The 46,868-nt window shown below is 48.3% G+C and carries 78 protein-coding genes and 3 pseudogenes; 24 read left to right on the forward strand and 57 right to left on the reverse strand.

Going from position 1 to position 46,868, the window contains the following annotated elements:
• From JO226_RS21000 to JO226_RS21035, 7 genes and pseudogenes are all read right to left on the reverse strand, one after another.
• Positions 1-605: baseplate J/gp47 family protein (locus JO226_RS21000; RefSeq protein WP_296407045.1), on the reverse strand; the 605-nt coding region annotated here is incomplete at its 3' end.
• Positions 602-961, reverse strand: a complete 360-nt coding sequence (locus tag JO226_RS21005) for a hypothetical protein (RefSeq protein ID WP_021241298.1) — start codon at positions 959-961, stop codon at positions 602-604. The genes JO226_RS21005 and JO226_RS21000, both read right to left, overlap by 4 nt.
• The gene (locus JO226_RS21010; RefSeq protein ID WP_296407049.1) at positions 958-1,668 is read right to left on the reverse strand and encodes a phage baseplate protein; all 711 of its coding nucleotides are present in this window, start codon (positions 1,666-1,668) and stop codon (positions 958-960) included. The genes JO226_RS21005 and JO226_RS21010 overlap by 4 nt, the downstream gene beginning before the upstream one ends.
• Positions 1,661-2,491 carry a hypothetical protein gene (locus JO226_RS21015; protein ID WP_296407051.1) on the reverse strand — a complete coding sequence of 277 codons (831 nt, stop codon included), beginning with the start codon at positions 2,489-2,491 and terminating at the stop codon, positions 1,661-1,663. The genes JO226_RS21010 and JO226_RS21015 overlap by 8 nt, the downstream gene beginning before the upstream one ends.
• 324 nt (positions 2,492-2,815) lie before the next feature.
• Positions 2,816-3,631: a hypothetical protein gene (locus JO226_RS21025; RefSeq protein WP_296407056.1), complete on the reverse strand. Its 816-nt coding sequence runs from the start codon at positions 3,629-3,631 to the stop codon at positions 2,816-2,818.
• 266 nt (positions 3,632-3,897) lie between these two features.
• Positions 3,898-4,263: pseudogene (locus JO226_RS21030) on the reverse strand (Bro-N domain-containing protein); the annotation flags it as partial.
• Between the two features lie 73 nt (positions 4,264-4,336).
• On the reverse strand, positions 4,337-4,504 hold the full coding sequence (locus JO226_RS21035; protein ID WP_296407058.1) for an Arc family DNA binding domain-containing protein: 168 nt from the start codon (positions 4,502-4,504) through the stop codon (positions 4,337-4,339).
• A 124-nt stretch (positions 4,505-4,628) separates the two neighbouring features.
• Here JO226_RS21035 and JO226_RS21040 point away from each other — a divergent pair, with 124 nt between their 5' ends.
• Positions 4,629-4,892: an Arc family DNA-binding protein gene (locus JO226_RS21040; RefSeq protein ID WP_296407060.1), complete on the forward strand. Its 264-nt coding sequence runs from the start codon at positions 4,629-4,631 to the stop codon at positions 4,890-4,892.
• A gap of 94 nt (positions 4,893-4,986) precedes the next feature.
• Positions 4,987-5,754 carry a hypothetical protein gene (locus JO226_RS21045; protein WP_296407062.1) on the forward strand — a complete coding sequence of 256 codons (768 nt, stop codon included), beginning with the start codon at positions 4,987-4,989 and terminating at the stop codon, positions 5,752-5,754.
• Positions 5,755-5,757: 3 nt separating this feature from the next.
• Here JO226_RS21045 and JO226_RS21050 read toward each other — a convergent pair whose 3' ends face one another.
• The 4 genes from JO226_RS21050 to JO226_RS21065 are packed head-to-tail and all read right to left on the reverse strand — an operon-like array spanning position 5,758 to position 8,646.
• A complete protein-coding gene (locus JO226_RS21050; protein WP_296407064.1) occupies positions 5,758-7,590 on the reverse strand; it encodes a lytic transglycosylase domain-containing protein in 1,833 nt (610 codons plus the stop codon).
• Complete coding sequence (locus tag JO226_RS21055; protein WP_296407066.1) at positions 7,587-7,790, reverse strand: hypothetical protein; 204 nt, start codon at positions 7,788-7,790, stop codon at positions 7,587-7,589. Before JO226_RS21055 ends, JO226_RS21050 begins: the two co-directional genes overlap by 4 nt.
• A gap of 11 nt (positions 7,791-7,801) precedes the next feature.
• Positions 7,802-8,212 carry a hypothetical protein gene (locus JO226_RS21060; protein WP_296407068.1) on the reverse strand — a complete coding sequence of 137 codons (411 nt, stop codon included), beginning with the start codon at positions 8,210-8,212 and terminating at the stop codon, positions 7,802-7,804.
• Positions 8,212-8,646: a hypothetical protein gene (locus tag JO226_RS21065; RefSeq protein WP_296407070.1), complete on the reverse strand. Its 435-nt coding sequence runs from the start codon at positions 8,644-8,646 to the stop codon at positions 8,212-8,214. Before JO226_RS21065 ends, JO226_RS21060 begins: the two co-directional genes overlap by 1 nt.
• Positions 8,647-8,903: 257 nt before the next feature.
• On the opposite strand from JO226_RS21065, the gene JO226_RS23375 reads away from it, so the two are divergent.
• Positions 8,904-9,191 (forward strand): HNH endonuclease, encoded by a 288-nt coding sequence (locus tag JO226_RS23375; RefSeq protein WP_367273572.1) that lies wholly within the window; start codon positions 8,904-8,906, stop codon positions 9,189-9,191.
• An 11-nt stretch (positions 9,192-9,202) separates the two neighbouring features.
• Here the strand turns inward: JO226_RS23375 and JO226_RS21075 are convergent, their stop codons facing one another.
• Positions 9,203-10,690 (reverse strand): DUF3383 domain-containing protein, encoded by a 1,488-nt coding sequence (locus JO226_RS21075; RefSeq protein WP_296407074.1) that lies wholly within the window; start codon positions 10,688-10,690, stop codon positions 9,203-9,205.
• A gap of 46 nt (positions 10,691-10,736) precedes the next feature.
• Between JO226_RS21075 and JO226_RS21080 the strand changes: the two genes are divergently transcribed.
• On the forward strand, positions 10,737-11,228 hold the full coding sequence (locus tag JO226_RS21080; protein ID WP_296407076.1) for an HNH endonuclease: 492 nt from the start codon (positions 10,737-10,739) through the stop codon (positions 11,226-11,228).
• On the opposite strand, the gene JO226_RS21085 is transcribed toward JO226_RS21080, so the two are convergent.
• The 40 genes from JO226_RS21085 to JO226_RS21280 all read right to left on the reverse strand — a co-directional run bounded on the left by JO226_RS21085 (position 11,221) and on the right by JO226_RS21280 (position 33,376).
• On the reverse strand, positions 11,221-11,739 hold the full coding sequence (locus tag JO226_RS21085; protein ID WP_296407078.1) for a hypothetical protein: 519 nt from the start codon (positions 11,737-11,739) through the stop codon (positions 11,221-11,223). The genes JO226_RS21080 and JO226_RS21085 overlap by 8 nt on opposite strands.
• Positions 11,736-12,107: a hypothetical protein gene (locus JO226_RS21090; RefSeq protein WP_296407081.1), complete on the reverse strand. Its 372-nt coding sequence runs from the start codon at positions 12,105-12,107 to the stop codon at positions 11,736-11,738. Before JO226_RS21090 ends, JO226_RS21085 begins: the two co-directional genes overlap by 4 nt.
• The gene (locus JO226_RS21095) at positions 12,082-12,528 is read right to left on the reverse strand and encodes a hypothetical protein (RefSeq protein ID WP_296407082.1); all 447 of its coding nucleotides are present in this window, start codon (positions 12,526-12,528) and stop codon (positions 12,082-12,084) included. Before JO226_RS21095 ends, JO226_RS21090 begins: the two co-directional genes overlap by 26 nt.
• Positions 12,528-12,959: a DUF4054 domain-containing protein gene (locus JO226_RS21100; RefSeq protein WP_296407084.1), complete on the reverse strand. Its 432-nt coding sequence runs from the start codon at positions 12,957-12,959 to the stop codon at positions 12,528-12,530. The genes JO226_RS21095 and JO226_RS21100 overlap by 1 nt, the downstream gene beginning before the upstream one ends.
• Positions 12,960-12,971: 12 nt before the next feature.
• Positions 12,972-13,319 (reverse strand): hypothetical protein, encoded by a 348-nt coding sequence (locus JO226_RS21105; protein ID WP_296407086.1) that lies wholly within the window; start codon positions 13,317-13,319, stop codon positions 12,972-12,974.
• A 3-nt stretch (positions 13,320-13,322) separates the two neighbouring features.
• Complete coding sequence (locus JO226_RS21110; RefSeq protein WP_296407088.1) at positions 13,323-14,363, reverse strand: major capsid family protein; 1,041 nt, start codon at positions 14,361-14,363, stop codon at positions 13,323-13,325.
• Positions 14,364-14,366: 3 nt separating this feature from the next.
• Positions 14,367-14,846, reverse strand: a complete 480-nt coding sequence (locus tag JO226_RS21115) for a hypothetical protein (RefSeq protein ID WP_296407090.1) — start codon at positions 14,844-14,846, stop codon at positions 14,367-14,369.
• A gap of 3 nt (positions 14,847-14,849) precedes the next feature.
• Entirely contained in the window at positions 14,850-16,118 is a 1,269-nt protein-coding gene (locus JO226_RS21120; protein ID WP_296407092.1) for a DUF2213 domain-containing protein, read from the reverse strand.
• A gap of 134 nt (positions 16,119-16,252) precedes the next feature.
• A complete protein-coding gene (locus JO226_RS21125; RefSeq protein WP_296407195.1) occupies positions 16,253-16,939 on the reverse strand; it encodes a phage minor head protein in 687 nt (228 codons plus the stop codon).
• Between the two features lie 52 nt (positions 16,940-16,991).
• The gene (locus JO226_RS21130) at positions 16,992-18,524 is read right to left on the reverse strand and encodes a DUF1073 domain-containing protein (protein ID WP_367273569.1); all 1,533 of its coding nucleotides are present in this window, start codon (positions 18,522-18,524) and stop codon (positions 16,992-16,994) included.
• Positions 18,524-20,053, reverse strand: a complete 1,530-nt coding sequence (gene terL, locus JO226_RS21135; RefSeq protein WP_296407095.1) for a phage terminase large subunit — start codon at positions 20,051-20,053, stop codon at positions 18,524-18,526. Before terL ends, JO226_RS21130 begins: the two co-directional genes overlap by 1 nt.
• Complete coding sequence (locus tag JO226_RS21140) at positions 20,007-20,597, reverse strand: terminase small subunit (RefSeq protein WP_296407096.1); 591 nt, start codon at positions 20,595-20,597, stop codon at positions 20,007-20,009. Before JO226_RS21140 ends, terL begins: the two co-directional genes overlap by 47 nt.
• A gap of 1 nt (position 20,598) precedes the next feature.
• Entirely contained in the window at positions 20,599-20,781 is a 183-nt protein-coding gene (locus JO226_RS21145; protein ID WP_296407098.1) for a hypothetical protein, read from the reverse strand.
• Between the two features lie 9 nt (positions 20,782-20,790).
• Entirely contained in the window at positions 20,791-20,994 is a 204-nt protein-coding gene (locus JO226_RS21150; protein ID WP_296407100.1) for a hypothetical protein, read from the reverse strand.
• Between the two features lie 167 nt (positions 20,995-21,161).
• Complete coding sequence (locus JO226_RS21155; RefSeq protein WP_296407102.1) at positions 21,162-21,575, reverse strand: DUF2570 domain-containing protein; 414 nt, start codon at positions 21,573-21,575, stop codon at positions 21,162-21,164.
• Positions 21,572-22,198 (reverse strand): glycoside hydrolase family 19 protein, encoded by a 627-nt coding sequence (locus tag JO226_RS21160; protein WP_296407104.1) that lies wholly within the window; start codon positions 22,196-22,198, stop codon positions 21,572-21,574. Before JO226_RS21160 ends, JO226_RS21155 begins: the two co-directional genes overlap by 4 nt.
• Positions 22,191-22,505: a phage holin family protein gene (locus tag JO226_RS21165; RefSeq protein WP_296407199.1), complete on the reverse strand. Its 315-nt coding sequence runs from the start codon at positions 22,503-22,505 to the stop codon at positions 22,191-22,193. Before JO226_RS21165 ends, JO226_RS21160 begins: the two co-directional genes overlap by 8 nt.
• Positions 22,506-22,808: 303 nt before the next feature.
• On the reverse strand, positions 22,809-23,297 hold the full coding sequence (locus tag JO226_RS21170; protein ID WP_296407105.1) for an HNH endonuclease: 489 nt from the start codon (positions 23,295-23,297) through the stop codon (positions 22,809-22,811).
• Positions 23,298-23,799: 502 nt separating this feature from the next.
• Positions 23,800-24,564: an antitermination protein gene (locus tag JO226_RS21175; RefSeq protein WP_296407107.1), complete on the reverse strand. Its 765-nt coding sequence runs from the start codon at positions 24,562-24,564 to the stop codon at positions 23,800-23,802.
• Positions 24,561-24,722, reverse strand: coding sequence for a hypothetical protein (locus JO226_RS21180; protein ID WP_296407109.1), 162 nt, complete (start codon positions 24,720-24,722; stop codon positions 24,561-24,563). Before JO226_RS21180 ends, JO226_RS21175 begins: the two co-directional genes overlap by 4 nt.
• Positions 24,723-24,908 carry a hypothetical protein gene (locus JO226_RS21185; RefSeq protein WP_296407111.1) on the reverse strand — a complete coding sequence of 62 codons (186 nt, stop codon included), beginning with the start codon at positions 24,906-24,908 and terminating at the stop codon, positions 24,723-24,725.
• Positions 24,896-25,459 (reverse strand): phage N-6-adenine-methyltransferase, encoded by a 564-nt coding sequence (locus JO226_RS21190; protein ID WP_296407112.1) that lies wholly within the window; start codon positions 25,457-25,459, stop codon positions 24,896-24,898. Before JO226_RS21190 ends, JO226_RS21185 begins: the two co-directional genes overlap by 13 nt.
• A complete protein-coding gene (locus tag JO226_RS21195; protein ID WP_296407114.1) occupies positions 25,456-26,061 on the reverse strand; it encodes a recombination protein NinG in 606 nt (201 codons plus the stop codon). The genes JO226_RS21190 and JO226_RS21195 overlap by 4 nt, the downstream gene beginning before the upstream one ends.
• The gene (locus JO226_RS21200) at positions 26,054-26,374 is read right to left on the reverse strand and encodes a hypothetical protein (protein ID WP_296407116.1); all 321 of its coding nucleotides are present in this window, start codon (positions 26,372-26,374) and stop codon (positions 26,054-26,056) included. The genes JO226_RS21195 and JO226_RS21200 overlap by 8 nt, the downstream gene beginning before the upstream one ends.
• Complete coding sequence (locus JO226_RS21205; RefSeq protein ID WP_296407118.1) at positions 26,364-26,537, reverse strand: protein NinF; 174 nt, start codon at positions 26,535-26,537, stop codon at positions 26,364-26,366. The genes JO226_RS21200 and JO226_RS21205 overlap by 11 nt, the downstream gene beginning before the upstream one ends.
• Positions 26,530-27,474 carry a DNA cytosine methyltransferase gene (locus JO226_RS21210; RefSeq protein ID WP_296407120.1) on the reverse strand — a complete coding sequence of 315 codons (945 nt, stop codon included), beginning with the start codon at positions 27,472-27,474 and terminating at the stop codon, positions 26,530-26,532. The genes JO226_RS21205 and JO226_RS21210 overlap by 8 nt, the downstream gene beginning before the upstream one ends.
• The gene (locus tag JO226_RS21215) at positions 27,474-27,701 is read right to left on the reverse strand and encodes a hypothetical protein (protein ID WP_296407123.1); all 228 of its coding nucleotides are present in this window, start codon (positions 27,699-27,701) and stop codon (positions 27,474-27,476) included. Before JO226_RS21215 ends, JO226_RS21210 begins: the two co-directional genes overlap by 1 nt.
• Complete coding sequence (locus JO226_RS21220; protein ID WP_296407125.1) at positions 27,698-28,093, reverse strand: hypothetical protein; 396 nt, start codon at positions 28,091-28,093, stop codon at positions 27,698-27,700. Before JO226_RS21220 ends, JO226_RS21215 begins: the two co-directional genes overlap by 4 nt.
• 199 nt (positions 28,094-28,292) lie before the next feature.
• The gene (locus tag JO226_RS21225; protein ID WP_296407127.1) at positions 28,293-28,703 is read right to left on the reverse strand and encodes a recombination protein NinB; all 411 of its coding nucleotides are present in this window, start codon (positions 28,701-28,703) and stop codon (positions 28,293-28,295) included.
• Positions 28,675-28,923: a hypothetical protein gene (locus tag JO226_RS21230; RefSeq protein ID WP_296407128.1), complete on the reverse strand. Its 249-nt coding sequence runs from the start codon at positions 28,921-28,923 to the stop codon at positions 28,675-28,677. Before JO226_RS21230 ends, JO226_RS21225 begins: the two co-directional genes overlap by 29 nt.
• A 2-nt stretch (positions 28,924-28,925) precedes the next feature.
• Positions 28,926-29,177, reverse strand: a complete 252-nt coding sequence (locus JO226_RS21235) for a hypothetical protein (protein WP_296407130.1) — start codon at positions 29,175-29,177, stop codon at positions 28,926-28,928.
• A gap of 11 nt (positions 29,178-29,188) precedes the next feature.
• Positions 29,189-29,515 (reverse strand): hypothetical protein, encoded by a 327-nt coding sequence (locus tag JO226_RS21240; protein ID WP_296407132.1) that lies wholly within the window; start codon positions 29,513-29,515, stop codon positions 29,189-29,191.
• Positions 29,516-29,546: 31 nt separating this feature from the next.
• On the reverse strand, positions 29,547-29,729 hold the full coding sequence (locus JO226_RS21245) for a hypothetical protein (RefSeq protein ID WP_296407134.1): 183 nt from the start codon (positions 29,727-29,729) through the stop codon (positions 29,547-29,549).
• A 25-nt stretch (positions 29,730-29,754) separates the two neighbouring features.
• Positions 29,755-29,943 (reverse strand): hypothetical protein, encoded by a 189-nt coding sequence (locus JO226_RS21250; protein ID WP_296407136.1) that lies wholly within the window; start codon positions 29,941-29,943, stop codon positions 29,755-29,757.
• On the reverse strand, positions 29,940-30,392 hold the full coding sequence (locus tag JO226_RS21255; protein ID WP_296407138.1) for a transcriptional regulator: 453 nt from the start codon (positions 30,390-30,392) through the stop codon (positions 29,940-29,942). Before JO226_RS21255 ends, JO226_RS21250 begins: the two co-directional genes overlap by 4 nt.
• A 135-nt stretch (positions 30,393-30,527) precedes the next feature.
• Positions 30,528-31,220, reverse strand: a complete 693-nt coding sequence (locus JO226_RS21260; RefSeq protein ID WP_296407140.1) for a replication protein P — start codon at positions 31,218-31,220, stop codon at positions 30,528-30,530.
• Positions 31,217-31,918, reverse strand: a complete 702-nt coding sequence (locus JO226_RS23380; protein ID WP_367273570.1) for a helix-turn-helix domain-containing protein — start codon at positions 31,916-31,918, stop codon at positions 31,217-31,219. Before JO226_RS23380 ends, JO226_RS21260 begins: the two co-directional genes overlap by 4 nt.
• Positions 31,896-32,711: a DNA-binding protein gene (locus JO226_RS21270; protein ID WP_296407141.1), complete on the reverse strand. Its 816-nt coding sequence runs from the start codon at positions 32,709-32,711 to the stop codon at positions 31,896-31,898. The genes JO226_RS23380 and JO226_RS21270 overlap by 23 nt, the downstream gene beginning before the upstream one ends.
• 36 nt (positions 32,712-32,747) lie before the next feature.
• Positions 32,748-33,038, reverse strand: a complete 291-nt coding sequence (locus JO226_RS21275; protein WP_296407143.1) for a CII family transcriptional regulator — start codon at positions 33,036-33,038, stop codon at positions 32,748-32,750.
• A 107-nt stretch (positions 33,039-33,145) separates the two neighbouring features.
• A complete protein-coding gene (locus JO226_RS21280; protein WP_296407145.1) occupies positions 33,146-33,376 on the reverse strand; it encodes a helix-turn-helix domain-containing protein in 231 nt (76 codons plus the stop codon).
• Positions 33,377-33,484: 108 nt separating this feature from the next.
• On the opposite strand from JO226_RS21280, the gene JO226_RS21285 reads away from it, so the two are divergent.
• Both JO226_RS21285 and JO226_RS21290 read left to right on the forward strand, forming a co-directional pair.
• On the forward strand, positions 33,485-34,201 hold the full coding sequence (locus tag JO226_RS21285) for a helix-turn-helix transcriptional regulator (RefSeq protein ID WP_296407146.1): 717 nt from the start codon (positions 33,485-33,487) through the stop codon (positions 34,199-34,201).
• 106 nt (positions 34,202-34,307) lie between these two features.
• A complete protein-coding gene (locus JO226_RS21290) occupies positions 34,308-34,709 on the forward strand; it encodes a hypothetical protein (protein WP_296407148.1) in 402 nt (133 codons plus the stop codon).
• 147 nt (positions 34,710-34,856) lie between these two features.
• Here the strand turns inward: JO226_RS21290 and JO226_RS21295 are convergent, their stop codons facing one another.
• Positions 34,857-35,060 carry a hypothetical protein gene (locus JO226_RS21295; RefSeq protein WP_296407150.1) on the reverse strand — a complete coding sequence of 68 codons (204 nt, stop codon included), beginning with the start codon at positions 35,058-35,060 and terminating at the stop codon, positions 34,857-34,859.
• Between the two features lie 332 nt (positions 35,061-35,392).
• On the opposite strand from JO226_RS21295, the gene JO226_RS21300 reads away from it, so the two are divergent.
• From JO226_RS21300 to JO226_RS21375, 18 genes and pseudogenes are all read left to right on the forward strand, one after another.
• Positions 35,393-35,677, forward strand: coding sequence for a hypothetical protein (locus JO226_RS21300; protein ID WP_296407152.1), 285 nt, complete (start codon positions 35,393-35,395; stop codon positions 35,675-35,677).
• 47 nt (positions 35,678-35,724) lie between these two features.
• The gene (locus JO226_RS21305; RefSeq protein ID WP_296407154.1) at positions 35,725-36,384 is read left to right on the forward strand and encodes a hypothetical protein; all 660 of its coding nucleotides are present in this window, start codon (positions 35,725-35,727) and stop codon (positions 36,382-36,384) included.
• Positions 36,385-36,537: 153 nt separating this feature from the next.
• Positions 36,538-36,942: pseudogene (locus JO226_RS21310) on the forward strand (cell envelope biogenesis protein TolA); the annotation flags it as partial.
• 19 nt (positions 36,943-36,961) lie between these two features.
• Positions 36,962-37,132, forward strand: a complete 171-nt coding sequence (locus JO226_RS21315) for a hypothetical protein (RefSeq protein ID WP_296407157.1) — start codon at positions 36,962-36,964, stop codon at positions 37,130-37,132.
• A gap of 84 nt (positions 37,133-37,216) precedes the next feature.
• Positions 37,217-37,525, forward strand: coding sequence for a hypothetical protein (locus tag JO226_RS21320; RefSeq protein ID WP_296407158.1), 309 nt, complete (start codon positions 37,217-37,219; stop codon positions 37,523-37,525).
• On the forward strand, positions 37,522-38,343 hold the full coding sequence (locus tag JO226_RS21325) for a PD-(D/E)XK nuclease-like domain-containing protein (RefSeq protein ID WP_296407160.1): 822 nt from the start codon (positions 37,522-37,524) through the stop codon (positions 38,341-38,343). Before JO226_RS21320 ends, JO226_RS21325 begins: the two co-directional genes overlap by 4 nt.
• Positions 38,343-38,912, forward strand: a complete 570-nt coding sequence (locus JO226_RS21330; protein ID WP_296407161.1) for a hypothetical protein — start codon at positions 38,343-38,345, stop codon at positions 38,910-38,912. Before JO226_RS21325 ends, JO226_RS21330 begins: the two co-directional genes overlap by 1 nt.
• 314 nt (positions 38,913-39,226) lie before the next feature.
• A complete protein-coding gene (locus JO226_RS21335) occupies positions 39,227-39,511 on the forward strand; it encodes a DUF5405 family protein (protein WP_021241235.1) in 285 nt (94 codons plus the stop codon).
• Positions 39,508-39,690 (forward strand): DUF2737 family protein, encoded by a 183-nt coding sequence (locus JO226_RS21340; RefSeq protein WP_296407166.1) that lies wholly within the window; start codon positions 39,508-39,510, stop codon positions 39,688-39,690. Before JO226_RS21335 ends, JO226_RS21340 begins: the two co-directional genes overlap by 4 nt.
• A complete protein-coding gene (locus JO226_RS21345; RefSeq protein ID WP_296407168.1) occupies positions 39,687-40,193 on the forward strand; it encodes an HNH endonuclease in 507 nt (168 codons plus the stop codon). Before JO226_RS21340 ends, JO226_RS21345 begins: the two co-directional genes overlap by 4 nt.
• On the forward strand, positions 40,190-40,624 hold the full coding sequence (locus tag JO226_RS21350; protein ID WP_296407169.1) for an ead/Ea22-like family protein: 435 nt from the start codon (positions 40,190-40,192) through the stop codon (positions 40,622-40,624). Before JO226_RS21345 ends, JO226_RS21350 begins: the two co-directional genes overlap by 4 nt.
• Positions 40,625-40,627: 3 nt before the next feature.
• A complete protein-coding gene (locus tag JO226_RS21355; RefSeq protein WP_296407171.1) occupies positions 40,628-41,008 on the forward strand; it encodes an HNH endonuclease signature motif containing protein in 381 nt (126 codons plus the stop codon).
• Complete coding sequence (locus tag JO226_RS21360) at positions 41,005-41,304, forward strand: hypothetical protein (protein ID WP_296407173.1); 300 nt, start codon at positions 41,005-41,007, stop codon at positions 41,302-41,304. Before JO226_RS21355 ends, JO226_RS21360 begins: the two co-directional genes overlap by 4 nt.
• Before the next feature lies 1 nt (position 41,305).
• Positions 41,306-41,632 carry a hypothetical protein gene (locus tag JO226_RS21365; RefSeq protein ID WP_296407175.1) on the forward strand — a complete coding sequence of 109 codons (327 nt, stop codon included), beginning with the start codon at positions 41,306-41,308 and terminating at the stop codon, positions 41,630-41,632.
• Between the two features lie 26 nt (positions 41,633-41,658).
• Positions 41,659-41,823, forward strand: a pseudogene (locus JO226_RS23385) (DUF551 domain-containing protein); the annotation flags it as partial.
• A 283-nt stretch (positions 41,824-42,106) separates the two neighbouring features.
• The gene (locus JO226_RS23390; RefSeq protein WP_367273571.1) at positions 42,107-42,427 is read left to right on the forward strand and encodes a helix-turn-helix domain-containing protein; all 321 of its coding nucleotides are present in this window, start codon (positions 42,107-42,109) and stop codon (positions 42,425-42,427) included.
• Positions 42,310-43,353 carry a tyrosine-type recombinase/integrase gene (locus JO226_RS21370; protein WP_367273573.1) on the forward strand — a complete coding sequence of 348 codons (1,044 nt, stop codon included), beginning with the start codon at positions 42,310-42,312 and terminating at the stop codon, positions 43,351-43,353. The genes JO226_RS23390 and JO226_RS21370 overlap by 118 nt, the downstream gene beginning before the upstream one ends.
• 286 nt (positions 43,354-43,639) lie before the next feature.
• Positions 43,640-43,780 carry a hypothetical protein gene (locus JO226_RS21375; protein ID WP_296407182.1) on the forward strand — a complete coding sequence of 47 codons (141 nt, stop codon included), beginning with the start codon at positions 43,640-43,642 and terminating at the stop codon, positions 43,778-43,780.
• On the opposite strand, the gene JO226_RS21380 is transcribed toward JO226_RS21375, so the two are convergent.
• The 4 genes from JO226_RS21380 to JO226_RS21395 all read right to left on the reverse strand — a co-directional run.
• Positions 43,774-44,199 (reverse strand): tail fiber assembly protein, encoded by a 426-nt coding sequence (locus JO226_RS21380; RefSeq protein WP_296407185.1) that lies wholly within the window; start codon positions 44,197-44,199, stop codon positions 43,774-43,776. The genes JO226_RS21375 and JO226_RS21380 overlap by 7 nt on opposite strands.
• A gap of 2 nt (positions 44,200-44,201) precedes the next feature.
• Positions 44,202-45,173 (reverse strand): phage tail protein, encoded by a 972-nt coding sequence (locus JO226_RS21385; protein WP_296407189.1) that lies wholly within the window; start codon positions 45,171-45,173, stop codon positions 44,202-44,204.
• 2 nt (positions 45,174-45,175) lie between these two features.
• Positions 45,176-45,814 (reverse strand): DUF2612 domain-containing protein, encoded by a 639-nt coding sequence (locus JO226_RS21390; RefSeq protein ID WP_296407191.1) that lies wholly within the window; start codon positions 45,812-45,814, stop codon positions 45,176-45,178.
• 13 nt (positions 45,815-45,827) lie between these two features.
• Positions 45,828-46,868, reverse strand: a 1,041-nt coding sequence (locus tag JO226_RS21395; RefSeq protein ID WP_296407193.1) for a baseplate J/gp47 family protein, incomplete at its 5' end; no start/stop codon positions are given.

The raw sequence follows: 46,868 nt of genomic DNA on the forward strand, positions 1-46,868 counted from the left end.
ACCGATTGCTGTCTGCGAGTCTCGAATGCAATGCGTGACTCTACATCAACACCAACAACGCCCGGGCTAGCATTTGTGATCGCATCCCATCCGGGCACAGCGCGATAGATTTGGTTTAATGAGCCAGCAGCGCATGGTATTGGACCCGTTGTCTGATTTACAAACTGAATATCAATTGTGCCGCCTGACGGGATTACTGCAGAGTCAATAGACTGATAAATGTAGCCGCTTGTGTCGATTGCAGTACTGCCTGCAGGGATGGTTGTGCCAACCTGGCCAATACAGGAGGCTGTAACAACTGTTCCCTGAGCAGAAATGCGATCCATGAAATAGATACGCCCTATCCCATCCTGGAATCGACCCGTTGCGTAATCAGGGTTTATCTGATTGAACAGGCAAAGCAGTTTGTCGTATTCCTGAGCAATGATTTCTGTGTCTGACTGTGCGATTTGACCCTGTGGAGAGCTAAGAGACTGACTTGCCCCGCCTCCTAGCGCCGTTGTCATGTCTGTCAGTCGGCCCGACAGGATGTCAGCCACATCAGGTACAGAGAGGCCATTTTCAGTAATGGTTACATCGGGTACTGCAGTATTTAGTGTCGTCATAGTGTGGCCTGCGCTGTATTTCCGTTAATGTCGGTCACACGGATAGTTCCGCGCATACTGCGGGTGTTTTTATCGAAGAAAACATTCGCCAGCGCCTGGTCAACAATCGGCAGTTTGAGTGCTTCTGTTTGCAGCTTCTGCTGGATAAAGCTCGGCGTCGGACGCTTGCCGAGGACGTCTGTTTTCCACGGGATTCCGAGCGTGGTGTCGTAATAGCACTCACCAGAAAACACAAGGCATGCGCTGGCAACATCCTGAGCAACTGAGTATGACTCGTCTGCTATCGCAATATTCCCGCTGCCATCCAGCGTTAAATCCCATGTGGACACGTCTAATTGCATTGTTCTGTATGTCATGCTGGTTTATCCGTGGTGTTTGATGTGACAGTGGAGCCGCCAGTTTGAACTCCTGGAACTGGGTGTTTGTGCTGGTCATATTTGTCACGCAGGGTTTTGAGTGATGCGCTTTGTGTGCCGTTGTTGTCGGTGATATCTCCGCCAGCGGTGATATTTCCGGTGACATGCATTGTCGGCGTAGTGACATTCACGCCATCAGGCGCTGTGATGTTCGCTGAAGAGCAAATGATATTTACCGGGTTGGGCGTAGTGATGTTTATCGCACCGTCCGAGAACTCGATGAACTGTGATGGCTGGTTGTTAAGGAAGCCGCCAAGGTAAAGTGCGTCTGATTTACTGTGCGTTCTCTTGCTACCAGGTACAGACTGTTTTCTATTCGCTCTGGCTATTGAGTTGTCACGGTCACAGATGGCGATCATGCCGATATCACCGGCCACAGGATTCATGATGACTGCACTAGCCCCGCGCTGAAGTCTGAACACCGGCACATTGAAGATTTCCGAGTTCTGGATGGTAGCGCCTGACGGGTCAGTTCTGGTCACCAGCGGAATAACATCCACAACCAGATTTGGAGCAGTTCCGCGAATCGCCGTCACTTCAACAAGCTCAATAAAAAAAGCCCCTGAAAGGAGCTTTTTGAAGACGTACGAGAGATTTTCCGCATCACTAGTTTGCGCACTAGTGGGCGTAAATAAATAATCAGCCACTGGTTGCCTCATTTAATTTTCTGTTTGCTATGCACACCGAATGCCAGGGCCCATCTTCCATCCACGATGACAGCTCATGCGTTACACTGGTGAGCTTATAAACGCCGCTGGCGTGAGGGAGAGTTGTCTGCAGCTCTATGTCGCGCCCTGTTGTCAGAAGCGTTGAGAACTGCGTCTGGAACATCACACCGCCATTTGAGAAGACCGGATATCCTATTAGCCCGTATTCGGGAGAGATAAGAGGTTTAACATCGTCCTTTGTGCTTTCCTGAGGCCAGAATGATATTGATGGTGGTGCAACAGACATAGCTATGTTGAGGTCGTCGCAGACCGCTCGCAACTGGTCAAATACACTGCCTTCATAGTGCGGGTTTGAAATTACTTTTCCATCTAATCCCACGATATAAGGTGTGTAACCGGCAGCCTTACAGATGGCGTTGATAACGCTCGTAACCGGAGTTGAACCGTTGAATGAAAAAGGTGACGCTGTTTTGTTCTGCAGGTCAGCGTTTGCCGTTGCCGTAATCATCAAAGCCGTATTCGGCATGGTGTTCATGTTGGCAATAGATGATGTCATGTACCCGGCAAATATCGCGGTATTCTCCACAAAAATCTTCATGCTGATACGCTCTGTATCGGTGCCGAACAGACCCATTGCTTTTGAAGACAAGGAAGCCAGCATTTCCAGGCCAAGTCCAAATATGCTCACGTTCACCTGAGTGCCGAACAGGTTTCCCGATGACTGAAGTGATACTATGGCCCGAGCTTCACTGATTGAGATTTGATTGTTCCCGGCATCATCGAACGATGAGGTCTCATTCATAAACTCAAATCTAAGGGATCGCTTACTGTACAAGTTCGTTCTCTCCTATGTAGTAAAGAATGAACCTGCCACCCAACCCATCATAAGATGGGTCTTGCTGACCTACGTTATCGAGGAAAACCAGATCGCCCTGAAATCCGAGATACGAATACCTGACCATTTTGTTTCCGTACAGGCACGGAACACCTTGCATGATAGGGTTGCCATTAACAGTCAGGTCCATGTAAATGAAGCTTTCACGCTGAATCAGGCGCATAACGCATCGCTGCCCTGCCAAATCCACAGAGACAGACTGTGATTTCTGTGGCTCAAGTGGAATTGTTCTCATGTGATGTTCTCGTTGATTTCTTTGGCAAGCTCAGCGGCTTTCTGCGTGGCGCTATTAGCCACATCAAGTATGGGCTTGGAGACCGTATCAAGAGCACTCTGGAAGCTCGTTGAAATGGCGTTTGATGCTGTTGTGGCTATGCCTGATACTGACGTTTTCAGAGATGACCAGGATTTCCCTAGCTCATCTACAGTGGATGGCGTAGAGCCAGCGTCTTTCGTCGACGCTCCCATTCCTGTCACTCCCTGACTAACTGAATCGTTTGTCGGTTTGGCTTCAGACTGCGCACCAGACAGAACCACTTCCATCTGCTGCATGACCTCCTGAAAGTACAGGTAAATGGTCAACATGCTCACACCACGCTGTGAATTGACTTCATATGAGTGGTCTACCAGGTCATAGCTTTCAAGCGTTTCTTTCGGCGTCTCGATGTCATAAGTGTTAGCCGTAGACAGCATCGTCTTTATGGTTTCAAGCACGCTGCTTTGGCTGGTAAACGTCAGATCGAAGATGTTTGGAATGCCACCTGAGAAGCCAGTAAGTCCGGTGACGATGATTTCGCACCTGACAACAGACGGTTCTTTCACTTTGTTGATGGACTGGTATTTGCCACCTTCAACCGGAGCATTGGTTATCTGAGCCCTGCCACTTGGCTGTATTGATGCCATACCGCTGAACTCAAGCGCTATAGCCCCCGTGGTGCTATTTCTTATGACATATTGAGGATGTATAACGCTGTCGATTATCGACAGTGGAGAGCCGCCGCCGATCGCATTAAAAATGTCTGCGGTATTGAGGTCGATGATGCTCATCGTTTCTCCAGGCAATAAAAAACCCGCCGAAGCGGGTTAGTTTTGATAATCATAAATGAATGCAGTTAGAAGACTCTCCTAACCTTCTCTTTGTTCATCTGAACCTGAGTAAATGAGCTGGCTTGATATCCCAAGTCGCTTGCTACTCCCCATGCGATATCACGCATGGTTTCACCTTTACCGAACAGCTCAACGCATCCGCCCATCACATCGTCATAGATGATGACTCGAACACGATAACGTGACTCGATTGCTTGTACCGGAGATACAGGTAGCTCTTCGCTCTTGTACTCGCCATGCTTGCGGATTGATGGCAGAACCTCTGCTGTAACCCACTTGCGGAACTGATGCGGGACTGATCCTTTGTTAACAGCATCACGACAGCGAAGGACGAGAGTGTACATACCAGACTCACTGACGATATTGGCTTCTCCCTGACGCCCTATGTTCAACATAGACCGTTCATCTTCATCCAACCTTTCAATAGCTTGCGTAACGTTTTTGATGCTAAGCGCGGAGCAAACATCTTGTGCTACAAACCACGGCTCGCCGCTTCGGTCAATAACACGGATTTTATGAGCTCCAAATTTGAAGATGGTGAAATCCTGCTTTGCTTTTGCTATAATTTTCATGTTGGTTTCCTTTCAAGCGGTTACTGACATAGAGGCCCGGTTGGTGTTAGCGCACTGCCGGGTTTCGCTGTTTTTAGGCTTGTGCATTTGTCTCACCATTGAGACCGTACGCCTTCCTTAACTGATAAATCAGCTCAGTATTAAACTGGCGACACTCATCTTCGCCGTTTCGTTCTATTGCTCGACGTACATCCTCTGGAAAACGAACCTTCTTTTGATACATGTCTTTTGCCTTTTCCATTTAACCCTCCGTTTACGCCCCACCGTGAGGCATGCATTCAGTGTCACACCGTGCGTCATTGATGTCAACCCCACCGTGGGGCATAATTTACACATTGTGAATTTTTGGCGGATTAAATTGAGAAATGAGCAGAGAAGACCCGCAACTCAGAATTAGGTTACCTATTGAATTAAAAGATAAAATAGAGAGCGTTTCGAAAACCAATAATCGCTCTATGAATGCAGAGATAGTCTCAATTCTGTCAGACTTCTTTAACCGCGAAGAACAATACAGAAACTCAATGGTTGTAGTATTGGGTTGGGAGTTAATGAACAAACACCCCGAGGTTAGAGAAGCATTTTACAATCTGGCAGCCGCGATGGCAGGAGCTGGTAATGATCATGACTAGTTTGTATTCCAGCAAAAAGCCCACCTGAGTGGGCTTTGCGTGTTTTTGTAGCAGTTAATGTTAGAATCGGGGAAAATCACATAAGGATATAGATATGCAACGCACAAAGATAACGTTAGCGATCGGCCTTGTAATTTTAACATTAGGCCCTCTCACATCCCTAGCTGCAACAAGCAACCCTCATCGCACAAAGGCGCAGGAAGGTTGCAAAGAGCTGGCATTTTCCCCTTCTTCAGAAGATTCAATCGCTATAACTACATTTATTGCCAGAAATGGGGATGCTTATCGCCCTGTAACAAAGGATGATTATCAAAGCCTACTTTTTGGTCTGTGCATGGAAGAGATTTCAGCAGCAGAAAGAGCCAGTAGCTTAGATGATCTTGATTTGTATCTTTTTACTGCCAGGAGCCACTGGATAAATATCCTGCTATCACCTGCAGTAAAGGCGGAGGACATAGCAAGAGACTACTACCGCGCCCTTCACAATATCCCTATTAAATCTCAGACTAAAATGAAAGAAGAAATCCCTTACCCTGAGCTTAGACCCAACGCGATACAGGATGAAAAGATAGCGGCCCTTGAAAAATACTCCAGACAAAAGTTGCTAAAGGGTCGGACAATTGAAAATCATTGCAAATCCATATCATCATCAATGCCAAACAAAGAAATCCCTGAAGATTCTCTTAGAAAAATGGCCATACGGGTGTGCGAAGGTGTCATGGCGATAAATTTCACACAAGGGAAACATGGCATTAGTAGGGGCACCGCGATGGATATAGCAGAAAAAACATACGGTAAAAATTCCGATGAATACCGCTACTTTGAACAAGTCACACGGCTGGCATTTTTAGAGTCACAGTAATCATCATCTTACTGCACTTGAAAACGCAGCATTAGTTGTTGACCTTTGCGCCTGCTTCTCAACGCTCTTTGTCAGTGCGTCTACCGATTGTGGGTTGCTGTTAACGTTCACGGTATTGATGTGGGTACTGTTGGTTATTTGAGGATTTCCGCCGCTTGAGGACAGTTGGTAAGGAGACCTATCAGCCATCCTACCCTGCGTTGCGTAATAGTTCCTGGCACTCCCCATGTTTCCGTACACTTTTCCGGTGTATTCTCTGGTCTCTTTGGGAAGTTGAGAAATGTCACTGCCATTGGCAATCCACTTATCAACATTACCCATACCCCAGTTGTAAGCACGAAGCGCATTATCAACGTTACCATCGTACCGTTTCAGTAGCTGTCGCATGTAAACTGATGCTGCCGCCCTGGATTTCTCTGGGTTTAATCGTTCATCTACCTGAGAGTCTACGCGAAGACCAAGGTCTCTGGCTGTTCCTGGCATGAATTGATAAGCGCCGGTAGCGCCTGAGACGTTGTAAGCTAGCGGATTACCACCCGATTCTGTCATCATTATGCCGTGAAGAAGGTCATCCATTCCCCCTGCAGGAGATGCTCTCTTTCCTGATTGAGCATATTGCTCAGGCTCGCCAAACCCCAAATAGGATTTAATTGAATCCCATGTCATGAATGGCTTTTTATCTTCATGCACCTTGTCATAGAGGTAAGAGCCAACGTCCTTACCTTGCTTTCTGGCTTCATCCCGCGCCTCGTCCACACCGTGACTTGCTGCTGCCGCTGCGATAGCACCCATGACTAATGGGTTGGCTCTTAGCCCTGTTGCCAGAAGTAGTAACAATGCAGTAGCGCCGCCAACGGAATCTGTGAGCTTTTTAATGGAGTCACCGGCATCTCGGAAGAAACCAATAATGTCGCCATGGTGGTCCTTAATCCAGTCACCGAATGCCTTCATGGCATTCATCACTTCTGGAGCAAATGCAATTGCAAGGTCTTGCCTCAGTCGGTCAAACTCGGAGTCAAGTTGACCAAGCGTTGCCACTAAAGCCTCTTGTTCCTTCACCTGTTGGGCGGTGATGTTTGACTTCTTCGTCTCAGAGTCGACAAGTGACTTCAGTTCACCAGATTTAATCTTGGCTGCGTCAGTCGGGTCAAAACCTGCAGCCGCCATTACCTGCATCAGGTTCTCTTGTGAGTGATTTTTACCATAACGGGTAAACTCACCGAGAGCCTTGCCAGGGTCGCCAAGATTGTTGATATTCAACCCTGTACGAGCGCCAAGCACCATCAGGTTCTGTGCAGCACCGGTTAATCCACCAAACACCGTTGGGTCAGCGATGTTAGCCAGTGCCATACGAGCACTACCGGATGCACCAATGAAGGCATCGCCGTTGAGCCCTGCTTGTTGGAATCCTCGACGAAGACCGAACATCTTATTCACATCGGTTCCGAAGAATTTAGCCTGGTTGCTGGCGCGAACGATTTCGTTTGATGTGGAGGTAAAGAGTTGCTTAATGCCATACAGGCCAGCTCCGATACCCAGAAACCCGGCTGCAGCAACATATGCACCACGGAATGAAGATGCAGCTGATGCCCCGAACTTTTTAACATCAAAAGTGGCATCAGAAATTACCCTTCCTGTTTTCCGCGTAGACCGTTGAATGTCATCTCCAGCCTTAACGATAACCTTGCCAGTCTCTTTGGAGGTTTCGTCTATTCCGTCAAAGCTTTTTTCAACTGTGTCCTGAAGCTCTTTAACTCCCTCTTCAACCTTTTTCTTGCCGTTCAGGAACTCATCAGCCTTGATTGTGACCTTATAGGCCAACTCATTGATAATCATCGTTGCTCCTGATGCTTATGCCAGACGCGTTGGTTGAAGTTTTCAACGGATATGATTTCCAGCAAATTGTACATATCAGCTACGGAAAGCCTCTCCTGAAGGTCAAGATAAGAAGCTTTGCCGGAGCAGATAATTGCGTTTATTGCTGATGAGATATTTACAGGTGAGACTAGCTTTGCCGGAAGAGACTCTTCATCCATGAAGGGGTATTTCACTCTCCGGCGATCGTTAAAAAATCAAAATTCACCTGGAAAACTTTATCCAGCAAGGTGCGAATGGTGGAAACCTCTTCGAAATCCAGAGAGCCATTCACCTTGCGCTGCTGCTGTTTACCGTCATTGGTGATGATGATATCCACAGTAGACATCAATCGGTCACGCAACTGGCGGGCGATATCAGGCGAGGATGCGGAAATGACACTCAGGCCAACTGTTGCCAGTCCCGCACATCCCATGGCGATCACATCCGCTGGGATTTCGCTAAAGTTAGAATCACCCATTGCGCGGAAGATATCCTGAGCCAGAGTGTCGGCATCCCATGCCGACATTTCTGTGATGAGAAATTCTTTCCCTTTATCGCGCCCCTCTTCCTCCACGACGAAGGGAATCTCTTTTCGTGCCATCAGATAGCGCTCCGTGTAACTGTCTCAAAATGGAATACTGCCGGGCGAGGCTGCAGCACTCGACGGCCAGGAGGTGTTGGCGTCCAGGTATAAAGAACTCCGTTAACAAAGTTCCATTTCGCACCAAGCGCCGGCACGGTTAGCACTGCGTTACACGCAAACGCTGAAATTGCTGTTCGCTCTGCAGCAATCCAGTCATCAATCAGGCTACTGGCATTGGATGTCGCCATTAGGTTGATGGTGAACTCTGTCGGGTTGAAGATGAAGCCAGCGTGGTATTTACCGTCCGCAGACATCATGTCTTCCTTGTTCTGCAGCGCACCAGTTTCAAACATGTTGTCGGCTGCGTAATCGTCTACATCAAAACCGCCTGGATAGTAAGCAGGTACGACGATGCGCAGCTTGGAATTAGCGGAAGTTATGTCGATAGGCATGAACCTTTCCTTATTTGTGATATACTGTTTGCACTCTAATATCAATTGAGGCGTCTATGGATTTTCAGCATATGCTAGATATAAACCCTGAGACTGGGGTGATATTAAGTAAGGTTTTCAGAAGGGGTGCAGGTGCCGCTGGTCATCGCATCGGTAACATTAACCCTTATGGTTATTTGTGGTTTTTGCATAATGGCAAGAGGCATCTTAACCATAGAGTTATCTGGGAATTCTTTAACGGAAAAATACCTGAAGGAATGCAAATCGACCACATAAACGGGAGGCGAGATGACAATCGGCTGGCAAATCTTCGCCTTGTTGACGCCGCTCAAAACAGCAGAAACAGGAAGCGACAACAAAATAATTCCACAGGTGTTACTGGCGTTTATCCATATAAAGATACCGGGAGATTTTGCGTACAAATAGGCTCCGGCAAGAGCCGAATTTTCCTAGGTATTTTTGACACTTTATTCGATGCCGCTTGCGCCAGAAAATCCGCTGAAATCAATTCCCATTACCACCCAAATCACGGTAGGGCGGCTTAGTCGCCCTTTTATTATAGAATCGCGGTTGAGGACATATCGATGGATTGAATGAGTTGGCCGTCAACCCAGTAAAAGATTGCGCCTTTCAGGGTTCGCTCAAGACGAGCCGCACCAGTCTGGGTAGGGATGAACAGATACCAACCCTCAGAATAAAGCGTTGCGGAGATATCCTTGCGTACGGTGTTATTCACGATGCGAATCTGTGCCTGGTCGAGCACTACGCCCTTCTGAATTGCTCCGAACGTCAGGGCCTGATTGGCAACATCAATCGTCGCCGCCTGAATGGCACCATAACCGTTTTGGTTGAATGGGTATGACTGATTATTGGTGAACAGGTTCGCATATGCACCAACGAGATTGGCGTTAATCCATACTTGGTCAATAAAGCTATCCAGCCAGACAAACTTCCCAGTAATCGCACCATCAGATGCATACTGCGCCATCGTCTTATTCAGGCTGTATGAACCGTAGAAGTTATAGCCGTTAGACTTCAGGGCTTGTGCAGTTGCCAGATCGCTTACGTTAGGCGCAAGACCGGAGAAGCCTCGGAATTTGAACGACACGCGACCATTTGTCCGGGCGAAGTCTACAGATGCCGCATATGCAAGCGCTGTAACGCTGTACAGATATGAACCGTACACCGGGAAGATGTTCTCATACCCGTTAGCAACGACAACTTTCTGCACGAAGCAGTTAGCGTTGTTGGCGATAGTGCCTGCAGCAGTAGTGTCATGCACCACATAGCCGAAGCGGTTTTTGCTGCCATTTGCCCACGCACACAGTTCCGTTTTCTGGTCATCCGTTAACTCAACCAGGGAGTTAAACAGAATCCAGTTCTGGTTGGTGTTGATGATGTTATTCATCGTGTCAGTCAGCGTGACTGCATCAGAGCCCGGGGAAACGGTAGCGGCTGTTGCTTGCGTCAGCAGCAGGCCGGTAGCCAGCGCACCAGGAGATGCGTAAGACACCTGACTATCTGCGCCGGTAGTCACTGATCGAATGATGAAGCGATTAGCGATAGGAAGCCATTCAACCGCCACTTTACTCGCGCCGATACCGGTCTGCAGCTTGGATGCGATGTCGCTGAAGCTTGTTGCAGTGGAAAGGTCGATAGACGAGCTGGTAGTTGATACGCCATCAATCGTGAGGGTAATTGTGCCTGCTGGAATTGCCTTTAGTGTCGCTAGTGCAACACCTTTCAGATTTCCTGACAGCAGGTATCCAGCCACGTCAGCAGTAATAACGCGGTACATCAGCAATTCACCCGGGATAACGGATGAGTTTTCGTAGCCGTTGAAATACTGCTGCGCGGCAAGGAATTCTTTTGATGTGCTTCCCATAAGGGCTGATACATCTGCTGCAGAGAAGTAAGAGACAACTGAGCCCACGGGCACCAGTTCATTGTCAGTCAGCATCAGGCCGTTAGCATCAACCGCAGAACCGGCAGGTGTAACGACGTTTGGCGTGATATTAAAATCCGTTGATAAAGGTATTGTCATTTCAGTATAATTCCACTTTAAATGATTTTACGGGAAGGGGTCAGACATGCCGAATTACAACGAATATTTTTCATATGATCCGCATCTTGGCACTCTTACCTGGATTAAAACTAATTCTCCGCGAGCTAAGGCAGGAAGCGTTGTTTCCTACACCAGTAAGCAGAGTGGGTATGTCCAGGTAAGGTTAAATGGTCGACTTACCATGGTTCATAGAATCGTATGGGAAATGCATTTCGGACCTATTCCATCTGGAATGGAAGTTGATCACATAAACAGGATTAGGAACGACAATAGATTGCAAAATCTTAGGCTTGTAACACCATCAGATAATTGCAAAAACAGAGGCATTCGAATTGATAACAAAACAGGTTATCCTGGTGTTAAATTCCATAAGAAAAACAATAATTGGAATGCAAGGATTACCCACAACGGAATTCAGGTTCATTTGGGTTGCTTTGATACCTTTGAAAAAGCCAAGCAAGCCAGAATTAATGCTGAAAAGCGTAAGGGGGTTGTTGACCCAATTAATTCTAATTAACTTTAATATCCACCATTTCTGTAGATATCTCCGCCTTATCAAAGTAATCCTGCCTCAAGCTCACTGTTATGTGGGCTTGCAGTGACAACGTCAGGGTCCATCTTTCCTGCCATTGACTTTCCGCATCAATCATCGGCGCTTGAATAGCCGGGGATGAATAGAGAGGTGCCAGTCTGGCATCGATGCCTTTGATAGTGTCGTAGCCGTAGCCACTGGCGAATGTGGTTTCTAAGGCAATAGCCCGATCCCCTGCACCCTGACCATAGATATCCACCTGGATATCAGCCTGGCGAACTTCGGTATATCCCATAGCGCTTGTCGACGGTGAGCCAGTGTCCTGCTTGATGTCTCTCGTCGTGGATAGCCGGGTAAATCGCAAGGGGGTCAGGATGCAGAACTGGCCTTTTTGCATCGGCACCCTGTTAGCCTGTGCCTGTTGGCAGGTTCCGGCTATAGGCTCGATGTAGCCAGCAAGTACATCGATAACATCATCTACGGTGAAGTCATTCATGGGCTCACCTGCAATACCGCAATCAGCCGGCACCACGAATCCCAAAGCTCTACCGGTTCAACGACAAGCCATTGCTCACCATTAATCACGAAGATGTCTCCACCCTGCTCCATCTCGCGCTGGACGCTGAAATAGTTGCCATTGACGTAAATAACCTTCGCCAGCCCCTGAATGTTCAGGCCGTCTACGTGCTGCATATCGCCGCGGCTGATTGGCTGTAGTTGAATAGTGACGTTCTGGTCTGGCAGATAAGATGGCATTGGCTTTCGCCCGGGACCGATGGTTTCACCAGCGTACTTCTTCAGGATTGCTGAGATATTGGGGTTGATGCTGGTGATCGCGTTATTGGCTACTTGTCTGAGATTCAATTTCGCTCACCTCGTAGCTAACGCTATCCAACATGTTTTTGGTGTCAATCAGCGGCTTATCAAAACCCTTCCTTGCAATCGTCACTGGTGAAAGTGGTGGAGAATCAAGGGCACGAATCGACTGCTGTATATCAGCGGCGATAATGGTTCCCAGCATTGAAAATACTTCTTCAATGTCATCACCACGCTCAATTAGCAAAGCCGCCTGCTCTTTCCACTCTTCTTCATGCTCCGCTATTGCATTTCTGAAGAAAGGTCGTGGCGGCTGATTATGAGCCGGATTGCCATACTCGTTGGTTGCGGCAACCATAGGGACCGGAATTACACCGTTGTAGGTTGATCCCTCAAGAAAACCGACCTTTAGCTGAATGTTAGAAAATTGCTTTTCAACCTCATCAAGCACGTCCATTACCTTATCCATCAGTACCTCCGGTAATATCCGTAGGGATAATTTGATGGGGAGTGACCGCTTATGTACTGGAAGGTGCGGAATGGTGCCGTAGCATTCCAGTAATCAGCGCCATACTTTGTTTGCATGTACCATGCTGAATTTGCTGTTACCCCTGGCATATCCGCATGAACGCTAACTGAACCCTCTGAAGCGCTGTCGATTCTCCCAACCAATCCGGATGGTGACTGCCCATTAGCGCCCGAGTAAAGAAAGGCGATATGGGCAACCAGCATATTCAGCAGCATTGCGCGGACAGCCAAATCCGACACACGACTGAAGTCTGTGTTATCGAGATAGATAGTTGCCTGGGTGAAATACTGCTGGAGTAGTGCGTCGTCGACAGATGAGAATTCAGGGTAACGTAGCTTAAATGCGACGGGGTCAAATATTACGACGCCCATTCACTGCTCCCGCTATTTGGTATCGGCCTTTTTAACACCAGGGGCCGGATTTTCAGGATCCATTCCTTCCAGGCCAGTTTTCTCTTCAGCCAGTTCTTTCGCTTGCGCTTTAACGCTGCGCTCGTCTTTCTGGATGAAAATGGCGTTGTTCTGGATATAAGCTGCATCCTGATACATGGCAACAAACTTATCCATGAAGTCTTTTTCGACCTGAGTAACTCCGAATGCACCTTCGGGAATGGCCCCATCAAGACCACGAAGGGAGGTTGTTGCCGCCCCGTTCAGGATTACCGTTTTGCCGTCGATAGTGACCTGCAGTCCATTAGGCAATTTGCAGCCTACGCTTACCATTTCAGCCATGAATTAAACTCCAAGCAGGCCGGCGACAGCCAGCGGTTGACGAATGATTGCACCCCAGGTGCCACCTGTTTTCTTCTGCTTATAAGCAGAAAGGTCTACCACCACAGGGTGTGTGCGCATTTTTTCGGTAAATGCACAGTAGCCAGTATCCTGACCATCCAGATCGTCAGCAATGAGCTGAACAAGCTGACCTGATGCGGTGTTGTACTCAACAGCAGTAACAACGCGCAGGTTCGGGAAGTTTTTCTTCAACTGGTCTGAAACGTTCACGTTATACATGTTCGTTTTGGTCAGATTAGCTTCAGATTCAGGAGACATCGCCAGCGTCATTTTGCTGTCGCGCTCAACATAGCCCTTAGTCTGGGTGATTAACTGCTTGTACAGCGCCTGGATGTCGTCATACACAGCCTGGCCATCTTTGGTTGCCCAAGTAGTGCCACTGCCAGTACCAGTTGCTGCCGGGGTGATTGGTGCAGGCAGGTTTGGGTCATTCAGAATGCCGTAGTTCTTCAGCCCAGATACACCGAAGAAGTAGGACTTGTTCTGGAATTTATTCAGGGTCAGTGCTGAAGCGGTGTTCAGTTGCTGAGCCCATGCGATACGGCCTTCGCCATAGCGGTCCAGTTCCAGCTCACCCCACTGGGTGATGGTCTGGTAGAGGTATGACTCACGTGCAACCCAGTTAACGTTCGCGCTCACCTGACCGTTGTTGTTGTAGTCGCCATAGCTGGATACCTGACCGGTAGATTCGACAACCGGGAATTGCGCGGTCATGGTAGTCCAGTCGCCTTTCTTCGTTTCGCCCATGATTTCCACCGCTTTCATCGGAGTAACCAGGATGCGAATCAGCTCAGGGTCTACGTAGTTGGTGAAGTACCATGGAATGCCTGCGTTACTGGCGGTTACCAGTGTCGGCTGCGCATCCATCGCGTATGAATAGCTATTCGCTACCGCGTCAGTCAGATAGGCTTTGGCTTCGGGAAGTACTACACCGTAATCCCGCTCAGCCATTGCTTTATGTTGTAAAAATTCTGCGTTGTTCATCGATTAGCTCCAGGTGCCCATCTGAATAAGTTCGCCAGCAGCGCCAGCGCTACCAACCACAAATTTTGTCTCTACATAACCAGCAACAGTTGCTCCAGCAGCGCCGGTGGTAATAGAGCCATCTGACAGTTTGGCGAAAATTTTCTGCCCTACTGTTGCCGCTCCCGCGGTGCGCACCCAGAAATCACCTGCTGTCATCAGAGTCATCTGGAAGCCAGGTTGAACAGTCATTGATGCTTCAGCCAGCCAGGTAGTGATTGAAGCCTGACCTTCGCGATGAACGAAGCCAGGTGGAACGCCAGTACCGGTATTATCTACCACGCCGTTAGTCACCCAGCCGAAACGACCGACGACCACACCATTGGTGCCAGCTACCAGAGCACCTTCACCCGCCAGCAAGCTTGCCTTCGGGTTTGCAGAAGCGAAGTCACCTTCTACGCCTGGTGCCTGCTGCTGGTTGATTACATTTTGAAAGCCGCTCATTGCTTAGCTCCGTTTCATTTTGGTTGCGCCAGGGAATGCTTTGGCGAAAGAAGATGTGGTCGCAGAATCCATGCCAATAACATTGGCAGGTTTGCGAGCTTCTGATTTCTGGATGATTGTGAACTCAACCATTGATCTCAGTGCTGAAGGGTGAACGCCTTTGTGGTTAGCGCCTACAGAGTCAAGGGCGAAACGGTAGATGTCTTCAGCTGAATCCATCGCTACCAGGCTCACATCGCCAACGAGAGCGCGTACGCACTCACGGGCTTCGTTTGCCTGACGAATGCGACCCATGACATTTTCTTCAGCTTTACGGATTAATGCGGCATCCATAGCAGCCTTGTCCTCTTTGTCTTCATCGTCTTCATCTTCGGCTTTCTTGTCCTTTTTATCGGACTCTTCATCTTCAGCCTTTTTATCTTCTTTTTTGGACTCGTCTTTATCCTCGTCCATCGCTTTGTCTTTCTTGTCGTCGCGCTCTTCTTTCTCTTCCTCTTCGAGTTCGAGATTTTTCTTGACCGCTTTTTCGACTTCTTCGAGGTCTGCGTCTTGTGCCAGGAATGGCTTCAGAGCAGCCGCGAGTTGTTTGGCTTTTGCCATCTCTTTTAGCTCCAGTGATAATGAATCCCCGACAACGACGTCGGATCCGGCTCTGCCCTCTATTACGAGTGCAACGTGGTTCCCGACGATATCGCGCATGACGCCATCGTATGGCTGGCCTTCATGTACGCCGGGGGTCATGTCGGCTACATATCTGTAGGCCGACGAAAGCTCTTTCTTCTCATCTGTTTCGATTCCAGCGATGGAGTCTGCATCCCAGACAACAAGCGAGTTCTTAAGGTAAGTCCCGTCAAATTCGGCATCAGTACCAGTAGAACCAACCACAGCCATCTTCTGAGGGTCTGCGGCAGTAACCGGAATGTGTTCATTGAGGAGCGGGATGTTGTTGAATGTGGTCGCCGCTTTTGCGAGCTCTTTTGGGTCGCGCAGCAGGTAGTAAACTTTGTCAGGCTGCAGGCCTAACGATTTGGAATTGGGGATTTCACGGCCATAGTAGGGGCAGATGTTAGCCTTGCTGATTGGCGTCACTTCGACGTGCAGGCGACCATCATTGTCAAAGGAGCGCACCGTTGCCCTGTCGAACGCCAGAGCTGAGTCACCTGCATAGCCATTGGCATATGCCGCACGCTCAACCTCTTCTGCCTTTTCTTTTGTATCGAATGGCCCTTCTTTTCCCCAATACCATTTGCCACTTTTTTCATGGACTGGCATGGATTTACCTTTCTTCAGGCAATAAAAAAGGCCGCCTTAGCGACCGTTGTTTTTCTTCAGAGACGTTATTGTCAGCGCGGCTATGATTATGCCGCCAAATATCAATGTCAGGCCTAGTGCCTTGAACACTTCAATCATTTTCGTTCCAGTCCTGGGATTATCGGAGACCATGTGCAGCGGCAGTTGATGGCTTCACCAGGTAGCACCCATTCACCATCTAGATACAGACCTTTGTCGAGGTCAAACTCTTTGCCGTCCGCCTTGACGTGGGATTGTCTTGGCTCTTTACCTGCATGAGAGTGACGCCAGATTCCTTTGGTAATTCCCAGGCTCTTTTGCCGCTCAGACTGGATGACTGCTGTGGCTTTGTTGTTCTGGTCGCGAGCGATCGTCTCAGCACGCCTGCGAGTGATTCCGTAGCGTGCTTCGAGTTCATCCGTTAAATGCCCAAGGTCGCGACCGCGGCTTACTGACTGCATCACCATCGTCTCAACCTGCGTGTGGTACTGCTCAGGTATCGACTTAATCAGGTTGACGTTCTCGTTAATGACGGCCTGCATTGAGTCTTTGAGCTCATCATTCATCGTGAACTTAACGGTGAAACCGCCATTCTTCAGTGCGGAATGAAGAGATACATCAGTATTGCGCAGTGTCTTATCGACAAAGCGATCTGCCAGTTTTTTTGCAAGCTCGTTGAACTTGCTTTCCCACTGCTTACCGAGTTTAGCCAGCCTGCGCTTCAACTCATTCGCCGGGCTGGCATCTAGCGCCATGCTGTCTTTGTAGCCAGCTTCAAGCCAGTACCGGTAAGACTTGTTCATCTCCCGAACCAGCTTGAGAAGCTCGGCGCGATACCACTCATGAACTCCGGCGTTAGCCCTGATTGGACGAAGGGTTTTCTGGCTCTTCGAATCCTTCTTCGATGGACTCGTTTTCGTAATCTTCGTCATCTTCAGATTCCATCATGTGGTATGGGCTTGCCTTGTCTGACTGGCGCATACTCCTGATCGCGTCGAGGTCGAACACTCCGGCTTCGGCATAGTTCTTGTCAGCCTCGGACTGATGCTTCATGACTTCGGCTTTCTCGGCTTCTGTAAGCTCATACAGCGGCAGGAACTCGAAATCGATGTCTGGGTCAATCTCGCCGAATTCGTTCAACTGGATGACATCCAGCACTGTTTTCAGAGGGCTCCTGAACAGATTCTCCTGCATAGCGTGGATAGAATCGTAGAAGACGCGTATTTCACCATCAGACGAAGCGTTGAGGCCGTTAGGAGTGATGCCAAGCAGCTTAACCAGAGGGATGCTTGAGACTGACGCCATCTGCTCCTGTGCTTGCGCCTGAAGAGCATCGACACCGGACAGGCTTGTCACGAACTGGAAGAACTCTTCTGAATCCTTATCAACAAGGAACATTCCACGGTTATCGCGGACCTTATTGAAGAACTCAGCTCGCATAAACAGGTTTGGGTCTGCAACTCCGGATAAGACGTTTTGCATGTTCGTCTTCAGGCCATAAACCACAAACGAGTGAACCAGGTCGCTCACGCTGTCACGCGTTCTCAGCCAGTTCTGCACGTATGGCTCAGCCATCTGGCTAAGAGACAGTCCGCCGAAGTTATATGCTGCCTTGAGGATATCCGGCACTTGTCGGGAAATCATCGTCAGCATGCGGCTTGCGTGAACTGTGCGCCCCATGACGTACCATTCAGCCGGGTTGAAGAAATCGGGGCTAAGTGGGTTGTCAGCGTTATACACACCCGGGTAAGTCCACATCGCTTCGATGACACGGAAACCGTTCAAGCTGCCTTTGGTTATCTTGCGCGGGCTGATGTAGAGCTTCTTGTCCAGTTCGTCAGGAACAGTCCAGGCAGAGTTACCACTCGGTGTTTTCACATCGATGTAAATCTGACCGCGACCGAAGTAACCGTCATGCTCAGCAGCTTCACGAAACTTCTCGCGCACTTTGAAACGCTTTAATGCGTCATCAAGCTGGCGAATCTTGTCGGCCTTATCATCGCCGTCATCTTTGCCGATGTGCTTCAGCTCAATCCACTTGCGTGTCATCTCTTCAGCTATCGTGCCAGTAATCTTGCGATATTCCGGCAACTGAGCGAGCTGTGAGAGGTATGGATAGCCAGGGAAGCCACCGTAGCCATATGCGGTGATATTTGCTGAATTAAGGTAACTGTAAGGTGTGGAGTCCATCGCCAGAGCAGCCTCACCCACGCTCTCAGGGATCACTCCGGGAGGTGGCGTATAGCGCTCAATCTGACGAAGCACTTCACCCTCTGATTTAATCCTTTCCTGTTCATTCAGCATCGCCAGCGCATTAGCCAGCGACATGGGCTGTTTTGCCTCTTCCTTTGGAGGCTCAGCTTTTTTCTTTTTCCAGCGTTCAAACACTATGCGAGCCTCAAAAGTTCTTCAGATATGCGTAACGGACCATTGCCATTCTTCATTTCGTCGATGGCATCCATCATCGGATCTAGCTGGTCGTCGTGCGTATTGAAATCAGGGTTGATGGCTTCCATCTCGACGAGGAAGTCGTTAATGAATGGTGCGTTGTTGGGCAACTTGATATACCCGGACTCGATGTATCCCTGCACGTCCATCAGGCGAGTGTATTTGTCTTTATCGCGCTGGATGGCCTTGATAGGACATATGGCCTTTTTGCGAATGTTCTGGATGAGCCCGGTACCGGATGACTTATCTTCTATCGCCATGTGGCGTAGAGGTCCGTTCTTGAGGATTTTGCATTTATCCCAGAACGCGACCGCGCGGCGCTGAAGCTCTTCTGCTTCCCACTTGCCGCGGATCATGTCTATCAGGTAGATGTATCCGTCAGTGCCTAATCCCCAATGTTCGAATACGGAGAAGTCATTGACCTCTTTTGTTTTCTGCGCAGTATCGCCATAAACGGCTCGCCACTGCATAGGAGGAAGCACTGAGTATTCGCCGAACCATTCAGATTTAATCAGGCCGCCGCCTTTAGCGGTTGGTCGCTGCTGATAGAGGGCATTCCATACTAGCGATCCACGTTGCTTGGCCTTGTCGACGAACTCCTGAGGCATGCGCTCAGGAAACAGGATTTCACCAGGCTTGCGTAATAGATAGGTCTTGCCATTCAGCTCGTGAATCTCTTCTTTCTCAGCTTCCATTGGAAAGCTAACAACGCGCCACTGCTCACCTCCCTCTTCTGCTAACTTCAACAACTGACCAGCAAGGTCATTCTGATGCCAGCGAGTAAGGATGATGATTATTCCGTTTATCTTCGGGTCAGCACGCGTGAAGAATGTTGTGTCATACCAGTCAATAACCGCTTCTTGGTATGTTGGTGATGATGCTGTTTTGTAATCCTTGGCTGGGTCATCAATGATTCCGATGTTCATACCCTGGCCGGTGATACCGCCATTAACGCCCGCAGCTCGATATGAGCCACCATGAAGACGCCCATCAGCTGATAATGTTTCCCACAACTCAGCTGTACGAATTGCACCGCCAGCTACCGTCCTGATGTTAGATCCGTTGAGTCGCACGTTGGGGAACACTTCTTTGTAGCGATCTGAATCGATGATGCGCTGGGTGTCCCTCGACATTCGATTTGCAAGGTCAGATGAGTATGAGCAGGCAATTACGTTCCAGTTTGGATGCTTACCCAACACATAAGCCGGGAAGCGACGTGATGCCTTCTCGCTCTTACCAGAACGTGGCGGGGCAAATATCATCAGACGAGGCATTAGTCCTTGCTCAGCTTCTACCAGGAAGTTATCCAGCTCAGCTGAAAGTAACTCATTAAACCATCCTGTTTCATACTGAGGGTTGGTGTATAGCGTGAATCCCATCAGACTCTCACGAGCTTCTTTTATGGCACGGCGCTTATATGCCTCAAGAGTCTGCCTGTTTCTCAGCGAGCTGTGATCTGTGTCGGCCATGACCAAGCTCCTTCAAACGTTCATCTAATTCTTCTTCGGTGATGTCGGTGTATTGAATAGGTCCACCATTTTTACCAGTGATCTCACTAGACACTTGGTCTTTGAAAGCCTGGACATTAACGTGCTTGCCTAGCAATTCAAGGTTTTTAACCTTGTCAGGCCATTTGATTTTCTTCAGGAGAGCTGCGCTATCTGCAGATGCCATCTCAACTACATCCATTCCGGATAGAGTTGTACGCCACACCTTCGGCCAGTCTTTAATCGGCTTCAGTTCGCCATTGGCAAGCAGGATGTCCAGCACGTCCATCTGATCTATTTCAGTCAGTCGTCGAAGTACATAAGCAGCGTCTATTCCTGTTTGCTCTACACGCTGAGCTTTTAACTCCGCAACTAATTCGAGGACGTGAGGTTTAGTGAGGTTTTCATAACCTACCTCTTTGGCGGTTTTCTCGCTGTAACCCGCCCTGATAGCTGCCTGTGTGGCATTGAGGTCTTTCAGGTACTCACGGGCAAACAGCTCTTGTTTGTCGGTGAGCTTTGCCATGTTATTTTCCGTTAATCATTTGAGTGAGAAGTTTGGCCTGGCTTTTTGCAAACCTAACGTTGCCGCGTCCTTTCGTGGTAATTGAAACCAGTTCGCCCATTTTATGAATGGCTACTGTTACCTGATTGTGCTTAACCTGCACAAATGACAAATCACCTTCTCGTAATGCTTCGATAATTTTCATGTGCATTTCTCAGCTTGATGCCATCTGACCGGATGCGATCAGCTTAGTCAGCAGTGCGTTGAAGTCTGCCTGTGTTGGTGCCGCGGTCAGTTGCGCAGTGAATGGCATTTGCTTAACGATGCCTGCAGTGCTTGATGTCGCGGCTACTGGTAAATCAGAAGAGGTTGTTACTGTGGTTGGTACACCACCGGTAGAGATTACGCGCTTAGTCATTTTTGGCTCCTGAGATTTTTTCTGATGAAGTTTGTTGACGGGAGGATTCTATTTCACGAATAGCTTCTAGCTGTCCGTTGCAGTTCTCGACCGAGAGCAGCAAGGTAATGTTTAACTGGACGCTATCTGCGAATGTCATTTGTGCCGGAATGTTTGGCACCCCACAGTCAGTCAGAAGACTTGCTGGTATAGGAGGACTTTTTACCTTTATGGCTTCGCGCACTGTCGGCTTGTTGGCGCAGCCGCTCAACGACGCTATCAGGAATAATAGCAACAGCGCATTGGTTGTCTTTAAGCGCATTTTTTATTTCGTCCTGTAATCGTTGAGACTTCATCTCTGCGGCAGCACGGCGCTTAGCCTCTTTGTCAGCCAGTTGGTTCATTGCAGTTACTGCGTTGGTCAAATCCTGAAGCGTGTTAGCAAGACCAGTGTTTTTGCTGGTCAGCTCTCTGGATTCTTTTTGAAGCGCGTAGTTGTCAGTCTTTAACTGCCGATTGTCTACGCCAAGCTTGACGATGAAACCGATGATAATGAGAGCAAACATAACGGGGATGAGTGTTTTGATGACTGTCAGATTCATAACAGAACAGCCTCCGCTTTCCTGGTGCGATCTATCCTGTCCTGCAGTCCATTGAATCCACCATTAATACGCTTGGTTAGTCCATTGATATCGCCAGCATCTGCGAACTGATTACAGTTATTAGCTTTCCAAAACCAGCCGGCTGAACGTGCAGCGTTATTATCAGTGAGGGTCAAATCAGGGTCTGATACCAGGTCGAGACCTAAAGCTTTACCGCAGTTGTCATAGTTATCTTTGAAAGTGACTTGCTTCAGTCCTCTCCCGCGATATTTCCAGCCGTCACCATTCTGATTGTTACCATACCGGCCGCCATAAACGATGTTTGCAATAGAGGCCTGTCGTGATGGAGATAGTGCCAACTCTCCCGGCTTGCGACCTAATTGCTCTCGCTGTGCCGAGGTAAGTCGTGAGCCAAAAATCTGCAGGCCATTAACTGAGTAGTTCAAGGATTCCTGTACTGCTCGAAAGCCATTTGATTCTGTGCCAATTTGTGCAATGAATGCCGCCTGGCGTTTTGGCGTGTCGATGCCGAATTCTTTCATTGCATCAACTACAACCTGATACCACTTATCAGCTAACGGCTGGGAGATGCCAGCAGCTTGCATAAATTGTTCTTTATTCATTTTCTGCTTCATTCCCCGCCGCTTTGTTAAGGAATCGCCCTTCAAGCGCCTTAATCAGAGAAGAACCAGACCATCCAGCCATACCACAAACGCCGCCAGTAACTTCCTGTGGCCAGCCGTAGTGAATAGCAATCATGATCATGAGTAGTCCAGCGAAAATCGACACGATGAGTTGTAGGCACATAGTCCTCCAACTGAATGCTTCACCGTTGAGGACTTTGAATGAGTAGCTGGCTACTGCGCCGACTAGAGTCATGCCGAAAGCGATGAGGATCGACCAGAGGTTCGGATCGCTTTTGTATGGCATCTTGTTCATTTCCACCCCCTGGAACGGGGATCTGTTCAGGATAGGAATTAACGTGGTTGTTGACAGAACAAATCCAGGATACATTTTTCGGTAACGTGGTTTGTTCGTGACTAATAGCATGAGCAGATCAGGTAGGAGGTTGTTGACGCAATCTCTTGCCGACCATCTTCACGAAGCCCAGCCATAGTGCTGGGTTTTTCATTTGTGTAAAACGCCCTACCCCGTGGCCACGAATGCTAGAGGGTATCTGTGTGTGTTCTGGTGTTTGGTGGTAGGACGCTTTCAGAAAGGTCGTGCAATTAATTACCCATGGTTGCTGAATTCACCATGGTAATGCTCTCTGCTTTTCATTATTTCGCTGGCAGCGATAGCGATATCGTCAAACATTCCGACAATCACTTTCTTGCCATTCACCCGTAATGACGCAACCCATTTTTTGCTTACTTCGTCCCAGTGAACACCTTTGACACCAGATTTATTGCGCACAGTTACGCCCTGGTTCATTTGGTTTTCTGATTTTGAAACTACTCGAAGGTTTGAAATGCGATTATCGTCTTTCTTACAATTGATGTGGTCGATATCCCCATCCGGGAATGAACCATTCTCCATCAACCAAACTAAACGATGGGCGGCATAGATTTTACCGTGGATACAGATCTTGATGTATCCGTCTCTATGGTATGTGCCAGCAATGGCACCAACTTTGATACTATTCGTTGTTGGCTTGACCCAGGTGAATTTACCGGTCTCTTTGTCGTAAGTCAGATGTTCTAATAAAGTTTCTTTATTCATTTGAACTCCGGCGTCTTTCGACCGATTGCCTGGGGTAGCAGGTAAGGTTGTGGTGGCCGGTGCTGAATTCCGGCATTGGCCTATCAACGGGGGTCGCCTCTATCTCTAGATTTGTCTTGCCATAGACCCAGGGATTACTCCCTTTCTCGCGCATCAGCCTGCGCATTCACCACAACGGAAAGAGCACTGCCGCATTCGTCGTCTGGTACGGTGCGGAGCTTTGTTAATCCAGTCAGCGCTCTTACCTGTTGTGTAAATGAAAAAGCCCCAAGGCGTGAACCTCAAGGCTTGTTTGTTCATGGCGATGGCTGAAGTCGCGTTGTTGCCGTCCCCATAAGACCCGGCTCAAGGGTTTCGATGTCCCCGATTCATCAGCACTGTCATCTTGTACTTAATCGCCTTAACGGAGTCAGTTACCCATCGTTAGAGTTCAGATTAAACAAATATCGCCACTTTGTAAAGCATCATTTCTACAGAAATCCGTTTCCGTAGAAATTATTTATTATCGCGTGACTTTGCTCAACATCTGATTTGCGTATTCCTCCTGCTTAATGCACTCACCAACCAGGCTTTCGAAGAAGTCCTTATATGACCTGCGCCATGTGGTTTCAGGTACATCAATAACCGTAGCGCAGATGTATTTCCTGACTGCATCAGGCAGCAAACGAGCATAACCGCGCCCATTACAGCGACTGCATGTTTTATATGCAGGAACGCCGCCCTGTAGAATAGTTTTCTCTTTGTCGACAACCACGCCTTTACCATTGCACTGGCACGCATTGGTTAGCACGCCCTTCCCTTTGCACTTATGGCAAAGTACCTTCACTTTTTCCTTACGCTCAGTTAGATACGGCTGCCCGATGCTTTTCATTGTCATGACTTCAGCATCGACAAACTTTTTACCTCCACAACAATCACAGGTTCGCGTACTTGCAGCACTTCGGGAATAGTCAGCGAATGCGAATGTTGCGAGCACTTGCATTACCTTTGGCTTAATATCATTTTCGAGCTTACGTAAGGCGGCAACCTTATCGCAATGCTCAAGTGCATATTGGGTCAGCAGTTCAATAGCTTTCTCACGGTCATTGCTGCTGATTTCCATCTTCCCTAAAAACGCGCTGTAACCTAACGTGGCGCGACTTTGCGTCATACCCATGGCAGCCATCACATCAGTGCCAGTTAACGTCTCTGAGGAGGTTGCACGAGGTGTATCGTTTATCTGCATAGACTTCGCGAAGTGAAACTTGACTGCGTTTTCCAGGTTCATTTCTTATCTCCAAAGACATACCAAGGCCAAAGCAGCGCAGCGATGAGTGATGCCAAGAAAAGCCGCTCCCTGAATCCCATATTTTTCCCTTTTGTATGGACATACTCAGCAGTCATTCCAGCCATGAATGCATAGAAAATTAAGAATACGGTTATCATTTACGCCGCCTCCGGGTCATGGTCTGGCTTGTTCGTACCTAGTCGATTACGCACTTCCCGCAGCTGATCGCGAACATACTCAAGACTGCGCTCAAGCTCCTGCTCTTTACCAATCAGCACCTGCTCGGTATGCATATCGCGCTGACGCTGCCATTTGACTTGCTGGATGTTGGTTACGCTGCACATAAGACCCCCTTCATGAATCGTTTTCCGTATTGCATCAGCACATCACGATCGACCGTTGTCATTCGGCAGTCGCCTGACCGTGGGTATGGATGCCAGATGATGAGCATTGAGCCTTTGTTGTTGCCGTTTACTGGCTTGCCTGTATCAGCGTTCAGGAATGAGAGACGACCACCCGTGATAAACCGAACCTCATGCGCGGTCTTAATGGCTTCCCTGAACCACAAAACTGAAGTGTCTGCCGGGAGAAGCATTACGCACCCGACATAGTTATCTGCGTTTTCCTGAGAAGCCTTCTTCACGAAGGGCATTGGGGCGCTGTAGGGAGGGTTAAGCCACGCATATGCTCGATTGACACCAACTGGCATCTTGCTTTTCCAGCTTGTTTCGAGTGTATTTTCCTCGGCATCAATGAACGTTTTGCACAGAGCATTTTCCTGATTTGCAGCTGCATCCAGAAAGAAGGGAAACTCACACCTAAGTGCCCGGTATATCTCTGGCGGCGTTCGCCACAGGTCTTTAATTTCTGCCGGGGTGTTTGATTTATCCGTCATGCTGCCTCCACTCTGCTGTTACGCAGGTCTTTGAGCTTCTGCTGAAACTCCGCCTTAATCGCTTTGCACTCTTCTACAGTCCAGCGATGGCGCTTATGGTCAGATTCGATTTCGTCTACAGCTACTTGCCCGATACGCTCGATGAGCATCACGCGATAAGGAACCAGGTTGCCGCTCTTGTGCTGATTACACACGACGCATTGTTTGTGGATATTGCGTTCATCAAATCGGAGTTGAGGTGCCGCAGCAGTTGTACGGTAGTGACCCGCATCCCACTGAGCAGACGTGAACGTTCCGCACGAGATACATGGTAAGTCGCGGTCTCTTTCTCTGATGAAGGTGTTTACTGCTTGTTGAGCTTGCTTAATCCAGTAACTGCGGGGTTTTACTGCGAGCTTTCGAATCTTGAGCTTGTCTTTCTGCTGCTGCTCTTCTCGTCGTCGTTTCTTGTCTGCTGCTTTCTCTGCTTTTTCTCTCTCCTTACTTCGTCGCTCTATTGCTAATTCAGTTCCATGTTCCGGACTACACCACCACTGATTTGAGAATGCCGGGTGGAACCATTCATTGCAGACTTTGCATTTTCGCCGAGGTGCTTTAGCCATTGGTCAATTCCTTCTGTCGCCCATCTTCGTGAGAGAAGTCTTCTCCGTCGATTGGCATGAGTTGCACTCGCCTAAATAACCCAAATCCTGCTTCCTCAGCTTCAGCTGAGCCGGAATGAAAATCACCGATGCAAACATAGACCTTCTCGAAAATAGCATCAGGGCAAAATCTTACCTTTCCTGTAGCAGGGCTAATAAATGACCCTGATTTATCAGTAGTGCTGTGTATTTCTACCACTTTCCCTACAGATGACTGGTTTGTGTATGCTTTCACAATTAAAGCCAGGCTACCTATTCGTAACTCACTCATCATCTTCCTCCGTCATTTTTTCATTAGGTTCTGATAGCAGTTCTGCACAGCATAATTCGCATACGTGAACTTCAAGAATGTGAAGTTGCTTACCGCAGTTAGCACATTCAAGGGCACGACGTATGCTCTGCTGCTCGTAGGATTGGGCTTCGTGGGGACTAAGCATGAATAACCTCCATGCAACTTTTTACGAATGACGTCGCTACTTCTGCGTTGATTGCGTTTCCATATCCAATAATTCGCTGGTCTTGATTGCGCTTTGCCATTCCTCCCAATGTGGACTTGCTTCGTCCCAGGCTTTTGGCAATGCCATTAACCATCTGGAATGAGCCGGGTCTAACTGGACGATATTTTTCATCTCTACAGTAAATCCAGTCCGCATCTCTCCAGTAGCCGTTAACCGGTAATGAGTGCAAAGCTTCACGGTACCCGGAAGTTTCAGGCAAATCCGAGGATTTCCTTCCTTGTCTTTCCCGCTGTAGCAATGCGTTGAACCCGTCGCATCGTTCGCCAAAGGCGTTTGCCAACCCGCTAATCTCACGCATCCAGAGAGGTTCTGAATTCCCCTGCGCGTTTCTGGCTGAAAGTTGATGTTCGTCGTTGGAGTAGGCCATCCAATACAGTCGCTGCCTGATGTGCGGAGAACCGAAGCCCGCAGCGCAAATATCGGTTCCTGCTGAGGTGTAGTTCGCACCTTCCAGGTCAGTTTGTACAAGGTCGAGCCAAGCGAGGCCGTCTGAGCTTGCAACTTGTTCGCCAATGATGACGCCAGGTTTGCATTTCTCAATGAGCCAGAAGAATGCCGGCCATAAGTGCCGCTCGTCATCAACCCCTTTTCCTTTGCCTGCCGCGCTGAAAGGTTGGCATGGGCAGCTTCCCGTCCAGATTGGTTTGTCATCAGGCCATCCTGCTTTTCTAAGCGCATAACTCCAGACACCGATTCCAGCAAAGAAGTGATGCTGGGTAAATCCTCGCAAATCGCCTGGTGTGACATCTTCAATGCTCCTTTCATCTACGTAACCGGGTGCAATCTCTCCGACGTCAATTAGGTTGCGTAACCATTGAGCCGCGTATGGGTCTATTTCGTTGTAATATGCCGACATCAATGCAACCTCACTGCTGTTGTCTCTTCCGAATCGGTAATCTGAATAATCATGTCGGCATCTTCAAACTGATACATGTAGGCTTCTGCGCCATTGCCTTCCATTCTTCCCTGAACATATCCGGCTACCCAGTTCATAATCATTCCTACAGAGTCAACGCCGTCACCTTCCATATCTTCGAGAAGGTCAGCGAGTCGGTCTGCGTAGTCATCGTCTAAGCTGCTCATTTTTTGTCTCCGCAAATCCTTCTGAACGCCTCAATATCTCTCACCGCCTCGGAAAGCTTTTTCTTCAGGAGCTGATTTTCATCTTCAAGCTTCTCCATATCCTTCTGGTATCGCGCCCGATGCTCTTCCCATGCCTGCTGAAAAGCTTTCATTTTGGTTAGGGTTGCTTTGCGCTTTGCCTGTCGTACAGCGTGATGATTTTCTATGAACCAGGATGGATCATTGAATGCCGCTCGCGCGCACTCGTACCAATAGGCCGTTGCGTGCTTGTTGAGCCAGTAAATGCAGACAAATGGCATCTTTATGGCAACCATCTTTCTGTTGGATTCTTTCTGACCAAACATATGCCGTTGCTTTATGCTAAGGCCGAATCCGGTTTGTATTAGAATCATGCTTATCCCCATATCCTCGATTGAAATTGACTCCTACCCTTTGGCTCGCTGGCGTACTCAGGCAACAAGGCTCCCACTACCCACAGGCGTGGGTCAGCGCTAAGGTGCTTGGTTGTTTGTACATTTCGGGAGTGGTAGAGAGTGATTAGTTGGTTGGCTTCGTCGGTAGTCATTGGCGGGTGATAGAAATATGTTCGCTTCAATCGTACCTCCTGTCAGTGAATCTGACGTTCTGACCTGCTGCCCATGCCATCGTGTACTCGATGAGGCTCGCCATGCGCCCTACGCTCATCTCTGCGCTGCTCTCGCGGATGTTGACGTACTCACCCTCTAACCCGGGTACTACTTCAGCCTCCTGCTTTGTTGCGACTGCATGACCGCTAATCAGCAATACCTTCCACTGCTCAGGCTTGAGTCGCTTTCCGCACCACATGACCTGACGAGCGATATCACCCAGCATCGCGTGAAAACGTGCATTCTGGTCGAGGTTGCGCTTGTAGTCAGAGATTCGAATGGTGATGGGTCTGTCGTTGTCAAGAGGTGATGCGAGGATGGCGTTTATTGCTGACTGCTGTTGCTGCTTACCCCTGAGAAATATCGTCTGTTTCATGGCGAATCCTCATGATGCCAATTTTCATTGTTAACCACATGATTGTCAGGACTAGCAATGTTGAAGTGCATTTCTTATCTGGAAGAACGTCAGGCACGTATCCAAAGTGAATGAAATTAACCACCTTGCTGTCGTTCTTTCTTGTCGTATGCCACAACTCTGTAGACACGCCAAACCCAAGAGTGAGTCGACCGATAAGCCAGTACTTGTCAAAGGTCATACTCACTCCTTCACTTTGATTCCAGCGGCGCGGATAGCTTCGATAACTTCTTTCTTATCTAGCAATTCACACAAGTTCCATGCGCATACTTCTGGTAATTCAATTTCGATATTGGAGCGAGATGCCTTCCATCCGCTCCATGCATACTCCATAAAATTATTCGAATATCCCTCGCCATCACGACAAATATTACCCTTTGCCTGCAGCCACCATTCTACAACCCAAGACTCGAAAGCCTTTCTTGATTCGTCCATATTCCTCTCCATCACTTGCCTTTATTCTGTTCTGAAATGACACGAGCAAATGTTTCGCGGCGATATTCTTTACTTCGCTCAATGTCGTCCTGCATATCTTTAAACTCGACGTTTTTCCTTGATTTTTGCAAGGTGTACCCGCATCGACCCATGTACCAAAGAAAGGTGTCGATAACATAGATATGACCGTCTCTCGCATTGCCGTTTTCGTTAGCATTCCCAATGGTGTCGTGCATAGCCTTAAACACGTCTTTCTGGTCGTGGAAGTCACGTAGAAACTCAGGAAGGTATCCACCACTTTGCAGCCATTTAGCTAATTCATTCTCGTTACTCATCATTCCTCTCCATCACTTACCTTCAGGTTGGCTGCTATAAGTCTTTTAGCCATTCTTGATATGCTTGCCCGGCACTTTCTTTTCGGAAGCCCATGGAATAAAAAAAATTCCAGTCTTCCCATTTTTCTACGACTGCCAATGCTTCTGGCTTCATCGAGAAGTTATGCACGATAATTCGTGCCATTTCTCTGTTAAATTCCGCTCTATCGCTCATCATTCCTCTCCATCAGCGTGCTGGGGTGTTAGGCCTGTACGATTTCGCATTTTTCTATGCGTAGGCCATTCGCGTCATCTTGTAGTTCAATAGCTTTCTGAGCATCCTCTTTGGTGCGGAATACAGCCTTAACTTCTCCGTATTTCTCATGCCCTACAGAAACGATCGCATCCTCATCGTCGATGATTGCGTAAAATGCATAATCACTATTACTCATGTCCGTACCTCTCTTAATCTCTGGTTGATAAATGCAGTCAGTGGGTTGGCGCAACCGAACTTATGTGGCGCGTTCTTGCGGTACATCCAGACCTTTTCCCGACCTAACCACTCGCGATATACCTCACCCCGCTTGTTAAGCGATACTAGTATCTGCGTCGTCATTGACAGGCATACGCCGGTAGCAGCTGAGATATCCCCAGATGTTCCTTCGTGACCATCATCCAGATAGTCAAGAATCGCCTGACGACGATTGCTGTGCAGGCTAGTTAGCCGGTAGCGCTTGATGTCGTTAATCTGACTGTCAATTTCGATATGGCCGGACTCGAGTAGCTCTTTGAGGATTTGGTTGACGCGGGATTTTGGTGCTCTGGTTAGTGCGTGAAACTCAGATGAGGATGTTGGCTTGCTGGTTTCTAGGTGAGCAAGCATCTTATCTCGTGCGTTCATCTTCCCTCCTGCCAGAAGAAAAATAATGTGTTTACGAATGGGTCACGATAGCCGAGATACGTTCTCTCCAGTCGGTATCTTTCTCGGTAAACGCTCCGGAAAAATCTTTCGAATCTTTCGCGTTCTGTGTCCATATCAATGTCTCCCAAGACGATGCTTGGCACGAAGCTCGGCAATTTTCGCCAGGCCTTTATCGTTGCTGAGTGGGATGTGAAGCTTGGGGATTTGAACAACAGGAGCGGGGATTTCTTCGGCAGACTCAATGCGGTGAGCCATTTTTCTCAGCTCTTCAGTGCACCGCTTTCGCAGCTCTGCATCTGTCAGATTAAGCGATCGCATCAGGTCGTATAGTTTCGTCACCATCCAGTAGCACGCATTGCTCTTCCATGGGTATCGCTCCGGTGTTTCGTACTCAATTTTGTGGGCGCAGTATTCCATAACCATGTCGTAAAGCTCGTTTGTATCAGGAAGTCCGCCAGCTTTAAATTCTGCGTCTTTGCACCATGCAATGAATTGCCCCGGGGACGGCCAGAACGGAGATGCGCTTGCCCTAGCGTGCTGCATTCCGGATTTAAGCTGCTCTTTGCTGCGGATGTTGTTCTCTGCAAATGCCGCAATCCACTGGCGCTTTGCAGCTGCTTCGTCACGCGGGTCTTTCAGGGCGGTACTGACTGATGCCGGAAAAAGCTGCTTGAGGTTGTCGAACAGGATATCCACCAGTCTCTCAGCCTCGTTGTTGACTCCGCGATCTGGCTCTTTGTTTTCTCCAGCAAGGCGAGCCAGTGCATTGCTGTCGCGATTGTGAATCGCCTGGACAAGGTTTTTCATAGGAAGTTGTTCTCCCACTCGTCTTTGTCGTTCCAGTGTGATTGGTTCACGGCCGTTTTCTGAATTTGTCGGCCGGCAGATTGTTTGTTCTGATAGCTAAGCTTCTGGCTTGCAGTGATGAACCAGTTTTTTGGCTTTTCAGCGGTGAACTCGATATCAAGGCGATTCAGTTCATAAACCAGGTCAATGTTTCTGTAGAGGTCCTTCCACTTCTGGAAGTGATCGTGGTTAAGTCGAATGACATTTCCTGCAAAGGCATACTTCGAAGAAACGTCATGCACTTCACATGGAGCGTTAGCGACCTGCTGTATAGGTTCATTGATAGGTTCAAAAGAGTGACTGGTTCTGGGTGCATCTCCTGCACTACCCCCTAGTGAATCTCCTGCACCACCTGGTGAATTTGCTGCACTACCCCCTAGTGAATCTCCTGCACCATGTAGGCTTAGGTGATACACATTGCTGGAGTTTCCTTTCGGTCCAGGCCGATACTCTTTTCTCACCAGTCCGGCATCGCATAGTGCGTCGATGTGGTTCATCACTGAGCGCTTGCTTATCTCGCACTGGTCAGCGATATGTTGATAACTAGGCCAGCACTCGCCCAAATCGCTGGCATTGTCTGCCAGCTTCAGGAGTACCAGCTTTCTCAGGGGATTACCTACTTTCATCGTCATGGCTTTAGCCATTAGAAGCATGCTCACTCTTTTCCTCCCAGCCAGCATCTTTCAGGAACTGGCGATACTCATTCAGGATGGTTAGTGCTTTTTCTGGAATGGAGATTGACTGGTGATCGGCGATCAGCTGGATGAACTCTCGCGCCTTCGCAGCACTGAATTGCGGTAATGCAGCACTACGCGTTAGCTTTGACTTGCCCGCAGCCTTAGCCTTTCCCATCTGCTCTACCGCTACTGCGGAAGCCTGAGGACCATGCTCGCGGGATAATGCAACTGCTGTAGTGGCAGCGACCTCACCGGAACGAACCATGCCAATCAGCTCATCACCGCAGGTCAGCAACTGAAGGTGGTGATCAACGCCAGCAACTGAGCGCTTAACCTTCTTCGCAATCTCTGCAGGCTCCCATCCTTGGTTAATCAAGCGCTGGTAGGCTGCTGCTCGTTCAAGGGGCGTCAGAGGTTTACCTTGGGAGCTGGTAACCATGAAGGCGATGCGATCGGCATCAGAACCAACGAAATCTTTGCATTCCAGGCGTGGAATTTCGGTGCCGGACTCCTGCGCGGCGATGGCCCCATAATACCGATGGTGCCCGTCAATGATTTTCACGCCCTGCTCTGTAACCTGAACAGCCAAGGGCGGAACGTACTCGCCGGCAATAAACGCATCCCGAAACTCTTCGACGTGAATCTGGTCTATTTCACGAACGTTAAAGCCAGGCTCCACATAGATTTCTGACAGCGGCACCAGGAAGGTTTTCTTCACTGTGGTTTCGGTACCGTTTTTATCCTTGGACTTGTAAAGCTGTGATAGAGAACTCATAATTACTCCTGTTGTTATTGACGTAACACAGTGTGTTTAGAAGTCGATAGTTAGTTGCTCAGAGCGTCCGGCCACCACCGGGCGCTTTTTGCTTTCTGGCATCACAGCTGCAATAGCCTGTCTTGCCACTTCACGAATAAGGCTTGTCTCCCAGACTTTCCCCAGAAGAACGAACGTCACAGCCATATCGTGGATGTTTAATCGACTCACCTTTGAATCAGCCCATCCCGCCATCTTTGCAAAATTTGTCTGACCCATGGAAACGAGTCGGGCACGAAGCTCTGTTTCCACTTCGCGTACCTTTTTGCTGTGATTTGCTAGTTCCATTTGTAATACTTCCTTTAGTTAATAAGTGTTTACGCATCGGTTGATGCGTTGTGGTTCCCTGGTATTCCGAGGGAGGCAGATTATTAAAGAGCGGTGTTGCTTACTTCTTAAGCGGCCTGATTCGGGTGAGGAAACAGGTCTGATAAATCTGGACGGATTTGGTAAGCAGGGACATGTCCACCGGTTGCCAACTCAATACGCTTTGCGTTTTCGGCTGAAACCTTTTTCTTCCCATGCAACCAAGCCCACACGGATGGCTGCTTAACTCCGCAGGCGTCAGCTAACTTTTGCTGACTACCCACGAACTCAATAGCCAAATTGATAGCTTTGTTGACCATAAATAGCTCCTGCTTTATATCACAGTGTCAATAATAGCCTTAACTATTGAGAATGTAAATAGACAAAGCTATTTGAATCTATGATAGCTACAGCTATATGATTGAGACATGAACAAGACAACATTTTCAGAGCGATTAAATCAGGCAATGCAGGAGCGAGGCATGACTCAGGGCGCTCTTGCTGAAGCTGTTGGTATGGCTCAGCCAAGCGTATGGAAGCTAGCAAGCGGAGGAGCTAAAGGCTCTAGAAAGACCGTTCAAATAGCTCAAGTGCTTGGCGTGCGCCCTGAGTGGCTAAGTGATGGCGTTGGACCAATGCGCTCAGATTCTAAGGAGTCAAATATTGCCCCCGAGTCAGAGTGGGGGACTATCGAGGTTTGGGACAGCAAAACACCGCTGAGGGATGATGAGGTGGAAGTACCATTTCTGAAGGATATTGAGTTTGCGTGTGGTGATGGAAGCTACAACGAAGAGGACTATAACGGGTTTAAGCTGCGGTTCTCAAAATCCACGCTGAGAAAAATTGGTGCCAGTACAGACGGTCACGGGATTCTCTGTTTCCCTGCTCGCGGCAATAGCATGGAGCCAAACATACCTGACGGCACCACGGTAGCAATCAACACCGAAGACAAGAAAATCGTTGATGGGAAGATATACGCGATTAGTGAGGATGGCTGGAAGCGAATAAAGCTGCTTTACAGGGTTGGTCCAGATACCGTTAGTGTGCGCAGCTATAACTCAGTTGAGCACCAGCCAGAAGATAAGCCGCTAGAAAAGATAGAAATCATTGGCCGTGTCTTCTGGTGGTCTGTGCTGGACTACTAACCAGCCAGTGGCCTGACGAGACGTTTGGATAGGGCATACAACTGAGTTACCTGGCGGAGAGATAACCAATCGCGTAGCCAAAGAAGGGAAAAAGAGTCCAGGAATAATGCCAAAGGAAATCATTGAAGGTCATAAGTATATCCAACATTCTCTGCCCCTTATCGCTTTGGGATGGACGGTTATATCCTTCCTGCTTGGTCATTTTATGGGGCACAGAAGTGCCATAAAACGTGATAAGAGAAAGGAGTTCAATGAAATCGCCGAGCCGCTGTTGGAGTTTTATGAAGAGCTTTTGATCCAGCTACAGCATGAAGGCTATTTCAGCACTACTAAATTTCCGATTGAATTACTTGGTAAGATAGAACGAAGACTATCACCGAGAAATCAAAAGGAATTCAATAGTTTAGTGAAAGACATAATTGCCATGCAACACACAAAAAATGGCACTGATAGAGAATTGCTAATCAATAAGATTAAGCGCATGTGCAAAATCATTCACCTCCGTTAATACTGATCGCACATACAGTAAAAGTCAACCCGGCCACCGAGCCGGGTTTTTTGTGCCATTTCGCGGGATCCATTTTAGGCCTATTTTGCCTATAAAAACCACTTAAAACCCAGCAACGGCGCAGGTTCTACCGAGATCCATTTTTCCCTACTCTTTCGGCAAGCTCAGCACATCAATAGCCAGCTCTACAGCCAAGTCCACATCATCCTCCTGCCATAGAACCTGTATTTGCTCGATAATCGATGCTTTCGATATCTCAGCCTGTTCAACAAGTAGCTGCATAACAGCGATGCCAATCACCTGGGCTATCTGCGGATGCATCTCGGCAAAAAACCTTTCTTCGTAATCCATACCAATCCCTCGCTCATTTTTCACTCGTAGCAGTATCGCACGCTCGAGATAAAAAAATAAATATCTTTATCAATCAACACCATAATAGTTAAATCGATATTTTTATAGTTTTAGCTATTTACATAAAAAATAGCCAAGCCTATTATAAGTCCATCAGCAGGAAGCTGAACACGAACAAGGAACTGAGTTCGGGCTCTTTAAAAATTTAACCCTGTGAATACACAGGCCGAAGTGAGTGCTTCGGGGTGATGTGAAATGCAGCGTGAAAAAGCGCAACTGCGGAGATCAGCATCGCAGCACTTCACCACCAAAGCATTCACTGAGGAATACCCATGAACAGAAATCAACGCCGTATGGCTGCCTACAACGCCATGAAAGCAGCTCAGAAGTTAGAAGCTAAAGCCTACTGTAAAAAGATTGACCGTGCATTTTCACGGCTGTCGGAAGGCTGTAGTGAGCGCGTAACCAAAGCCATTTCGCTTGCCGGAACGCGTCAGAAGGAAGTTGAAGTATCAGCGGTTAAGAAGAATCGCGCCTACTACCGGGACGCTAACCCGCTCGGGAATAAAATCCACGCCGTTCAGCGCATGAAGCTGAGCAGTAAGCCACTTATCTAATCAGGTCGCAATGCGGCCTTTTTTATTACCCAATCAGGAATAACAACATGACCAAAGAGATTGTGACATACAAGGGTTTTGACAAAGAACTCAAGTGCCGTGATTTCCAGTTTGAAATAGGGAAGACTTTCAACCACGACGGAAAGGTAGAGGTTTGTGGTTCTGGTTTTCATGCCTGTGAATATCCATTTGATGTGTTTGGCTACTACCCGCCAGCAGATGGCCGATTTGCAGAAACTATCTCATTCGGTACAACTAACCGTGAAGAAGGTGGTGATACAAAAATCGCCAGCGCCAGTATCATGATTAAAGCTGAATTGAATCTTTCTCAGTTCATCCAGCGCGGTATTGAATGGATTTGGATTAAGATCGATAAGTCGTTAGAGCAGCAGATCATGACTGGCAACCAGTCAGCGGCAACCAACACTGGCGACCAGTCAGCAGCAACCAACACTGGCAACCGGTCAGCAGCAACCAACACTGGCGACCAGTCAGCGGCTGAAGTATCTGGATCACAATCAGTAGCTGCATCTTTCGGCATTGAAGGCAAGGCGCGAGCGTCTGAGGGTGGAGCGGTCGTGCTCTGCTATCGCGATGAAGATGGTGAGTTAATTCATATTCGCGCCAGTAAAGTCGGTGAAAACGGAATCAAACCAGACACCTGGTATCAGCTTAATGAAGATGGTGAATTCGTAGAGGCCGCATAGTCGGCCTTCTTTTGGCAGCAAGCCACAGAGGTGAATATGAAACATACACCAGGTCCATGGTATTGGGATTCTGAGGGGTTAGGTAGCAAGGATGTGTTGGTGTTCGGTAAAGGCTACCCGTTTGAAATGACCAGCACAGCAAACAAGAACCTGATAGCAGCAGCTAAGAAGCGCGAAGAAGACGCTATCGCAGCAAAAGCTCAAGCTGAGTTACTGGCTAAGCAGGAAAAAGAAAAGGCAGAGCGCGAAGCTAAAGAAGCACTTGAACGTGCAGAGCGAGAGAAGCAGGAAGCTATCGAAGCAGAGAGACGCAAAGCACAGGAAGAAGCTGACCGCATTCGTCGCGAAGGTGAAGCAAAAGAAGCCGCACGTCTTGCAGAAGAAAAACGTATCAAGGATGAAGAAGAGCGCCGCGCACAAGACAAAGCGCATCGCAAAGAAGTGAATAACAAAATCCTCGCTGACCTGCTTAAGGCAGGCGCTAGCGAAGAAGTAGCCAAGAGCATCATCACCGCAATCGTAAAAGGCGAAGTATTCGCCACTCGCATTACTTACTAATCAATTAAGGAACCCCACGATGACATTTGCTATCGCGGGCGGTGCCGTCGTGGCCCGCCCTTTCGACCCTATCTTATCCGTCCAGCATTCACGCCAGAACATAATCACCGGAGCAGACTTCAAGCAGCCTCGCGTTAAGAGCTTGCTGGAGCGTATCTGGGACTTACTGAAGCAGGAAGGCCAGCCGTGACAGGTGCTGAGCAGAGATGGAGTGACGAGGAATTATATCAGCTCCTTAAAGACGTATTTCCGGTTCCACGTGAGGAGAATAATCATGCACCTGACGATGACAGACAAAACAGAGATTAAGCAAATCATCGCCAATCTCAGCGGTGAAGACCACGCGAAGATAGACAAAATAGTTGAGCGCCTGTGCGCGAACATGCGGCCGGTGCTCAGCATGCTTGAGTCACACCGGCCAGATGATCATACGAAAGCTGCCGTTGAGTGGCTTGGCGAAGACGACTGCAACTATCAGGAATTCGCTGGCGAGGTTATGTGGGACATATTCAGACCGCGCGTAGAAGTTGAGTATGCGATCGGCATATTCCTGCGCCGTCATACATTTGGGGAAGCAGCATGAAACCTGGCGTCTATTACGGAATGTCGAACGAGGACTATCACGCTGACGAGGCAATAGGCTCTACGACAGTCAAAGCCATCAGTGTCAGTCCTGCAAATCACTTCTTCAACAAATTCACTGGTAGCAAATCAGCGCACATTGGAAGTGCTATTCACGCGGCGCTGCTTGAGCCTGACATTTATCAGCACGGATATATTCGCAGGCAAGATATTCAGGCCAGAAACACAAAAGAGTACAAGGAGTTGTCCTGTAAGGTTCCTCCTGAGTTTATCCTCATTGGAAATGAGGTCGGTACGGTACAGAGGATGTATGAATCGTCTCGCCTGAACGATGATTTTATGGACTACATGAACACCAAAGGATGCTCTGAGGTGTCTATGTTTGCTGAATGCCCAGAAACAGGCCTGATGCTTAAATGCCGCTTCGACCGGCTATCTGACACACTTCCCTACCCCCTCGACGTTAAAAGCTGTAGAGACGCTTCTGAGCGTGGATTCAGCAATGCATTCGGTCAGTACAAATACCACATTCAGGCAGCCTTCTACCTCTATGTTCTCAAGCTAGCTACCGGCATCGAATATAACCAGTTCGCCTTCTTCGCTATCGAGAACTCTCCACCATACCGCAACTGCATGTACTACATCGGCGAAGAATCGCTGGAGCTTGGATATCGAGAAATGTATGCAGCATTAGACAAGCTTGTTGCCTGCAAAGAAAACGACTCAATGAAGTACGAAGGAATTGTACTTCCATCCAACGAAATTAACGTTCCGGCCTATTTGCTGGATAACGAATACGATGATGAGGTAATTCTCTAATGGACCTTTCACGCACAATCATTCCAAAGTCAGACCAAATTAACTTTGAAGATGTTCAGACTCAAAGCATCACAGCAGTCATTAAATCAGTCCGAGCTGGTAATTCCGAACAGCCAGTATTTATCGACCTGGAAGGTTTCGATGGACGCCCATACAAGCCTTCTAAATCAATGCGTCGCGTGTTAATCGGCGGATGGGGTGCAGATGGTCATTCGTGGGTTGGGCGTTCTCTAACTCTGGTTGGTGACGCTTCTGTGCGATTCGGTGGCGTAGCTGTTGGCGGTATCAAGATTCATGCAATGAGTGACGTTGAGGCTGATTTCTCAATGATGCTTTCAGTGTCTCGCGGCAAGCGCCAGGAGCACCGGGTACGAAAGCTAGAAGTAAAGCCACAGGCAACACCGGAAACAGCTCTGAAGTGGTTCTCTGATAACGCATTAAGCATGGATGCTACAAAGCTTGATGTTGCATATAACCGCACGAAGAGCGTTATCGGCAGCAACAATGAGCTTCTCGCTCAACTCGATGAAATCCACAATCTGCGCAAGGCGGATTTAGCTAACTCCTGATTTAATCCAATGCGAAAACTAAACGTCACTCCTGAAGAAATGAAGGCGGTGTGCGGCCGTATGGTCGCGCCCCGCGCAGCTGACCATCTCGGACTTACGTTAGCCCAATTCTATTACCTAGCTCAGAAGTACTCGTTATCTACAGCCTGCACCAAGCAACTCTGGAGCCATCAAGACGAAGAGACGCTAGCCGTCCTCTACCGTCAGGGCTGCCTGCAAAAAGACATCGCCGAAACTATGGGCAGAGGTTACACGGCTGTCAGATCAAAGGTCGCACAGCTTCGTAAGCGTGAAATGAACATGAGGAAACCATCATGAAACTGAACATTGAAGTCGGCAGTAAATACGTAATCACCGGCACTAAGTTTGACCTGGTTCTTAACGAAAAACGCATCATCAAAGAAGGAAAGAATGCCGGACAGGAAACACTGGTTCGCCTGAGCTACTACAGCAAGTTTGACCACCTGGTGAAGGCGCTGTGTGAGCGTGAAATTTTGGAATCAGAAGCACAGACGCTAGCAGAACTGAAAACTCACATCGATGACCTGTCGATCGAACTGGCAGAAGGCGTTAACGATTTTCTGGAGCGTGCACAATGATCGGAAATTACTACGACCCATTCGTAACACCTCAAGAGCTTATCGCCGGCCACCGCTTCAAACCAATTAACGACATCCCACGCGAAGAAATGCTGAAGCGTGACTCATTCGGGAATACAGAACGTCTCAACAACAATCGATACCTGACAGCGTGGTTAAACCAGAGGGCGAAGAAATGACGCTAACTCAATCTCGCCTAAAGGAACTATTTCACTACAACAGCTATACGGGTGTCTTCACAAGGATAAAGTCGACATCTAGTAGGGCGATTAAAGGCGATATAGCTGGAACAACTAATTCACATGGATATCTGCGTTTTTGCGTGGACGGTGTTGTTTATCTTTCTCATAGGCTCGCATGGTTGTACGTATATGGAGAGTTTCCTGAAGGGATAATGGACCACATTAATGGTGACAGGAAAGACAACCGTATAGCCAATCTCCGCATTGTCTCTTTAAGACAAAACGCGCTTAACAGGAAGATACAGTCCACTAACACTTCCGGAATAAAGAGAGTTTCGTGGTGCAAGAAATCTAACAAATGGAAGGCCTCAATTATGTATGAAGGCAAGCACATCAACGTTGGCTCCTTTTCTGATAAGCAGGAAGCTGCTGAGGCAATTAAAAAGGCGCGTGCAGAGATACATGGAGAGTTTGCTAATGACGGAGGTAACGCCCAATGAGCAACATCGACAAACGCGCATTACGGGAAGCAGCCGAGAAGGCCAGTACAGATAACCATACCCAGGATGAATGGTTCCACTATCTGCGCTGCTCAACTCCAGCCACCGCGCTGGCGCTGCTGGATGAGCTGGAAGCTGTACAAAAGACTTCCGCTGCACGTCTTGGCGCGATAGACACTACGCACAAGATGTTTCAGCGAGAAAGAGCCAGGGCTGAGGCCGCAGAGAAGCTGATTGCTGAGCTGGAGGCGCGGGAAGTAACGCCGCCAAATGGTTACGTGATAGCCCCTGAGAAAGCCGATATCGCGATGATTAGAGCTGGAGGGCAAGCCGCCCGTAAGTATCTGGAAGAACACGGCGGAAATAGTCCGCAGGTAATCTATCAGGCCATGCTCGCCGCTGCTGGCATAACTGTAACCGTAGGAGAGTGATATATGGCACTCACCAAAAAACAGCGTACAGAGTTGCGCATGAAGTTTGACGGCCGCTGCGCGTATTGTGGTTGTGAGCTTGGCGAAAAATGGCATGCAGACCATGTTGAGCCGGTTTATCGAGTTGCTGGAGCTATGATGCATGCAGACCGTGACTGTGCTGAAAATCTGGTTCCAGCATGTCATCCATGCAACCTGCACAAGAGTTGCAGCAATCTTGAAAACTACCGGCGCATTATCGACGACGGTCGGCGTGAATTTCTCCGCTCGGGGAAAGGCAAGGCCCTGGTGCGTATGGGGCTGGTTGAGATGAAGAGCGACCCGGTGGTGTTTTGGTTCGAACAATATAACGTAGTAGCCCCGCAAGGGGCTAAAACAGAATGACTGAATTCACAAAAGAAAACCTAATCGAATGGGCGAAAGGACGTGAGGCTAACGCTGAATTTTACCCGCAATTTACCGTTAAGGATTTGGCGCTAGTCGAAATCGCACTGGCGGCATTAACAGCAGAGCCAGTAGCGTGGCGTTATCGTTACACACATTTGCCGCAGCAAGAACATCGCGGCAGTCTGTTTACTACAGATTGGAAACTCGTTGGTAGCCTGGAAGAGTGCAATCCGTCAGATTTCTGTGAGCGCCAGCCACTTTACCGCCTGCCGATGATTGAGGGGCTTAAATAAGATGACCAATAACAACCTAACGGACGGCGTGATTGACGCCTGGTTTAATGCCGCTAAAGCCGCGATTCATCACCCCGCAACCACGCGCACCGAGCACTCTCACGCCTTTGCAGCGTATATGTTAGCGCAAGAGGTGAGAGCATTGCGCGCAGAGCTTCAGCAGCGCCGTAAAGCTGATGAGCAGGAGCCGGTAGCGTGGATATGGAGATGGTCAGACGACGAAGATGGCTTTTGGCGGTACTCAGAAGAGATCAAAGAAACAAAAGGTAGTGTTACAGCAAAGCCGCTCTACGCCGCCCCCACAGCCAGCACCGGTAGTGCCAAATGACTGGATTTCGGTAAAGCGAACGAACACCTGATGTTGGAGGTGAGGTGCTCGTATATAGGCCACATGCCCCAGAAAGTGATGACCCTCTAATACGCACAGCCATATATTCTGGAAAAGGTCGTCATGGATTTAGTTGTTTTTGCACACCAACACACTGGATGCCCCTCCCTGACCCACCAAAATCGGAGTAATCATGTCTAAATTCAAACAAGGTGACATCGTCCGTCACAGGACTGGTCATGTCTGTGGCGTAGTGGGAAACGTTTTTGAAGTCGAAGGAAAAGCTACTGGATACTTAATCGAGTGGGATGACGGTACTTATTCCACTCATTCAGAAAAAGATATTGAGTGGTCTGCGATAAGCAGGCCGCAGGTTTATAGGAAATTAGCGTAACCATGGAATCACACAGCCTCACACTCGATGAGGCTTACTCCCTTCCCTTTCTGTTTTAAACCATAATCCGGAGATAGTCTATGCGAGAGTTGTTTACCGTCGCAGAGTTCGCATCAATCCTAAAAATCTCCCCCAGCACCATCTACCGAAATCCATCACGCTTTCACATGTTTAAGGTCGGCGGTGCGTGGCGTGCAAATGAAGAAAGCGTGGAAAAATTCTCTCAAACACCTAACAATGTCTTCCGGCTGGCTGTGGTCGGTAAGGGGGTAACCAAATGCCGATCTACAAACGAGGGAAAAACTACTGGATTGATATCTCGGCTCCAGACGGAACTCGAGTTAGACGCTCTACTGGCACCGAAGAGAAAGAGAAAGCTCAGCAGTACCACGACAAGATAAAGCACGAATTATGGGATGTGCATAAGCTGGATAAGAAGGAAGAACACCTTTTTGAGGAGATCGTGATTCTGGCGATGAAGGATGCAGAAGGACAGGCACTTTACGACACGAAAAAAGGATACGCACGCTACTGGCTATCAGTGTTCAAAGGAAGAAGTATTCTCTCCATTAAAGGAGACGAGATAGCCAGGAACATGCCAACACACTCACAGCACAAATCACGAAAACGTCTTGAGAACGGAACCATCAACCGCTACCGGGCGTTTATTGTTCGCGCCTTCTCTCTCGCTCTGAAGCATGGATGGATTGAAAACCGTCCATACATTCCTGAGCTGAGAGAACCAAAGGTTCGCGTGAAGTGGATGAGGAAGTGGCAGGCCAGAGAACTTATCGATGCGCTGGAAACGGATATCATGCGGCGCGTTGTTTCGTTTGCTCTTCTTACCGGGGCCCGTCGCGGTGAAATTCTGTCACTGACATGGGAAAACGTAGACATAGAAAACCGAAACGCCATCGTTACAGCGGAGAATGCCAAGTCTGGTCGGGCTAGAGCACTTCCGCTTAACGATGAGGCGATTCGAATACTAAGGGAAAGTGATATGTCTTGCGAGTACGTCTTCTCAGTTGATGGAGAAAGGTTGTCAGATATTGACAGAGTGGATTTTTTCAGGGCGACACAGAAGGCAAGAATCTCTGATTTTCGCTTTCACGACCTCCGACACACCTGGGCAAGTTGGCACGTACAAAACGGAACGCCTTTAATGATGCTGAAGGAAATGGGTGGATGGGAGACTCTGGAGATGGTCAAAAAATACGCTCACCTGAGTGCTGAACATTTGAACAGATTCGTAGGCTCTGTCACGTTTTTGACACAGGAAAACGAACTTGATGCCAGAAGGGGGTTAAGAAGCGTTGCATCACTTTGATGTAAAAGGGATTTTAATAAACAAGTGACTATTATTTGTTTTGGATGAATAGACTTTTACTCTTTTTACCGCGTAATTTTGACATACGCTAACATCAATCAAACCCGCACCACAAGCCAGCCAGCTTCATTTCTCTATGCAGATTTTTGCACCTTCCTGTCACTGTGTGTCAATTTTCTGGCACAAATCCGTCACACCTGAAAGATGGCACGCAAAGCCTTGCAACCCGATGCAAATCTTTGCGTGTCCAAATTTGTCTCAACATTAACTATTAAGGAGTCTTTGCGTGCTCTACTTCTACATCTTGCTTTGTGCTGCCTTGTTCTTTTTGCTTTCCGGGCTGGCTGTAGTTCTTACTCTTGCCTTCAGAATTTCTTCAAAAGAAAAGAGGAGGGATAGCCATCCTGATGCACAAAAAAATCAATGAGGCGGCACTGGAAAGATAATGTCGGGTGCTTTTGAGGTATCAACGCGCATCAGCAACACCCGGTATTTCTTCCATTCAGCCAGCGCGGCGGCTTCTTCCTCCGTGGCGATGCCCAACTCGACTGCATCCTGTAATGGGGCAATAATTGCAGTCGCTACTGCCAGGCGGTTCTGCCTTTCTGATTCCGCCATCGCCACAAGTGATTCTTTAGTGGGAGGCGGTACATCAGCCCACTCAGGTAAACCCCGACTGTTGGCTGTTCGGTACTTTCCTGCTGGGGCTAGCTCAATAAAGTACTCCTGAAATGTATCATCCGTAATCTCAATGAGATCACCGGGTAATGTTCCGGCTTCTTTATAAGACGCCATAAGCCCATCTGGGTATGCGATATTCTCGGACGGTGAATAAAAATAGGTCATGATTAATACCCTATAGCCAGCCAATGGACGGTAGGGGTATACCCCAAAATGCGGGAGGTGACAGAGACGCAGGCGTTTGTGCGTGAACCTGATTTTCCATCACTCCCTGCGCTCATATTCGAACGAACAAAAGTATTGTACTCGTTAGTTTGATCTTCAAAGGTAGAGCCAGCCAGCCCCATAAAATTCACCAGCGCCATGTTAGGAAAGGCAATGGTGTAAAGGGGTTTGGTGTAGTGGGTATACCATGTGATGCCGCCTATCGATTCGGCATTGTAGTTACCGACGGTCGTTAGTTGCCAAATGCCCCACTGGATAACGATACCTCCCGGTAAATACTGGATACCGTTTGAGCCTCTTGTTGACTGAAAAAACGACATGTCTGGTATCTGGTTCACGCCAGTCCCAACCCCTCGTTTCGCCGCTTCCCCTAAACCAAGGTATGTGAGAACGCTGGCGATGTCAGTTTTGCCGATAATATCGCGTCCAACCTGAGTGAGGTCGGTTTGTCCAGCGGTATCAGTTCCTGTGAAGTAAGGCAGTTTATTCGCACCGCCAGCAAGAGCTGCTATAGAGGTGATTTTAGAAAGATTTAACCAACCAGTAGCAGATACGTTTGGATTATTATTATTTGAATCAGAAGTACTAATATAAATAGTAGCTCCATCATCTCCAATAATGACGCTTCCTTTAGGGTATCCTCCAATTGCAACAGCAAACGAAGCGTCGTAAGCATTTAATGCGCCTGCACTGGACCATCTAGCCAGAGCGGATAGCTCATATAAAATCTGATTCATATCCTGCCCCTTTGGAGGCAAGCCACCTGCAGACTTTAAAGTCATTGTAATTGGTGGAAATCCGGATTCATATGATGCTGTATTGTCACCGGCTGGAGTTGTTGAACGGATTGGCTCCCTTGGCCCGTTAATGCCGAAGGGTTTTGGTTGCTTTGCTGGTGAATCAGTACGGTTCATAATTAGTCTCTGTAAAAGGTTCCGTCATTGAATGGATATGCGTCTGATGCAAATCCAAAGTAAGGGCTAACCACCTGCCTGATATTTACAAGAACCCCACTTGGAACTGGCGTTACTTCGCGATTGGTCAGGATTGATTCTTCATAAGGTGCTAGCTCAAACTCGAAGGTGATCCCCATCGTCATATCTCGGTAATTGTCGCAATATGCCTTTCCTCGCTGGTAGAAAAGCATCTTCAGGAATCTGTTTATTTCTGGAATGGTAGCAATACTAATGTTTGTGAATGCTTTGCACAGAATTAAAGTCCTGTAGGCATCATCTTCCAGCCGCACATTTGTTGTTTCTTGTACTCCACCAAAAAAAGGCGCGTCATTAAATGGGGTAGGATAGTCAGGGCTTGCATCGTCAGCCTCACTAAACCCAAAAGATGAACTTTCAATAGGCGCATCAACGTATCGGCTTACGCCAACAATTTTCCCCCACATGTCTAGCCCGTAGGTTTCGCATGTGGTTAGGTCCCAGACTTTATTAATAAAATCATCTGTAAAATCATCGAGACTTATGGCTTGATTAAATGTGTCGATTATTGAAAGTAACTTTTGGCTGGCGGAGTATTGCGTAAGGATAGTGTCCTTCCACATGGGTATTCTCCATTTAAACCAATGTAACGGTGATATCTGATGCCTGTATGGTTGGCACCTGATCTATGCCCATAGTGACAGATGGATTGTAAGTTGTTCCGTTAAGTGAAACCTGTAGCAACAATACTCCAACAGTGTCAGGGTTAATGGAAATGATAGGAGCGTAATATTTACCAGCGTTTATTGTTGAACCAATCCTTGCCTTACCAATGCCATCGTATTCGCCGTTAAACACTGAAATAATCATGTTCTTGACTTGGGTGCTGATATCACTTGGTGGATTTAGTGAGCTATCGATTTGCACCTTAAAATAAACTCTGGTTGGCGATGCTTTGAGCCACTGCATGTCATATGAAGGATATGGTGGCGGATAGTTAACGTTGTCATAAACAGTGTAATGCGTCGTTCCGTTAAGATTCGCGCCTGGGTTATATGTGCTGAAGATAGATTCAGCTACGTCGGCATCTGCTCCGCCATACACAGAGATGAATATTGAGTGAGCAAGAACGGGATAACTCGTGGTGCCTTTGTTTACCGTGGCCGCGGTGCGATTTGACCAGACATATGCATCCAGAACGCCGTTAGTAGCGAGCAGCGCAGACAAAACTGATGCATCCTGATTGCGACTGTTTCTTGCCACCGATTGCTGTCTGCGAGTCTCGAATGCAATGCGTGACTCTACATCAACACCAACAACGCCCGGGCTAGCATTTGTGATCGCATCCCATCCGGGCACAGCGCGATAAATTTGGTTTAATGAACCAGCAGCACATGGTATTGGGCCGGTTGTGTTATTCACAAACTGAACATCAATACTTCCTGACGCTGGTATGGTTGCGATATCGATAGACCGGTAGATATATCCATTGGTGTCAATGGCAGTGCTGCCAGAAGGGATGGTGGTTCCAACCTGCCCAATGCATGTCGCAGTAACAACCGTACCTTGTGCAGAAATGCGGTCCATGAAGTAGATACGACCAATGCCATCCTGGAATCGACCCGTTGCGTAATCAGGGTTTATCTGACTGAACAGGCAAAGCAGTTTGTCGTATTC

This window comes from Pluralibacter sp. (assembly GCF_019237635.1).
Taxonomy (GTDB): Bacteria; Pseudomonadota; Gammaproteobacteria; order Enterobacterales; family Enterobacteriaceae; genus Enterobacter_B.

Coding starts and splice junctions, on each gene's coding strand:
- JO226_RS21190 (WP_296407112.1), bottom strand. CDS start 25,459: ATGACGGATAAATCAAACACCCCGGCAGAAATTAAAGACCTGTGGCGA.
- JO226_RS21005 (WP_021241298.1), bottom strand. CDS start 961: ATGACATACAGAACAATGCAATTAGACGTGTCCACATGGGATTTAACG.
- JO226_RS21120 (WP_296407092.1), bottom strand. CDS start 16,118: ATGCCAGTCCATGAAAAAAGTGGCAAATGGTATTGGGGAAAAGAAGGG.
- JO226_RS21350 (WP_296407169.1), top strand. CDS start 40,190: ATGAGCAACATCGACAAACGCGCATTACGGGAAGCAGCCGAGAAGGCC.
- JO226_RS21390 (WP_296407191.1), bottom strand. CDS start 45,814: ATGTGGAAGGACACTATCCTTACGCAATACTCCGCCAGCCAAAAGTTA.
- JO226_RS21200 (WP_296407116.1), bottom strand. CDS start 26,374: ATGATGAGTGAGTTACGAATAGGTAGCCTGGCTTTAATTGTGAAAGCA.
- JO226_RS21245 (WP_296407134.1), bottom strand. CDS start 29,729: ATGATGAGCGATAGAGCGGAATTTAACAGAGAAATGGCACGAATTATC.
- JO226_RS21175 (WP_296407107.1), bottom strand. CDS start 24,564: ATGAACCTGGAAAACGCAGTCAAGTTTCACTTCGCGAAGTCTATGCAG.
- JO226_RS21250 (WP_296407136.1), bottom strand. CDS start 29,943: ATGAGTAATAGTGATTATGCATTTTACGCAATCATCGACGATGAGGAT.
- JO226_RS21060 (WP_296407068.1), bottom strand. CDS start 8,212: ATGGCACGAAAAGAGATTCCCTTCGTCGTGGAGGAAGAGGGGCGCGAT.
- JO226_RS21040 (WP_296407060.1), top strand. CDS start 4,629: ATGAGCAGAGAAGACCCGCAACTCAGAATTAGGTTACCTATTGAATTA.
- JO226_RS21240 (WP_296407132.1), bottom strand. CDS start 29,515: ATGATGAGTAACGAGAATGAATTAGCTAAATGGCTGCAAAGTGGTGGA.
- JO226_RS21295 (WP_296407150.1), bottom strand. CDS start 35,060: ATGGATTACGAAGAAAGGTTTTTTGCCGAGATGCATCCGCAGATAGCC.
- JO226_RS21290 (WP_296407148.1), top strand. CDS start 34,308: ATGCCAAAGGAAATCATTGAAGGTCATAAGTATATCCAACATTCTCTG.
- JO226_RS21160 (WP_296407104.1), bottom strand. CDS start 22,198: ATGAATAAAGAACAATTTATGCAAGCTGCTGGCATCTCCCAGCCGTTA.
- JO226_RS21035 (WP_296407058.1), bottom strand. CDS start 4,504: ATGGAAAAGGCAAAAGACATGTATCAAAAGAAGGTTCGTTTTCCAGAG.
- JO226_RS21345 (WP_296407168.1), top strand. CDS start 39,687: ATGACGCTAACTCAATCTCGCCTAAAGGAACTATTTCACTACAACAGC.
- JO226_RS21180 (WP_296407109.1), bottom strand. CDS start 24,722: ATGATAACCGTATTCTTAATTTTCTATGCATTCATGGCTGGAATGACT.
- JO226_RS21330 (WP_296407161.1), top strand. CDS start 38,343: ATGGACCTTTCACGCACAATCATTCCAAAGTCAGACCAAATTAACTTT.
- JO226_RS21275 (WP_296407143.1), bottom strand. CDS start 33,038: ATGGAACTAGCAAATCACAGCAAAAAGGTACGCGAAGTGGAAACAGAG.
- JO226_RS21280 (WP_296407145.1), bottom strand. CDS start 33,376: ATGGTCAACAAAGCTATCAATTTGGCTATTGAGTTCGTGGGTAGTCAG.
- JO226_RS21095 (WP_296407082.1), bottom strand. CDS start 12,528: ATGGATAAGGTAATGGACGTGCTTGATGAGGTTGAAAAGCAATTTTCT.
- JO226_RS21045 (WP_296407062.1), top strand. CDS start 4,987: ATGCAACGCACAAAGATAACGTTAGCGATCGGCCTTGTAATTTTAACA.
- JO226_RS21215 (WP_296407123.1), bottom strand. CDS start 27,701: ATGAGCAGCTTAGACGATGACTACGCAGACCGACTCGCTGACCTTCTC.
- JO226_RS21320 (WP_296407158.1), top strand. CDS start 37,217: ATGCACCTGACGATGACAGACAAAACAGAGATTAAGCAAATCATCGCC.
- JO226_RS21100 (WP_296407084.1), bottom strand. CDS start 12,959: ATGGGCGTCGTAATATTTGACCCCGTCGCATTTAAGCTACGTTACCCT.
- JO226_RS21110 (WP_296407088.1), bottom strand. CDS start 14,363: ATGAACAACGCAGAATTTTTACAACATAAAGCAATGGCTGAGCGGGAT.
- JO226_RS21360 (WP_296407173.1), top strand. CDS start 41,005: ATGACTGAATTCACAAAAGAAAACCTAATCGAATGGGCGAAAGGACGT.
- JO226_RS21065 (WP_296407070.1), bottom strand. CDS start 8,646: ATGCCTATCGACATAACTTCCGCTAATTCCAAGCTGCGCATCGTCGTA.
- JO226_RS21315 (WP_296407157.1), top strand. CDS start 36,962: ATGACATTTGCTATCGCGGGCGGTGCCGTCGTGGCCCGCCCTTTCGAC.
- JO226_RS21170 (WP_296407105.1), bottom strand. CDS start 23,297: ATGAATAAAGAAACTTTATTAGAACATCTGACTTACGACAAAGAGACC.
- JO226_RS21210 (WP_296407120.1), bottom strand. CDS start 27,474: ATGTCGGCATATTACAACGAAATAGACCCATACGCGGCTCAATGGTTA.
- JO226_RS23375 (WP_367273572.1), top strand. CDS start 8,904: ATGCAAATCGACCACATAAACGGGAGGCGAGATGACAATCGGCTGGCA.
- JO226_RS21165 (WP_296407199.1), bottom strand. CDS start 22,505: ATGCCATACAAAAGCGATCCGAACCTCTGGTCGATCCTCATCGCTTTC.
- JO226_RS21270 (WP_296407141.1), bottom strand. CDS start 32,711: ATGAGTTCTCTATCACAGCTTTACAAGTCCAAGGATAAAAACGGTACC.
- JO226_RS21080 (WP_296407076.1), top strand. CDS start 10,737: ATGCCGAATTACAACGAATATTTTTCATATGATCCGCATCTTGGCACT.
- JO226_RS21125 (WP_296407195.1), bottom strand. CDS start 16,939: ATGAACAAGTCTTACCGGTACTGGCTTGAAGCTGGCTACAAAGACAGC.
- JO226_RS21385 (WP_296407189.1), bottom strand. CDS start 45,173: ATGAACCGTACTGATTCACCAGCAAAGCAACCAAAACCCTTCGGCATT.
- terL (WP_296407095.1), bottom strand. CDS start 20,053: ATGGCCGACACAGATCACAGCTCGCTGAGAAACAGGCAGACTCTTGAG.
- JO226_RS21325 (WP_296407160.1), top strand. CDS start 37,522: ATGAAACCTGGCGTCTATTACGGAATGTCGAACGAGGACTATCACGCT.
- JO226_RS21140 (WP_296407096.1), bottom strand. CDS start 20,597: ATGGCAAAGCTCACCGACAAACAAGAGCTGTTTGCCCGTGAGTACCTG.
- JO226_RS21260 (WP_296407140.1), bottom strand. CDS start 31,220: ATGAAAAACCTTGTCCAGGCGATTCACAATCGCGACAGCAATGCACTG.
- JO226_RS21365 (WP_296407175.1), top strand. CDS start 41,306: ATGACCAATAACAACCTAACGGACGGCGTGATTGACGCCTGGTTTAAT.
- JO226_RS21055 (WP_296407066.1), bottom strand. CDS start 7,790: ATGGATGAAGAGTCTCTTCCGGCAAAGCTAGTCTCACCTGTAAATATC.
- JO226_RS21105 (WP_296407086.1), bottom strand. CDS start 13,319: ATGGCTGAAATGGTAAGCGTAGGCTGCAAATTGCCTAATGGACTGCAG.
- JO226_RS21025 (WP_296407056.1), bottom strand. CDS start 3,631: ATGAGCATCATCGACCTCAATACCGCAGACATTTTTAATGCGATCGGC.
- JO226_RS21255 (WP_296407138.1), bottom strand. CDS start 30,392: ATGAACGCACGAGATAAGATGCTTGCTCACCTAGAAACCAGCAAGCCA.
- JO226_RS21305 (WP_296407154.1), top strand. CDS start 35,725: ATGACCAAAGAGATTGTGACATACAAGGGTTTTGACAAAGAACTCAAG.
- JO226_RS21205 (WP_296407118.1), bottom strand. CDS start 26,537: ATGCTTAGTCCCCACGAAGCCCAATCCTACGAGCAGCAGAGCATACGT.
- JO226_RS21150 (WP_296407100.1), bottom strand. CDS start 20,994: ATGACTAAGCGCGTAATCTCTACCGGTGGTGTACCAACCACAGTAACA.
- JO226_RS21225 (WP_296407127.1), bottom strand. CDS start 28,703: ATGAAACAGACGATATTTCTCAGGGGTAAGCAGCAACAGCAGTCAGCA.
- JO226_RS21285 (WP_296407146.1), top strand. CDS start 33,485: ATGAACAAGACAACATTTTCAGAGCGATTAAATCAGGCAATGCAGGAG.
- JO226_RS21015 (WP_296407051.1), bottom strand. CDS start 2,491: ATGAATGAGACCTCATCGTTCGATGATGCCGGGAACAATCAAATCTCA.
- JO226_RS21355 (WP_296407171.1), top strand. CDS start 40,628: ATGGCACTCACCAAAAAACAGCGTACAGAGTTGCGCATGAAGTTTGAC.
- JO226_RS21335 (WP_021241235.1), top strand. CDS start 39,227: ATGAAACTGAACATTGAAGTCGGCAGTAAATACGTAATCACCGGCACT.
- JO226_RS21075 (WP_296407074.1), bottom strand. CDS start 10,690: ATGACAATACCTTTATCAACGGATTTTAATATCACGCCAAACGTCGTT.
- JO226_RS21050 (WP_296407064.1), bottom strand. CDS start 7,590: ATGATTATCAATGAGTTGGCCTATAAGGTCACAATCAAGGCTGATGAG.
- JO226_RS21340 (WP_296407166.1), top strand. CDS start 39,508: ATGATCGGAAATTACTACGACCCATTCGTAACACCTCAAGAGCTTATC.
- JO226_RS21155 (WP_296407102.1), bottom strand. CDS start 21,575: ATGAATCTGACAGTCATCAAAACACTCATCCCCGTTATGTTTGCTCTC.
- JO226_RS21185 (WP_296407111.1), bottom strand. CDS start 24,908: ATGTGCAGCGTAACCAACATCCAGCAAGTCAAATGGCAGCGTCAGCGC.
- JO226_RS23390 (WP_367273571.1), top strand. CDS start 42,107: ATGCGAGAGTTGTTTACCGTCGCAGAGTTCGCATCAATCCTAAAAATC.
- JO226_RS21195 (WP_296407114.1), bottom strand. CDS start 26,061: ATGGCTAAAGCACCTCGGCGAAAATGCAAAGTCTGCAATGAATGGTTC.
- JO226_RS21145 (WP_296407098.1), bottom strand. CDS start 20,781: ATGAAAATTATCGAAGCATTACGAGAAGGTGATTTGTCATTTGTGCAG.
- JO226_RS21220 (WP_296407125.1), bottom strand. CDS start 28,093: ATGATTCTAATACAAACCGGATTCGGCCTTAGCATAAAGCAACGGCAT.
- JO226_RS21235 (WP_296407130.1), bottom strand. CDS start 29,177: ATGGACGAATCAAGAAAGGCTTTCGAGTCTTGGGTTGTAGAATGGTGG.
- JO226_RS21085 (WP_296407078.1), bottom strand. CDS start 11,739: ATGAATGACTTCACCGTAGATGATGTTATCGATGTACTTGCTGGCTAC.
- JO226_RS21230 (WP_296407128.1), bottom strand. CDS start 28,923: ATGACCTTTGACAAGTACTGGCTTATCGGTCGACTCACTCTTGGGTTT.
- JO226_RS21115 (WP_296407090.1), bottom strand. CDS start 14,846: ATGAGCGGCTTTCAAAATGTAATCAACCAGCAGCAGGCACCAGGCGTA.
- JO226_RS21380 (WP_296407185.1), bottom strand. CDS start 44,199: ATGACCTATTTTTATTCACCGTCCGAGAATATCGCATACCCAGATGGG.
- JO226_RS21300 (WP_296407152.1), top strand. CDS start 35,393: ATGAACAGAAATCAACGCCGTATGGCTGCCTACAACGCCATGAAAGCA.